Genomic DNA, 55,810 nt, shown 5'->3' on the forward strand with positions numbered 1-55,810 from the left:
TGGGCGACGCTGTCACGGTACCAGGCGCGTAACGTGTGGTGGGACACGCCAAGGAGCTCTCCGACTTCCTCGTACGCGCGTTGCCGTGAGCAGGACTCCAGACGGACCATCTCTAGGACTTGATGGATCGCCTTCTCCTTGAATTCGGCGGAATACTTTCTGGGCATAGTGCCAATCCTTCCTTAGCAGAGGTAGGAACTAAACCCAGGACGCTTCATTTGGCCTCGTCACCGCGATTGAGGACTTTCCACCAGAGTTCGGTTCTGGGCGGTAGCGATCTCGTGTCCACCTCAAAGTCAAGTTGCTTGTCGGGACGCAGGAAATTGTAGGTTCTCAGTAATCGTCTCAAAGGCATAGGCCGAAAGCCTCTCTGCGTTACCTTGCACTCCACACTAAATACGCTGACGGTAGCTGCCATCGGAAACTGATCTTCGATGAACTGCTCTGTGTCAATGTAATGGGAGGCTTCCAACTGAGCGGCCCGTGCTTCATCGCCTGTGTCAAGAGGGACACACGTTCCGAAAATGACTCGCCATTTTTGATTCATCGTTGACTTCGTATTGGCCGCGATTGCGTCCTCACAAAGCGAAAGTGCCTTTTTGGCTTTGCTCTGGAAGTTCGATTCGTTAGTGATCTTCTGCCCGCTTCCGAGCGCATACCAGGTGTCTTGCTTGGGGAGCTCAGATAGGTATCCGAAGAAATCTTTTACCAGTATCGGTAGCACAGGAAGAACTGCATCGTCAGACAGCTGCAAAGTCAAGTAACGATGCACGAGTGTGTCGATGAGGAGGCCGTTAATCGGGACTGAATGCTTCCTTTTCCAAGCCCGAGTTAACCGGCAGAGCCTTCGGGCTTTACCTGCTGTCGATCCATCAAGTTCACTGATGGCTTCAATTTCATCTCGTGGTTTTGTCACTCGCCATTGGTCTTTGCGCGTGTCAGGGTATTCGAAATATCCATCGTCGGTTTCGAAAACCGGCTGTACCTCGAATTTGAAATCTCCAAACTCGACCTTTACGACTAGTATGTTCACACGAATCGAGGTCTTAGGGTACCGATGCTTTAGAGCTGTTCGAACCTGGTTTAGAGCCTTGTAAGCCCCTCCAGTCGTGACGAATTTATCCCTCAAAGTCGCGGGCAGGCGGTAGAGCATGTCGAGGTCAGAGATGCCACGGATAGCGGTGTGACGGCCCCAGGACCCGACCATTAACCGGTTGGCTGAATTCGATTCTGAACCGGTGAATTCTTTATTCAAAGACTTGGTGATTTCATCGCGACGTTGCTCGATGGTGCCGGCATTGTCAATCTTTAGGTTGTTTAACGTTTCGATGAGAAGTTCGTTCTGGTCCAATTTGGTTATTTCCTCCGCCATGGTGTGCGTTTATCAATTTCCCCCTGAGAAGATTGAGGCTTTTCGTCTCGTTCAATAGCCTTCTTGACCTTGCAGTAATCGCGTCTCGTTGTTCGTGGGGATTCCGAAAGCAGATCTCTTTCGTCGACTTCCAGCTTGTCTCGTTTAACAAGCGCATCTCCCAGTGAAATTGCATGATGTTCAATGTCCCAGGTCAGGGACTCGTAACGGTTGTGGATCGCGCGTAGATCCACTCCGGCTGCTCTGTGGTCTTCCACAGACCTTTTCCAGTCGACGGATTCCCCCAAAACTGTAAGCATCGTTGCAAAAGTTGCTGCTCCGGAAACCAAGACCGTACTTAACTGGGGATTCGATAAAAGACCTCCCAAACTCGCTAGGAAGGTACCCGCAGTTAAAGCCGTTAAAAGGATCGAACTGGTCTTACGGCACTTCTCCCAATGCTGGTATCGGTCAGCCGCTTTCTCGTGGGTCCGGTAAGTGAAAAACATCCGGTCTCTCCTCGCGTCGAGGAGCCCGACAAAAGCAGCTACCGAATCCAAATCTTTATCTTGGTCCAAATCTTCTCGCCTTCCTGAAGCCTCTGATCAAAGGCCTTTCGCCAACCGGGGTTTTATACACCTGAGTTCGACTTCCGCTTTAAGTCCTCCCACGACTCGGAGGATCGAATGTCGGACTCGTAGGCAATGACGTAGCCCCACTTCTGGCCGACGAAGTCCTCTTCACCGAGAAGTTCCCGGACGAGCACCCGGGCCGCGGCTCGTTTCGCTTGTACTGTTTCGTCATCTCGCCCCTTGTCGGACTTGCCCTCGATTATCCACATCGTGCCGTCGGAGTCCTGGGCGACGAAGTCGGGGTAGTAGGTGTCCCGGGTGGTGTACATGATTGACGCACCGTCAGTGGAGTAGAGGCGCTTCCACCACACGATGTCTGAGGTGTAGTTCAGCAAAAGCGCGAGGAGGTACTCTCCGCCCCACGAGTCGAAACTCGCAGCGGGGAACAGTCCGCGGTTCCAACCGTCGTAGAACTCGCGGGGTTTGAACTTTGCCTGCTGGTCTTTGGAGAGTTGCTGGAGCACCTCTTTGCCGAACGGCAAGGTCACGACTTCGTCAATTGGTAGCTCGACCGGAACGATAGACGTTTCGGTTTGCAGGCTGCTGGCGTGCTCTTTTGATTTCGCGTTGACCAAGGCAAGGAGCTCGTCTACCGCGGACTGTTTCGCCTTTTCCGTCCAGTGGTCGATACCGGCGTTCGTCATGAAGGTCGGAAGGACGTATTGCGCTAGTGTGATCGTGTTCTTTGTGTCCTGAGTGACAACCCCGAGGCCTAATACACGGCGGGTCAGTTCACCAATAACAGTGTCTTCCGCTACGGGAGCCGATTCGACTTCCACGTCGGTGGTGCGTTTCGTGTCGAGCTTGGACTTGCGCACGACGATTTCTTCACGGGTGAGTGCTTCCTTCGAGTCTGCGACACGTCGCGCTGCCCGGATAATGTCCTCGTCGTCAATGTGGCTAAGCAGAAATGGCGTGGTCGATTTTGCCATTACCGTGGATGGAAACAGGAAGGTCTTTCCTGCGAAGTGTTCGTTGAGTCTGATTTCCGTTGCCGGGATGTAGTCGGCGCGCTGCATGGTCTCGTTGTCACCGACTCGTCGGAATGAGACACCTCCGGCGTTGCCACCAGTGACCTGGGTAGTTTCTCCGGCCATGGTGCCAATGTCGCTCGGGCCGTCCGCTGCTTCGCCTGAAGGCGTTGTTGGCCACGCGGTCGAGCCGGAAGTCGACCCCCTTTGGGTCTCGGGCGACGGGTCGTTCGGGTTTGGCTGCACCTGCCCTTCACCCTGGCGGAAGCTTTCCTCCACGTCCTTGCCCGAGACAGCGCCTTGGGCGGCATCGCCAAGACCGAAGGAGCGGAGCACGTCCTCGTCCTTAAGGAGGGACTTGAACGACTTGTGACTCAAGATGTCCAACTGGTCCAGCTCAGCCACACCAGTACGCGCCCCGAAAGGCAGTCGCAGACCGCGGCCCATGGTTTGCTGGGTGAGAATGTCCGATGACATGGCTCGCAGCGCACACATCACCGCGACTCGTTTGGTGTCCCAGCCTTCCTTAAGGCGATCAACGGAGACAATGGCACGAACCGTCGAGGCTGGGCTATCGAGTTCGTCTAGGCGACGTAGCGTGACGGCGTCGTTGTGTTTGTTGTCGAACTGGAGCACAGCCTCTGGGTTACCGAAATAGCCTGGTCCCTGGAGGATCTTGGTGACGTCTCCTGCATGCGCGACGTTTTCGCACACAACGAACAAGAGCGGCTTTGTCCGCTTTTTCTCTCCTGCTTCTCCGGGGAAGTTCGCTTTGCCGTACGCCTCGTAGGCTGCCTCTTTGTTTCGCAACAGTGAAACCGCGTCGAGGAGTTGCCTCTCCTCGGCTGAGTCCTTGGGGTAGCCATTCTCGCGGTAGACAAGCATCGGTGACTTCACGTATCCGTCTTCGATGGCGCTATAGAGCGGGTAGTGGAAGATGACGTGGTCGGTATCGGATGCCGAAGCGGTCAGACCAATCGTGGCAGCGGGGCGGAGATCCTTCAGCGCCTGGTTAAACGCCTTAGCCGATGTGCCAAACAGGTGCGACTCGTCTGCAATAACCACGAGATCGTCCAGGTTGACGAGGTAATCGTAGAGCGACCCGGACTCCTCCTGGTGGTCTCGAATCTTGCGGCGCATGCCCTCTTCGGTGCCAGCGGCGGCATTGGCCTTCTTTGGCTCGATAAGTTGCGACACGTTGAAGACGTAGACCATCGGACCATCTGCGGCATTGCGGAACAGCTCCGACTGGCCGGCACGCCACGCGCCGTAATTGCCAGGTGAAACTACTTGCGGTGCAGAGGAGAAGCCGTCAACGTAGCGGCGCGAGCCCTGGGTGAAGTTCTGGACGGTCTTGTTCTCCAACACTGTGGAAGGCGGGACGACCACCATGACGTTTTTCACCCCGAAGCGCGAAAGATACTCAATCAACGCTGCCATGAGGTAGGTTTTGCCCGCACCTGTGGCCATGTGCATGACCATGGGCTCTAACGGGTCAAAGTCGCCCGTGAGGTGGTAGACGAGCTCACGTAGCGCACGCTTGTTGGGGTCTCGTAGTTGGAATTCGGACGCGATGCTTTCGATGAGTCCTTGGTCAAGTGCGATTGGAAGTGCCATGACTACTTGCCCTCCTGCGTTTCCGAGTAAGTGAAGATGTCGTTCGGGATGTGGACAATCTGGCACGGCTTATCGGTTGTCCTTGCGAACTGCCTGATTCCCGGTTCGAGCTCCGTTGCGGCAAGCGTTACGCCTTGGCCGTCGTCGAGATGTGCGAGAAGCTCTTCGGTCTTGTCTTGATCGAGTCGGCCTTCGACTACTTTGAGGAACATCGAGCCTCGTTTGCCGTCGAAATGGCGGTTATCCGGGGTGAGTGAGAAGTTGAGGTTCGCAGCCACAGAGTTCACGAGTGTCGCACCGGTTGCCGATTCGGTAAGCGTGACGAGGCCTAATTCAGGGACATAATCGAAACACTGCGGTGCAAGGTGGGCGACGGTAAAGCCGCCACCGCCACGCCAGTTACGGATCGTGCTTGGACGTGTGGCAATGAGTCTAAGGGCTGTTTTAATTGCCGATTTCTCCTCTGGTGAGAGGTCCTGCTCTGAGCGAACCGCTCGCAGGAGTTTCGCTGCATCCTCCATCTTCTTCGTATCGAACTTCGCAGGAACCTCGACCCCGGGCTTGGGTTCGCGCTCGCTCGTGAAAGTCACGCCGCCTGCGTCATCGTTCTTAACCACTTTTTCAAGGCGCGGCCGCGTAAAGCGGTCAAACGTGTCTACCACGAGCTCGCACGTCACCCAGCGTCGGCCCATCTTCTGGGCTACCGCAGCGGTGGTTCCCGAACCGGCGAAAACATCGAGAACAATGTCGCCGGGGTTTGTAGCGATGTGGATGATGCGCTCTAGCAGGCGTTCAGGCTTAGGTGTGGTAAAAGGAAGCTGCCCAGGGAATAACGCCTGAATCTCCTTCTTCGCGGAGTCACTGTGCCCCACGTCACTATGGGGCCAAAAATTCTTAGGAATCGCCCCGTCGAGTTCGGAAAGGTAAATCTTGCGTTGAAATGCCCCTAGGCCACCCTCACTAGGATAATAAATGGGCCAGTTTCCCTCCGCATAACGACCGAGCGCGCGGTTGGCATCTTCTTGGTTCCAATGTGGGATTACAATTGGACGAATTTCCGGTCGCAATTTGACATTCGGACCCTCTACACTTTTCCGTCGGGCCAATTCCTCATCCGTGGATTCTCCTAGCTCATATCGGCCCCACTCTCGCATGATTCGAAGCATTTCGGGTTGTTCAAAGCGCCAATTTGAAGAGGAAGATGGATACATCATCTCACCCGTTACAGGATGCTGAATTCCATATACCCCTGGGTGTTGTCTTCTACCAAGGTTATGACGAGCACTTTTGTCGGATGGTTTCCACGGACCCTTATCAGCTCGGTCAGGATTGGTGTATCGAGCATTCATCGCTGAAGAGCGTGCGACTTTGTTTCTCTGAAACGCGGTAGTCTTTCGATAAACAAGGATTGTATCGGTGACCATTGGAATGCCTGAAGCATTATTTGAAGCTGCATAAGCCTTTTCCCATTTGACTTCGGTCACGTAGTTCCCGCTTCCGAAGACCTCGTCCATAAGCAACCTCATGCGGTGGCTTTCGACGTCGTCCAGGTGGACCCAAATCGACCCGTCATCGCTAAGAAGCTTGCGTAGGTGAACGAGGCGGTCACGCATCATGGTGAGCCATACGGAGTGTTCGAGGTTGTCCTCGTAATTGGCGAAGGTTTGTGCTGTGTTAAACGGTGGATCAATGTAGATGCACTTGACCTTACCGAGGTACTTCTCTCGCAACTCCGGCACGCGAGTAAGAGCTTCAAGCACGTCACCGGACTCACCGAGGATCAGCAAATTGTCCTCGGTCGGGTCCAAGTCTGCCCGCTCCGAGTATTGCGTGTCCTTGTCCTTCGGCGACTGCTTGCCGGTGACTACTTCGTCAATAACGAGTGCCCGAGTCTCGCAGTACCGCGGGTCTTTCGGATCAACCCACTCGTATGCGTAGCGTCCCTCTTCGCTGGGAATGAGTGCCTTGTCCTTGTTGAACCAGGTCAATTCAAGTAGTTGCTTCGTGCCGGCCACAGTCTCGCTGCCTCGTTTCCTCTGTCGGGGCTGTCAAACAATTCACACCTTATGGTAGCTGGAGCAATGACAGGACAGGAAGAAAATGCGGCCACAGGGGAACATGCTATCGAATCGCGAGCGGGGCGGGCTCGTCGGCGCTCGTAACGGTGTGCAGGACCAATTTTCCCAAAGCGATCTAACACGGCTCGTCGTCACATGACGACGTAGCGAATTACCCCACTATTTTCTGCAGGTGTTTAGGTTGTCCCGAGGCGAAATCATCGCCGAGCACTACATCGACACATCCCGCAACTACCAAAAACCATACTGGCGAAAAGGCCAACCCCCCGCTGACCCAAAATACAAAACCGGTGCCTTGGAAAAATTAAAACCGAGGCACCGGTTTGTCCACCATGTCGCGACTGAGTTGTCAACTATGTCGCGACTGAGGACACAAGCGCCCCAGAGAGCGCCCCAGAGAGGAATCGAACCTCCGACACCGGCTTTAGGAGAGCCGTGCTCTATCCACTGAGCTACTAGGGCATTGGTGCGAGCGTACCGCACCCGCGCGCGGCACAGAAAATCAGCTACGCACCGGCGAGCTCGGCCTGCTTCTCGCGCACGGCGGATGCGGGCGGGTTCGTCGCGTGGGTGCCGTCGGAGTAGAGCACGGTCGGCACGACGCGGTTGCCGTCGTTGACGGACTCCACCCATGCGGCCGCGTCCTCGTTGCCGGCGGCCTCGACGTCTACCACGTCGTAGGGCGTCTCGGTGCGGTCCAGGTTCTGGCGCAGCTTCGCGCAGAACGGGCACCAGCTGGTGGCGAAGACGGTCACGTGAGCGTTGGTTTCGGGGGTCGCAGTCATGCTACGAGTCGGTCCTTTCAAATCGTTGGTGCTTAAAGCGGGTGCCAGTTCGGGAAATATTCCACTCGCCGTCGCGCACGAGCGCAAATTCGGCGCCGAGGCGGGGTGCATAGACCGGGTGGGGGAGGGAATCGGCCACGCGGGCGTCGATAAGCGTGAGCTCGACGACGTCGACCTCGTCGAGCGTGGCTTCGTAGATCTGGCCACCACCGATGATCCACGCGTCCGTCTTCAGGTCGGGAAGATCGGGAGACACGAACGCCCCGTCCGACCACGCGCCCGCTTCGCGCGAGCTAAGCACATGGTTTGGGCGGCCTGGCAGCGGTTTCTTCGGCAACGACTCCCATGTCTTGCGCCCCATGATGACCGGGTGGCCCATGGTGACCTCTTTGAAGAACTTGAGATCCTCCGGCACACCCCACGGCATGCCAGCCCCGTCGCCGATGACGCCGTCGAGGGACTGCGCCCAGATTGCGCCCAGCACTAGACGGACACCTGCGCCTTGATCGTCGGGTGCGGGTCGTAGCCCTCCACCTCGATGTCGTCGAAGTCGTAGTCAAAGAGCGACTCCGCTTTGCGCAGCTTGAGCTGCGGGTACGGGCGCGGCTCGCGGGAGAGCTGCTCGCGCACCTGCTCGACGTGGTCGTTGTAGATGTGGCAGTCGCCGCCGGTCCAGATGAGCTCGCCAACCTTGAGGCCCGCCTGCTGCGCGAACATGTGCGTGAGCAGCGCGTAGGAGGCGATGTTGAAGGGTACGCCGAGGAACATGTCGGCCGAGCGCTGGTAGACCTGCATGCTCAGCGTCCCGTCCACCACGTAGAGCTGGAAGAGCAGGTGGCAGGGCAGTAGCGCCATCTTGTCCAGCTCGGAGACATTCCAGGCGGAGACGATGTTGCGGCGCGAATCCGGGTTCTCCTTCAGCGTCCGCAGCGCCTCCGCGATCTGGTCCACGTGTGTCCCGTCGGGGGTGGGCCAGGAGCGCCACTGCACGCCGTAGACCGGGCCGAGCTCGCCGTCCTCGTCGGCCCACTCGTTCCAGATGCGGATGCCGTTGTCCTTGAGCCAGGCGATGTTGGACTCGCCGCGCAGGAACCAGAGCAGTTCGCCGACGACCCCCTTGAAGAAGACCTTCTTCGTGGTCAGCAGCGGGAAGGAGTCGGCCAAGTCATAGCGCAGCTGGCGGCCGAACAAGCTCACCGTTCCGGTGCCGGTGCGGTCACCCTTCGCCTTGCCGTGTTCGGAGATCTCGCGCAGCAGGTCCTCGTACGGGGTGGGGACCGTCACTTCGTTGCGACCCCCTCGTAGCTGCCGTGCTCGTCGCGGTACTTCGCGCAGGCGGCGAGGATGTCGTCCGCGATCTCCGGGCGGCAGATGAGCACGTCGGGCACGTAGGTGTCCTTGTTGTTAAAGCGCAGCGGGGAGCCGTCGAGGCGGGAGCAGTGCAGGCCCGCGGCCAGGGACACGCCCACCGGCGCGGCCTGGTCCCACTCGTACTGGCCGCCGGCGTGCACGTAGGCGTCATAATCACCAAGCAGGACGTGCATCGCCTTCGCGCCGGCGGAGCCCACCTTCGCAGTTTCAAACCCGAGCGCGTCCGCCACTGCCTCCGCCACGGCCGGCGGGCGGTTGCGGGAGATCGCAATCTTCTTGGCAAAGGGGCCGGCGACGTGGCGCACGTCAGAGGACTTGAACACCACGCCCAGGTCCGGCAGGCCGACCGCGGCGTGGGTGGGCACGCCGTCTTCCACGAGCGCGATGTGCACAGCCCAGTCCTGGCGGCCGGTGGCGAACTCCTTGGTGCCGTCGAGCGGGTCCACGATCCACACGCGCTTATTGCTCAGGCGGGTCTGGTCATCCGCCGCCTCCTCGGAGAGGAATCCGTCGCCCGGGCGGTGCTGCTCCAGCACGCGGGCGATCCAGTTCTGGGCCAGGTCATCGCCCGCCTCGCCGAGTTCGCGCCCTCGCAGCAAGCCGACGCCGCGGATCCCCTTGAGGATCTCGCCGGTGCCTTGGGCAATCAGGTTGGTCAGCCGGGAGTCTGAATACTGCGCAGTCATAGTTCAAAGACTACCGCAGTTGACGGCCCGTTATCCTTGCAGCCATGAGCACGGAGATCCTCAACCGCTTCCACCCCCAGGTGGCCACCTGGTTTTCGGAGGTCTTCGCGGAACCGACCCCGGTCCAGCAGGGGGCGTGGCGCGCCATCGCGGACGGGGAGAACGCCCTGGTGGTCGCGCCCACCGGCTCGGGCAAGACGCTCGCGGCCTTCCTCTGGTCGCTGAACTCGCTGGTCGAGCGTGCTGGCCAGCAGGCATTGCCTATCGACGGCGCGCAGACCTCCACCCACGGAGGTGTGCGCGTCCTCTACATCTCCCCTTTGAAGGCGCTGGGCGTGGACGTGGAAAACAACCTGCGCGCGCCGCTTGGCGGGATCGCGCGCGTCGCGCAGCGGATGGGGCGCGATATGCCGGACATCTCCGTTGGCGTGCGCTCGGGCGATACGCCGCAGGCGGAGCGCAACCGCCAGCTGCGAAAACCGCCGGACATTCTGATCACCACCCCGGAGTCGCTCTACCTCATGCTCACCTCCAAGGCGGCGGGCATCCTGAAAACGGTCGACACCGTAATTGTGGACGAGATCCACGCGCTGGCCGGCACGAAGCGCGGCGTGCACCTCACGCTCTCGCTCGAGCGCCTTCGCCGCCTCGCGGGGAACTTCCAGCGCATCGGCCTGTCCGCCACGGTGCGCCCGCTGGAGGCGGTGGCGAACTTCCTGGGCGACAAGACCACCATCATCAATCCGCCCGCGGAGAAGCGCTGGCAGCTGGACGTTCACGTCCCGGTCGAGGACATGTCGGACCTGCCGGTGCCGGAGGATGCTTCCACGATTGGGGAGGCCGTGATTGAGGGTGACGTCGAAAAGCTTTTGCTTGACGACGCCACCGAGCCCCCACCACCGGGCGCCCCGAAATCCATCTGGCCACACATCGAGCGCGCCGTGTACGACGAGGTGATGGCGCACCGCTCGACCATCGTCTTCGTCAACTCCCGGCGCACCGCAGAAAGGCTGACCAGCCAGCTCAACGAGCTGTGGGCGAAGGAGCACGACCCGGACGCGCTCTCGCCGCAGACCCGGCGCCCGCCCGCGCAGCTGATGAAGTCGGTGGACACGGCGGGCCACGCGGAGCAGGTCATCGCGCGCGCCCACCACGGCAGCGTGTCCAAGGACGAGCGGCTGCAGACCGAGACGATGCTCAAGGAGGGTGCGCTGCGCGCGGTGATTTCCACCTCGTCGCTTGAGCTGGGCATCGACATGGGCGCGGTGGACCTGGTCATCCAGGTCGAATCGGCGCCGTCTGTCGCCTCGGGGCTGCAGCGCGTCGGCCGCGCCGGGCACACCGTGGGCGCGGTCTCGCAGGGCAGCTTCTACCCCAAGCACCGCTCCGACCTGGTGCAAACTGCGGTGACGGTGCCGCGGATGCGCGAGGGCGCGATCGAGGAGCTGCACACCCCGCGCAGCCCGCTGGACGTGCTCGCGCAGCAGACGGTCGCCGCGGTCGCGTTCGAGGACCTTGACGTAGACGAGTGGTTCGACACTGTGCGCCGCGCCTGGCCCTACCGGGACCTGGCGCGCGAAGTTTTCGACTCCGTGATCGACCTGGTCACTGGGGTCTACCCGTCGACCGACTTCGCGGAGCTTCGGCCCCGCGCCATTCTGGAGGGCACGATGCTGAAAGCCCGGCCGGGCGCGCAGCGCGTGGCGGTGACGAACGCGGGCACGATCCCGGACCGCGGCATGTTCGGCGTGTTCTTGCTCGGTGCCGACGACAAAGCACCCCGCCGCGTCGGCGAGCTGGACGAGGAGATGGTCTACGAGTCTCGCGTGGGCGACGTGTTTACCCTCGGCGCGTCGAGCTGGCGCATCGAGAACATCACCCGCGACCAGGTGCAGGTCACGCCCGCGCCCGGCCACACGGGCCGGCTCCCGTTCTGGAACGGCGACGGCCTGGGCCGCCCATACGAGCTGGGCAAGGCGCTCGGCGAGTTCCGCCGCCAGGCGCGCTCGGGCGAGGGGATCGACCCGGCGCTCGACGAGTTCGCCCGCACCAACCTCGTCGCCTACCTGCAGGAACAGGAGGAGGCCACGGGCGTGCTGCCGGACGAGCAGACGCTGGTGCTCGAGCGCTTCACCGACGAGCTGGGCGATTGGCGCGTGGTCCTGCACACCCCCTTTGGCAAGGGCGTGAACGCCGCCTGGGCGCTGGCCACCGGCTGGCGCGTCGCCCAGGAGACCGGCATGGACGCCCAAGCGGTCGCGGGCGACGACGGCATCGTCCTGCGCCTGCCGCAGGGGGAGAAGGAGCCGGACGGGTCGCTCTTCCAATTCGACGCCGACGAGATCGCCGACATCGTCACCGAGCAGGTGGGCAACTCCGCCCTGTTCGCGGCCCGCTTCCGCGAGTGCGCCGCCCGCGCCCTGCTCCTGCCGCGCCGCAACCCGGGCAAGCGCGCGCCACTGTGGCAGCAGCGCCAGCGCGCGGAGCAGCTGCTCGACGTCGCGCGCAACTACCCGTCGTTCCCCATCATCTTGGAGACGGTCCGCGAGTGCCTCCAGGACGTCTACGACCTGCCCGCGCTCCAGGAAGTCGTGCGCGAGCTGTCCACCCGCCGCATCCGCATCGCGGAGGTGACCACGGACCAGCCGAGCCCGTTCGCCTCGTCGCTGCTGTTTAACTACACCGGCGCCTTCATGTACGAGGGCGACACCCCGCTCGCCGAAAAGCGCGCCGCCGCCCTCTCGCTCGACCCGTCGTTGCTGGCCAAGCTCTTGGGCACCGTGGAGCTGCGGGAGCTTCTCGACGCCGACGTGATCGCCGAAACCGACGCGAAACTCCGCCGCCTGGGCCGCGCGAAAACCAGCGAGCAGTTCGCCGACACCCTGCGGATGGTGGGGCCAGTCGCCGTGGACGCGCTCGCTGACTACACCGACGTCCCCCTGACCACGCTGGAGGAGAGCCTGCACGGCCGGGTGATGCGGGTGCGCATCGGCGGGCGCGAGCACATCGCGCAAACGCTTGACGCCCCGCTGCTTCGCGACGGCCTGGGCATCCCCGTCCCGCCCGGGGTTGCCGCACAGGTAGCCACCATCCCGGACGCGCTGCAGCAGCTGGTCGGGCGCTGGGTGCGCACCCGTGGCCCGTTCACCCTGCGCGACCTGGCCGACGCCTTCGGGCTGGCCGTGGGCGCGGCGCACGAGCCGCTGACCCGTCTGGTGGACCAGGACAAGGTGATCCCGGGGCGCTACCGCCAGGGCGTGGACGAGGAAGAGTACGTCGCCGCCGAAGTCTTGCGCATCATCCGTTCGCGCTCGCTGGCGGTGGCCCGGGCGCAGACGCAGCCGGTCACGCAGTCCGCGTACGGGCGCTTCCTTCCCGCCTGGCACAACGTGGCCCCAGCAGGCGTGCGTCCGGCACTCCGCGGCGCGGACGGCGTGTTCACCGTGCTCGAGCAACTAGCCGGAGTACGCCTGCCTGCCAGCGCGTGGGAGTCGCACATTCTGCCCTCGCGCGTGGGCGACTACTCGCCGGTAATGCTCGACGAGCTCACCGCGGGCGGCGAAATCCTCATCGTCGGCGCGGGCAAGGCCGGCGCGCGCGACCCGTGGATCATGCTGCTGCCCGCCGACTACGCCGAGCAGCTCATGCCGCAGGTGGATGAACCACAACTCAGCCTCACGCAGACGCAGGTGATGGAGCGCATTCGCGGAGGCGGCGGCTACCTGTTCGCGGACCTGCTAGGCCCCGTCACCGAGCGCACCACGACTGCCGAGGAGCTGCGCGAGGCCATGTGGGACCTCGTCGAGGCCGGCAGCGTTTCACCCGACTCCTTCGCGCCCATCCGCGCCCGCCTCGCCGGTGGCAAAGGCAAGTCGGCGCACCGCACGCGGCGCCGCCCGCAGCGCAGCCGCATCCGATCCGGGCGCACTACCTTTGCCAACACCACGCCGCCGGACATGGTGGGGCGCTGGGCCGCGACACCCCGCGCGGACACCGACGCCACGCGCCGCTCCGTCGCGCTGGGGGAGAGCCTGCTCGACCGCTACGGCGTGGTCACCCGTGGCTCCGTCGTGGCCGAGGACATCCTCGGCGGCTTCGCGCTGGCCTACAAGACGCTGTCCGGCTTCGAATCCTCCGGCAAGGCGATGCGCGGCTACCTCATCGAAGGTCTCGGCGCATCGCAGTTTTCCACCCCGGCCACGATCGACCGCCTGCGTGGTCACGCCGATTCCGACGACGTCATCGGCTGGCCGTCCGGAACCCGCGAACCACACGTCCACGTGCTCGCCGCCACCGACCCCGCCAACCCTTACGGCGCCGCGCTGCCGTGGCCCGTGCAGGGCCCGACCAGGGCGGCAGGGGCCATCGTCGTGCTTATCGACGGCCTCCTCGCCGCCCACATCACCCGCGGCGGCAAAACCATGACCACATTCTTCGACGGCTTCCCGGAGGGGGTGGGCGACCCGCTCCCGCTGGTCATCGGTGCGTTGGATGAGGCGGTGCGCGCCGGGCGGATGCAGCCCGTGGGCGTCGAGAAGCTCAATGGTGGCCCCGCGTTTGGCCTGCGCGACTACGGGGCGCGGGTGACGCACAAGGGCGTGAAGATTGGCGCGAAAGCTGCGGCGCCGCCGAAGCGGCGTGGCCGGAGCGTGGCCGAGGCGCTGGGGGAGATGGACGAGGCGCGCGGGCCCGCCGAGGGGCTCAGCTTCGACGATTAGCGCGCCAAAAATCTGCAAAACATCAAGTACGATGTCTGCAAAACATAAAGTATAAATCCTGCAATATGTAAAACAGGGGGAGTTTTGGATACACAACAGCTGGCTGGCCGTCGATACCGCCCGAGAATCGTCGATAAGCGGCTTGAGTTTCTGCTCGAGGCGAGCGGTGCAGTGATTATTGAAGGACCTCGCGGGTGCGGGAAGACGATGACAGGGCTCCACCACTGTGCGTCGTATGCGCTTATCGAAGACCCGGCGACAAACCACATAGCGAAACTCGCGCCGGCCGCGGTGATAGACGGTCCTCGACCGCGGCTCCTCGATGAGTGGCAAGCTGCCCCCGACCTGTTTAATCTCGCCCGACGAGAAGTGGACCTAGCAGCAGCACCTGGACAATTTATTTTAGCCGGTTCAGCGGTTCCTGCGGATAGCATTCCTCGACATACCGGTGCGGCTCGATTTCTTCGGCTTCGGCAACGCACACTCACGCTGTGTGAGAAGGCAGATTACGCCCCCGTTGTATCGCTGGCCGGACTCCTACAGGGGGAGCCGGTCACCCCCGACGCTGGTCAGATTTCCTACACCCATGTCATCCAAAATCTGCTCACTCCGGGGTTTCCGGGATTCCAGACCGGAAATGAGCAGATCGTGTTGGCCCAGTTACACGGATACCTGTCGGAGGCGGCGCGTTCGGACATGCACCGCGTGGCGGACTTGCGCGTCACTCCACTTGCTACAGAGCGGCTGATTGCGGCAATCGCAAGGTCCGTTTCTGGGGAAGTTTCCGTCTCCACACTGCGAAAGGATTTGGATACGGTAAGTCCAGGAATCTCGCTACCGACGGTGACGAAACTCCTCGACAGTCTGCAGCGGATCTTTGTTGTGGAGGCGGTCTCCGCATGGGCCCCGCGGCTCCGCTCGAAAGCGAGGTTGCGTGTCTCGCCCAAGTATCACCTGGCCGATCCCGGGTTAGCCATTGCGGCACTCGGGGCAACATCCGCCTCATTGACCGCGGATCCTGAGACAGTGGGGCTTCTCTTCGAATCGGCCGTGATCCACGACCTCGCAGTCATGATCGAAGCAATGGGAGGTTCCATTTACCACTACCGCGACTCAAACGACAACGAGATCGATGTGGTGCTCACACTGCCTGACGGGCGCTGGGGTGCTGTCGAGGTGAAAACTGGGTTCAGTGGGGTTGAGCGAGGCGTAGCCTCGCTGAAAAAGGCGATCGCCTCGCTAGATCACGAATCCGGACCTCCAACGTTTAGCGCGGTGATCACGGGTACAGGCATCACAGCCCCGCTCGACGACGGGATTGTCACCTTCCCGCTGCACCAACTCCGTCCCTAACCCGCGACTAGCGCCCCCGGGGCCTAGAATCGCCCCATGCCTGAAGGGGATTCCGTCTACCAGCTGTCCAAACGTCTGCAGTGGATGACCGGCCGGGAGGTCACGCGCACGAGCCTGCGCGTGCCCCGCTACGCCACGGTCGACTTCACCGGCATGACCTGCGAGCGCGTGTGGCCCTACGGCAAGCACTTGTTCATGCAGTTCGGCGCGCCCGACCACACAGCGCAGATCCTGCACACACACCTGAAGATGGAGGGCACCTGGGCCTTCCACCGGGCGGGCCAGCGGTGGCGCAAGCCCGGCCACGCCGCCCGCGTCGTGCTCTCGCTTGCCGACGCCCCCGCCCCCGACATCGAGCTCGTCGGGTTTTGGCTCGGACTTGTCCGGGTCTTCCCCGCCCGCGAGTACCCCCAGGAAATGGGGTATTTGGGCCCGGACCTGCTTGCCGATGACTTCGCCGCCGCCGAGGCGATCCGCCGCATTGAGGCAAACCCGGACATGGAAATCGGGCGCGCACTGTTGGACCAGCGCAACCTTGCCGGAATCGGCAACGAGTACCGCGCCGAGATCAACTTTCTGGCGGGGACCCACCCGGCGTCGAAGGTGGGGGACGTGGACGTCGACAAGCATGTGGCCCTGGCGCGCCGGCTGATGTGGGCGAACAAGGACTCGCCCGTGCGCGTGACCACCGGGATCAAGCGTGCGGGCGAGACGAGCTACGTGTTTGGGCGGAACCGGAAACCGTGCAGGCGCTGCGGCACGCTCATTACCAAGGGGTTTCTCGGGGGCGAGGGTGACCTGGAGCGCGTGATCTGGTGGTGCCCGCGGTGCCAGCCCGCGCCGTGAGCCGCTACTGGGCGGGGGCGCCTTCCTTGCGCTCCTTCATGGCGCGGCGGATGAAGAAGGCGAGGAAGCCGACGATGATCAGGATGAGAATGACGTAGATGACCTTGGAATACGCATCGACGTACCCGGTGACCTCCTCCCACCGGTCGCCGAGCGCGTAGCCGAGGGAGACCAGGATGGTGTTCCAGATCGCGGAGCCGAGCGTGGTCCAGATACCAAACGTGAGCAGGCTCATGCGGTCCAGGCCGGCGGGGATGGAGATCAGGGAACGGATGCCCGGGATGAGGCGGCCGATGAACACGGAGGTCCTGCCGTACTTGTCAAAGAATTTCAGCGACGCATCCACGTCGGAGGCTTTGACCAGCCACATCCAGTCCGCGATCTTGCGCAGGCGGGCGGCACCCAGCCAGGCGCCGATGCCGTAGAGGAGGTACGCGCCGACGACGGAGCCGACGATGGACCAGATGAGCACGGAGGCGAAGGACAGGGAGCCCTGCGCCACGGTGAAGCCGCCGAGCGGGAGGACCACCTCAGATGGGATTGGCGGGAAGAGGTTTTCTAGCAGGATGGCGATGCCAACGCCCGGGCCGCCGAGGATCTCCATGAGGTGGATGATCCAGTCGATGATTCCTTGCACGGCTACTCCTTGTATTCCATTTGGGCCGAAGCTAAACGCTTATTGTGCCCTACGAGACCTCCAAGGACCAAGTGTGCACAGGCGCGCCGGACTGCTGGTTTGCTACGTATTGCCTGAGCACGCGGGCGAGCGCGTCGCCGCGCTCCTTGGTGGCCGGCCGCGACTGCGGGGCGATGGAGTTGAGCGCGTTGAGCTGCCACATCGCCCCGTTTTGGCGCGTGCGGGCTCGGCCCTCGATGATGCCGAGGTATTCGTCGGCGAGGTGGGGTGCGACGTCGAGAAGCTCCAAACCCTCGTGGGCGAGGGGCAGCAGGTGCTTTGCGACGAGCTCCGTGACGTCAATACTGCCCAGCGTCGGCCAGGTCAACTGCGCGGTGAGCCCGTGGCGCGCGCCCTCGTGGAAGTTGCGCTCGGCGTCCTCGAAGCTGAGGCGCGACCAGACGGGGCGGGTCTGCTCGCTGAGCGCCTTGACCATGCCGTAGTAGAAGGCGGCGTCCGCGATGATGTCCTTGACAGTGGGGCCTGCGGGCAGGAGGCGGTTTTCCACGCGGATGTGGGAGAGCTCCGTGTTCGGGTCGTAGATGGCGCGGTTCCAGCGCCAGATCGTGCCGTTCTGCAGGTTGAGGTAGTGCAGCCCGGGGCTGTCGCCCTTCATAAACGGGGCGCCGGCCTGCATGCGGCCCTCCGGGAGCAGCGGGGAGAAGTACCGGACGTTCTCCTCGAAGAGGTCGAAGACGCTGGTGATCCAGCGCTCGCCGAACCAGACACGCGGGCGCACGCCCTGGTTAATCAGCTCCTGGGTGCGCGTATCGATGGACTGCTGGAACACGGGGATGCGCGATTCGTGCCAGACCCGGTGCCCCATAAAGAGCGGCGAGTTCGCGGACAGCGCGGCTTGCACGCCAGCGATCGCCTGCGACGCGTTCCACGCGTTGGCAAAGCGTGCGGGGGAAACCTGCAGGTGGAGCTGGATGGAGGTGCAGGTGGACTCGGTGGCGATGTCCTCGAAGTTGTGGCGGTAGCGCTCCTCGCGCCACAGGTTGAGGTGGACGAGCTCACCGCGGGTATCCATGATGGAGTTGTTCAGCCCCGCGTAGCGGTTCTCCGGCGTCATCCACGCCGGGTTTTTGAGGAACTTCGAGGTCATGGTGGGCAGGGTGCCGATCATCGCGACGGTGGAGCCGGCGGCCTCCGCGGCGTCGGACACCTCTTTGAGGCGCCGGCTGAGCCCCTCCTCGAGCTTGGTCAGGCCGTCGCCCGCAATGGACAGCGGCGGGTGGTTGAGCTCGACGTTGTAGGCGCCGATTTCAGACTGGAACTCGTCGCCGAGGCGCTCGAGCACGGCCTGGTTGTTGGCGTGCGGGCGCATCTCCGCGTCCACCAGGTTGAGCTCCAGCTCCAGCCCGATCGTGCCGTGGCTGACAAACTCCGCCTCCTGCAGGTGGCGGTCGAAGAGCTCGAGCTCGTCCTCCAGGCGCCTCCGGTACACGGAGCGCTGGCGCGGGGTGTAGGAATCCGCGGAGATTTGCTCGCCCATGGGTGCCTACTTCTTGCTGCGGTACCAGGAAATCAGTGCATCGGTAGAGGCATCGCCGGTGTTCGGTGCCTCCTTGCCCGCGACGGCGGCTGCGAGGTCGTTGGCCTGCTGCTTGCCCAGCTCAACGCCCCACTGGTCGAAGGAGTTGATGTCCCAGATGACGCCCTCGGTGAACACGATGTGCTCGTAGAGCGCGATGAGCGCGCCCAGGGTAAACGGGCTGAGTTCCTCGGCCAGGATCGTGGTGGTGGGGCGGTTGCCCGGCATGACCTTGTGCGGGGCCAGCTCGTTGCTCACGCCCTCCGCCTCGATGGTCTGCTGGTCCTTGCCAAACGCGAGCACCTTGGTTTGGGCGAAGAAGTTGCCCATCAGCAGGTCGTGCATGGAGCCGGTGCCGTCGGCGGTGGGGAAGTCCTCCTTCGGCGTGGCAAAACCGATGAAGTCCGCGGGCACCATCGTGGTGCCCTGGTGCAGGAGCTGGAAGAAGGCGTGCTGGCCGTTGGTGCCGGGCTCGCCCCAGAAGATCTCGCCGGTGTCGTAGGTGACCGGGGAGCCGTCGTGGCGGACCGACTTGCCGTTGGACTCCATGGTCAGCTGCTGCAGGTACGCCGGGAAGCGGGAGAGGTCCTCGGAGTAGGGGAGCACGGCGTGGGTCTGGACGTCGTAGAAGTTGCGGTACCAGACGTTGAGCAGGCCCATCAGCGCCGGGACGTTCTTGGACAGCTCGGTGGTGCGGAAGTGCTCGTCCATGGCGTGGAAGCCCTCGAGCAGGCGCATGAAGTCCATCGGGCCGATCACGGCCATGAGGCTCAGGCCGATTGCGGAGTCGACCGAGTAGCGGCCGCCAACCCAGTCCCAGAAGCCGAACATGTTGGTCGTGTCGATGCCAAACTCAGCGACCTTCTCCTTGTTCGTGGATACGGCGACGAAGTGCTTGGCAATCGCGGACTCGTCTCCATCGAACTGCTCGAGCAGCCAGCGCTTCGCCGCGTGCGCGTTGGTCAGCGTCTCCTGCGTGGTGAACGTCTTGGAGGCGATGATGAACAGGGTCTCCTCCGCGTTGCAGCGGTCCAGCACCGCGGCCATGTCTGCCGGGTCGACGTTGGACACGAACTCCGCGGTGATGCCTGCGGTGGCGTAGGCGCGCAGCGCCTTGGTCGCCATCGCGGGACCCAGGTCCGAGCCGCCGATGCCAATGTTCACGACCTTCTTGATGGTGTGGCCGGTGTGGCCGAGCCACTCGCCGGAGCGCAGGGCGGAGGCGAAGTCGCGCATGCGGCCGAGGACCTCGTGGACGTCGGCGGCGACGTCCTGGCCGTCGACCTCCAGGTCCGCCTCGGCCGGCAGGCGCAGCGCGGTGTGGAGCACTGCGCGGTCCTCGGTGTTGTTGATGTGGGCGCCGTCAAACATCTGGCCGATCTTGTCCTGCAGGCCCGCTTCCTCTGCGAGGGCGGTCAGGGCGTCGAGCACGGAGGCGTCGATAAGCTGCTTCGACATGTCCACGTGCAGGCCTGTCGCCTCGAAGGTGAGGTTTGTCGCGCGGTTGCTGTCCGCGGCGAAGAGGTCGCGCAGCGTGGTCTGCGACTTCTCGGCGTGCAGCTTTTCCAGGTTTTTCCAGGCAGACGTGGACGTGATGTCGGTCATTATTCCTCCCAAGGAAGTGCGAATCGTTCTCACCCCACGGTAGCCAAAAGTGCGGTGCGAGTGCCTAGCCCAGCTTCCCGCGGCCCAGGCGCAGCAGGATGTTGGCCAGGGTTGGGCCTTCCTCGCCCAGCTCGTCGCGGAACTGGTTAATGATTGCCACCTCGCGGGTGTGCACGAGCTTCGTGCCGCCGGATCCCATCCGCGTCTTGCCGATGGCGCGGGAGACCTCGGAGCGGCGCTTCACCGCGTCCAGGATCACCCGGTCCAGCCGGTCAATCTCCTTGCGGTATTGCTGAATCTCCGCGTCCGACAGCGGGTCATCGGTGCCAGAGGGCATGCGGATGTCAAAATCGCTCATGGCAGGACATTATGCCACGGCACCTGCGGATATGGACCGTTTTATCCAGGGTGTTCGAACGGGGTCGGGGCGATGTTGGGGCGGTGGGTACGCTGAACCGCATGACTGATCTGACCCTGGGACTCAATCCGCAACAGCAGGCGGCTGTGCAGCACGAGGGCTCGCCGCTGCTCATCGTCGCCGGCGCAGGCTCCGGCAAGACCGCCGTGCTGACCCGCCGCATTGCTTACCTGTTGCAGCAGCGCGGGGTCGCGCCGTGGCAGGTGCTCGCCATCACCTTTACTAATAAGGCGGCCGCGGAAATGAAGGAGCGCGTCGCCCAGTTGGTCGGCCCGGAGTCGGAGCGCATGTGGGTGGCCACGTTCCACTCGGTCTGCGTGCGCATCCTGCGCCAGCAGGCGCAGCTCGTGCCGGGGCTGAACACCAACTTCACCATCTACGACTCGGACGATTCCCGCCGCTTGCTGTCCATGATTGCCAAGGACTTCAACCTGGACCTGAAGAAGTTCTCCGCGCGCACCCTGGCCAACGGCATCTCCAATCTCAAGAACGAGCTCGTGGACCCGGACACCGCGTTAGCGGACGCGGAGCGCACCCACAACCCGTTCGAGACCACCGTGGCCAAGGTCTTTGCGGAGTACCAGCGCCGCCTGCGCCAGTCCAACGCCCTGGACTTTGACGACCTGGTGGGGGAGGTCGTGCGCATTCTCAAGGAGCACCCGCAGGTCACGGAGTACTACCGCCGCCGCTTCCGCCACGTGCTGGTGGACGAGTACCAGGACACGAACCACGCGCAGTACGAGCTCATCCACACGCTCGTCGGCACGGGTGCGGACGCCCCGGAGCTCGCGGTGGTGGGCGACTCGGACCAGTCGATCTACGCGTTCCGCGGTGCCACGATCCGCAACATCGAGGAGTTCGAGCGCGACTACCCCAACGCGCGCACCATCCTGTTGGAGCAGAACTACCGCTCCACCCAGAACATTTTGAACGCGGCCAACTCGGTGATCGCGCAGAACGAGGGGCGCCGGCCGAAGAAGCTGTGGACCGACCAGGGCGCGGGCGAGAAGATCGTCGGCTACGTCGCGGACAACGAGCACGACGAGGCCCGCTTCATCGCCTCGGAGATCGACCAGCTGTCAGACTCCGGCGTCCCGTACTCCGACATGGCGGTCATGTACCGCACCAACAATGCCTCGCGCGCGCTCGAGGACATCTTCATCCGCTCCGGCATCCCCTACAAGGTGGTCGGCGGCACGCGCTTCTACGAGCGCCGCGAGATCCGCGACATCGTCGCCTACATGAAGGTGCTGGACAACCCCGATGACACGGTCAGCCTGCGCCGCATCGTTAACGTGCCCAAGCGCGCGATCGGCGACAAGGCCCAGGCCATGGTGGCGCTGCACGCGGAGAACCAGGGGGTGAGCTTTGGGCAGGCGCTTATCGACGCCGCGTCGGGGAACGTCGACATGATCAAAGCTCGCGCCAAGAACGCGATCAGCGGGTTCGTAGAGCTTATGGACGGACTGCGCAAGGAAATGCCGGAGCTGCGCAACGAGGTCACGGGCATGCCGGACCTAGGCCAGCTCGTCTCCCGCATCCTGGACGCGACCGGGTACCAGGCGGAACTGGAGGCGTCGAACGACCCCCAGGACGCGACTCGCCTGGACAACCTCAACGAGCTCGTCTCCGTCGCGCGCGAATTCTCCTCCGAGGCGGCCAACCAGGTCGCCTACATGTCGGACGAGGAGCTCGACGCCGTGATGGTGGAGGGCGAGCCCGCGCCGGGATCGCTGCAGGCGTTCCTGGAAAAGGTTTCTCTAGTGGCGGACGCGGACCAGCTGCCGGACAACGAGCAGGGCGTGGTCACCATGATGACACTGCACACCGCGAAGGGCCTGGAGTTTCCCACCGTCTTTGTCACCGGCTGGGAGGACGGGCAGTTCCCGCACCTGCGCGCGCTGGGGGACCCGGACGAACTGGCCGAGGAGCGCCGCCTGGCGTACGTGGGCATCACCCGCGCCAAGCAGCGGCTGTACCTCACGCGCGCGATGCTGCGCTCCTCGTGGGGGAACCCGGTGACCAATCCCGCCAGCCGCTTCCTCGCGGAAGTCCCGGAGGACCTCATCGACTGGCGCAGGACTGAGCCGAGCGGAACCGGCACGTCCGGCGCCTGGGGCTCGCCCGCGCCCCTCGGCGGCAGTCGGCGCTCGGGTTCGGGCCGGCGCTCGGGTCGCGGGGCCGGTTCCGGCGGGGTGAAGGTGCACAAGAACCTCAACCTCGCGCCGGGCGACCGGGTCAACCACGCCAAGTACGGGCTCGGCACCGTCCAGTCCGTGGACGGCGCGGGAGTGCGTGAGACCGTGACGGTGGACTTCGGCTCCTCCGGCACCGTCCGGCTCATGCTCATCGGCGGGCTGCCGATGGAGAAGATTTAGGAGATCCGGATGCCCTGCTGGGCGAACCAGGGGACGGGATCGACCTGGTTCACGCCGTCGGGCTTGATCTCAAAGTGGAGGTGGGGGCCGGTGGACTGGCCCTCAGAGCCGATCTGAGCGATCTGCTCGCCAGCCTTGACGCGCTGGCCGACGGACACGTTGTACTGCGACATGTGGCCGTACACGGATACCTCGCCGCCGTCGTGCTGGATGACGACCCAGTTGCCAAATCCCTGCGCCGGTCCAGCGTTGATCACGGTGCCGTCCATCACGGCGTAGATCGGGCTGCCCAGGCTGTTGGCGATGTCGATGCCGCGGTGCATGGTGCCCCAGCGCATGCCGAAGCCGGAGGTGAACGTACCGGTGGCCGGCGTGACCACGGTGCGGCCGTCCGCGGTGCGGCCGCGCTGCATGGTGACGCCGCCTTCGCCGTTGTTGGGGGTGAACTGGCTGCTGATCTCTTGGCCGAGCGCGCGGGGGTCGTAAACAATGCTGTAGTCGCCGACGGTGAGGGTGGCGCCGGACTCCAAAATGGTGTCCGCGGCCTTGGCAAGGTGCTTGACCGCATCCTGTTGGTTTTCTACCGGGGCGCCGTTGATCTGGACGGCCGGGCCGGCGAATGCCGGGGCGGGCAGCAGGGTGAGCGAAAGCGCCGTGGCAGCGACTGCGGCAAGCAGGCGACGTTGCATGTGCGACAAACCTTTACATTGAGGGGAGCGTATACCGCGTTAAAACTTAGCGTGCCGGCACCCCGTGAGCAACGCTCTGACGTGCAATTTTGTCGAAAAGTTGTGTCATTTTCCGCCGTCCACGCAGGTCAACGCGGGTGTTGCTGGAGTGAAAATTGTTGCAAAAGTGACGCGAGTTGAGGGGGAGTCCGGGGATGGGGGGTCGGTTTGGTTGGAAGCTGGGCGGATGCTCCACGCCCGACCTGGCCTGGGGTGGAAAAGGCGCGCACCAAACGGCCCGTCCTGCATGACGAAGACTGGATGACGAGGGTGCGACGAAAATTCCGCGTCTTCGTCATCGCGTTCTCGTCAAACAGGCCAAAGCGCACCCCAACGGCACACCGAGCCGGGCCCTTGATCCCTGCGATTGCCGCAGCAACGCAAAACGCCCCGGGAAAACCGGGGCGTCAAGAGGGGAAGGAAGGTCTTAGAGCGAGATGCCGCGCTCTGCCAGCCAAGCGGCCGGGTCGACGGGCGTGGTGCCGTCTGGGTGGATCTCAAAGTGTAGGTGCGAGCCGGTGGAGAAGCCCATGCTGCCCATGCCGGCGATGTTCTGGCCGGCGTGGACGCGCTCGCCGACTGCCACGTTGAGCGTCTGCATGTGGCCGTAGACGGAGACGGAGCCGTCGTCGTGGCGCAGGCGGATCCAGTTGCCGTAGCCCTGGGCCGGGCCGGAGTCGATCACGGTGCCGTCCATGACGGCGAGGATCGGGGTGCCCGGGGAGTTCGCGATGTCCACGCCGTAGTGGAAGGAGCCCCAGCGCGGGCTGAACGGGGAGGTGAACGCACCCTCTGCCGGCTTGACGGTCTGCGGTGCGCGGGCGGCCTCGTCGGCCTTTGCTACCTCGTCGGAGTGCGCAACGGCCTTGTCCAGCTGGTCGGTCAAGTTGGTGACCGGCTTGTACTCGGAGATGGCCAGCACCTGCGGGGAAGAGGCGAGGGCGTCGGCGGTGGCGACGGCGTCATCAACAAGGTGGTTGGTATCCGCAGCCAGCTCGATGTCAACGTTGGAGGTCTGCGGACCGTCTGCAGCCAGGGTTGCGGCGGCGGCGCCGGAGAGGCCGGCGGTGGAGACGGCGCCGGTGGTGACGGCGACCATGGCGACGCGACCCTTGTTCGGGGTCTGCTTACGGTGCTTGCCACCCTGCTTCGATGCGTTGTACATGTGCCCTCTTTGAAGCGTTCCGTTGGTCTGCGTTCCGCAACCTTCCCGGTAGCGGATCGTAACCTTCCTGTTATCTACGAGAGGTCACTGTAACGAATTGGTCTCGGCATGGCAAGCTGGATTCTAAAATTTTCTTAATCGTTTTCAGGTTGTTGATTCGTTACATAAATGCGCTCGCACGCGAGCGTGTAGCGCCTCATGCCCGGGCGGGCCCAGGACGTTGCATTTTGTTGGGAGTCGTCCGGGTATTTTACCGCCGCTGCGCGGGTACGCGGGGGAGTGTTGGACATCGGGCAGCGGCAATTCAGTGGCAAAGTTAACGACGATGAGCACCAATTCAAGCCCCCAAACAGGGCCCTCCTCGAGGCCGCAGCGGAGCCGCCCGCGCGTTACCTTGCGTGAACAGCGAGAATACAGTGAAGCAAGTGCGGCCAGTGAGCCGAGTGAGCGCAGTGATGCTGGCGGGCGCGGGAAAGCTCGCCGGCCGCGTGGAGGCGTCGAGAAGCGCAAACGGCTGCGACAAGGCAACCGGACTCGTCGCACGCAGCAGCTGCGAGGCCACCCCGACAAGGCGGATGCGGTCCCGCAGACGTGGAGCGAGCGCATCCGCCACTACCTTGGCTTCGTGCTGGTCCCCAACGCGGTACTCGGGCTCGGCGCGATCGCGCTGTGCTTCGCGGTGCTGCTGATCGGTGGTTGGCCACTTTCGTACCTCCCGATGGCTATCGGCGAGACGTGGCTGGTCGGCCACGGCGTCCCGTTCGAGTTCGATGGAGTGACCCTCGGCGCGGTCCCGCTGCTGCCTGCGCTCGGCGCGATCGCCATCGTGGCTGCTCGCGTCCGCGCGGCGACCGCCCACCGTGTGAGCATCCTCGACCTGGGGGTGCTGCTCGCACTCACGCTCCTCATCCCGCTCACGCTGTCCGGCATCGCCCTGTTTATGGTGTCGGACGCCTCGGCGGTCTACCCGGTCAGCGCCCCGCCCGCCGCGTTAGCGCTGCTCCTGCCGCCAGCGCTGCACTTCATTGGCTTCTGCTTCGGCCTTCGGGCCGTCCTGTGGCGCGCGCTGGCCAAGCGAGGCGGGGTGCCGGAAGTGCTTATCGACGCCGCGCTCACCGCCCTCAACGCCATCCGGAACCTCGCACTCGCCGGCGGCGTCGTTGCCTTGGTCGTGCTGGCGCTGCACTACCAGCGGGTCGGCGACCTGGTCGCCGCCTACCCCAACCTCGGGGCCGCGGGTGGGTTGTGGCTGACGCTGCTGTGCCTGCTCTACCTGCCCAACGCTGCGGTGACGTCGATGGCGGTCCTGCTCGGCGGGTCCTTCGACTACGCCGGGGTGTCCACCTCGCTGTTCGCCTCCGGCAACGTCGCCCTGCCGCCGCTGCCGCTGCTGGCCGCGGTGCCGGAGAGCGTGCCGGCGTGGGCGCCGGTGTGCATGCTGATCCCGGCCGGCGTGATCCTGGCGTCGCTCTGGAAAGTCCGGCCGACGCTGGCACAGGCTGGCGCAACGGGCGTCTGGGGCGGCGTGATCGGTCTGGTCCTCGGCGTGCTCACCTCCGGCGAGGCCGGCGCCTACGGGACCGTCGGCCCCACCGCGTGGAAGCTGGGAGTCCTCCTGCTCGGGTGGCTCGCGGTGCTGAGCCTGCTGGTGTGGGCGGTTGCCGTATTCCGCAGTGCGAAGCAGGATGACTAAGCTATGGCCCGTGAGTAGCCAATCATTGTCCGTTGCTGTGCTGGTTTCCGGCACAGGCAGCCTGCTCAAGGCGATTTTGGACGACATCCAGAGCCCGTACCGCGTCGATCTTGTCGTCGCGGACCAAGTATGTCCCGGCATCGAGCGTGCGAAGAACGCCGGTGTGCGCACCGCGGTCGTGCCAGTCGGCGATGATCGCGCTGCCTGGGATAGAGAGCTCGCGGCGACCGTGGACAAGGCACAGCCTGACGTGGTCGTTTCCGCGGGCTTTATGCGTATCTTGGGCAGCGCGTTCCTGGATGAGTTTGAAGGGCGCACAATTAACACTCACCCCTCCTTGCTCCCCGCGTTTCCGGGCGCGCACGCCGTCGAGGACGCGCTGGAGTACGGCGTGAAGGTGACCGGCTGCACCGTCCACTACGTGGATGCTGGGATGGATACCGGCGAGATCATCGCTCAGCGCGCGGTGCGCATCCAGGAGGGCGACACGAAGTCCACTCTGCACGAACGAATCAAGCAGGCGGAGCGCGAGCAGATTGTGGGTCTGCTGCGCGGCGCCACCATCTCCGACGGGAAGGTACTGTTCAATGGGAATTCAGATTAAGCGCGCGCTGATCAGCGTGTACGACAAGACTGGCGTGGAGGATCTCGCCCGCGCGCTCGGCGAGGCCGGCGTAGAGATCGTCTCCACCGGCTCGACCGCCAAGCGCATTGCCGACGCCGGCGTGCACGTCACCGAGGTCGCCGAGCTCACCGGGTTCCCCGAGGTGCTCGAGGGGCGCGTCAAGACCCTGCACCCGCGCGTGCACTCCGGCATCCTGGCGGACCTGCGCAAGGACGCCCACGCCGAGCAGCTCAAGGAGCTGGGCATCGAGCCGTTCCAGCTCGTCGTGGTGAACCTGTACCCGTTCGAGGAGACCGTCGCCTCCGGGGCGGATTTCGACGCTTGCGTGGAGCAGATCGACATCGGCGGCCCCTCCATGGTGCGCGCCGCCGCGAAGAACCACCCGTCCGTCGCCGTCGTGACCAACCCGTCCCGCTACGCGGACGTCATTGATGCTGTGAAGGGCGACGGCTTCGAGTTGGAGGACCGCAAGCGCCTCGCGCTCGAGGCGTTCACGCACACCGCGCAGTACGACGCCGCCGTCTCCTCCTGGTTCGCCGAACAGCTCGGCGCCGAGGAGGCTGCCGAGGGCGACGCGCTGCGCTACGGCGAGAACCCGCACCAGGCAGCCCGCCTGGTCAACGAGGGCTGGGGCATTGCCAACGCCACCCAGTTCGGTGGCAAGGAGATGAGCTACAACAACTACCAGGACGCCGACGCCGCGTGGCGCGCGGCTTGGGACCACGAGCGTCCCTGCGTGGCCATCATTAAGCACGCGAACCCGTGCGGTGTCGCGGTGTCGGACGATTCTATTGCCGACGCGCACGCGAAGGCGCACGCCTGCGACCCGGTCTCCGCGTATGGCGGTGTGGTCGCCGCGAACCGCGAGGTCACCGTCGAGATGGCGGAGCAGGTCAAGCCGATCTTCACCGAGGTCATCCTGGCTCCGTCCTACGAGGACGGCGCGATCGAGGTGCTTCAGGAGAAGAAGAACCTGCGCATCCTGCAGGTCGAGCCGAAGCAGCCCGGCGAGGAGCGGAAGCAGATCTCCGGCGGCTGGCTGGTGCAGGACCGCGACGCCTACCAGGCTGAGGGGGACACCGCCTCGAACTGGAAGCTGGTCGCCGGCGAGGCCGCCGACGAGCAGACCCTGGCCGACCTGGAGTTTGCCTGGCGCAGTGTGCGTTGCGTGAAGTCCAATGCGATCTTGATTGCGGCCCAGGGGGCGTCGGTAGGCATTGGCATGGGCCAGGTCAACCGCGTCGACTCGGCGAAGCTCGCCGTCGACCGCGCCAACACCCTGGACGAGGGCAAGAACCGCACCAACGGGGCTGTGGCAGCCTCCGACGCGTTCTTCCCCTTCGCCGACGGTTTCCAGCTGCTCGCCGACTCGGGCGTGAAGGCCGTGGTGCAGCCGGGTGGCTCCATCCGCGATGAGGAAGTCATCGCCGCCGCCAAGGAGGCCGGTGTGACGATGTACCTGACGGGGACTCGCCACTTCGCTCACTAATTTGCGGGGCACAGAATGGTATCCTACGTATACTTTTAAGGTCAGCCGTAAATAAACGGCAGTAACGTGATGTAGGGAGCGCAGATTCGTGTCCTCGCAACTTTCTTCGCAGCCGTGGGCGAAGCAAATTACCGCGGCGCTGATGGCCATGGGGATCTCCCTGCCGGTGATGCCGGCGGTGGAGGATCTCCCCGTCATCGGCGATGCGTACGTGCAGGCCTACAACGGCCTGCCCGACAACATCAAGCAACAGGTCCCGCCGCAGCTGCGGCCGAAGCAGCCCGGCCAGGCGGGGCAGCCGTCCCACGCGCCGGGCGCCGCCGCGCAGCCCGCCGTTGACCACCAGGCGGCCCTTGACGGGCTGGTACGCGCGGTGGAGGGGCACCACAACGGCCGCGTCGCCGTCTCGGTCGCGGGCAACGGCGCGCAGATCACCGCCGGAGACAACGCCGCTTACCCGGCGTTTTCCACCATGAAGGTGCCGCTGGCCATCGCCGCCCTGCGCCAGAGCCCGGGCTTTGCCAACGACGCCCGCCTGGCCATCACGGTCTCCGACAACGACGCCGCCTACCGCATGTACAACCAGGTCCCTGGCGCCGAGTCCGTCAAGGTGATCCAGCAGGCGGGTTCCGCCACGACGACCTCCGCGGCGTACGGGATGGATACCCTCTGGAACACCTCCGGCCAGGCGCAGTTTGCCTCCGGGCTGCGCTGCGTCGCGGGCCACGAGCCGGTGCTGGACCTCATGGGGCAGATCACCCCGGACCAGCGCTGGGGCCTTGGCCAGATCGGCGGTGCCCGCTTCAAGGGCGGCTGGAACACGCACGAGGACGGCTACGTGGCCCGACAGTTCGGCCTGGTCCCGGGCCCGAACGGTGATGTCGCCGTGGCGATCACTGCGTTCAGCCACGGCGGCTACGCGGAGAGCACCCAAATGCTCAGCGAACTCGCACGAGGCCTTGACGGGATGCGCGGGACCCTGCCCACCGCGCGCTGCTAACCTCTGGTGAAACCTGCACACCCTGCAGGCCGAAACGAGAAAGGCGGTAGTGCGTGGTCGACCGACAAGGCGAGTACGAGCGTGGCCAGGAGGTCGACCCGCCTACCCAGGTCCTTCCCGCGCAGCAGGTCGATGAAGATCAGGACGAAACTCAGGACGACGACCGTCGCGGGAGGATCGGTACCTGGCTCGTCGGCGGCTTGGTCGGGGCGGCCGCGCTCATTATGGGGGCTCTCTTTTACACCTCGGTGAGTGGCCTCGCGCAGGGCGCGAAGCAACCTGAGAGCGTCACCAGCACCATGGTCGTGACGTCAACGCAGGTCACGGAGGTGACGACGACGAGGGTGGCGCCGGCTCCCGCGCCGACGAGCACGGCGGCGCCAAAGACGTCGAAGACACCGAAAGCCTCAAAGACGTCGAAGAAGTCCTCGGCTGTGGCGTCGTCGAAGGCGGGCACGGGGGCGTCGACAAGCACTGCAACGGCGAGCAAGACGAAGAAGCCACAAGCCTCGAAGACGACCAAGACCAGCCCGACGACGAGCCGGTAGCGCACCCAGCTGGCGGTGAGGGAAATGCACGGTGAATTTCAACATTTTGGCAGATGTTGATTTATCATTTCCCAGAACCCCCAATTTGCATACATGACCCTCGGCGCGCCCCCGCGCCTCGGGAAAGGCGCGACAATGAGCAGTAAGTACGGCCAAGGCGACGTGAACCCCAGCACGGAGCAGTGGGCCGCCGCGGACACCGAGACGGTACAGTTCTCGGGCCAGTACCCGCAGCAGCCCCAGCAGCAATACGCACCGCAGCAATATCCACCACAGCAATACGGTCCGGCGTACGGCCAGGGGCAGTACCCGTACCACGAGGAGAATCGCCGAAACTGGACCCCGTGGCTCATCGCCATCATTGGGGTCCTGCTCGCGGCGATAGTGGGCGTGCTTGCGTACCTGTTTGGTTCCGGGGCGTTCAGCGGCTCGAGCGAGCCGGTGACCATTACGGATGTGGAGACCCAGACGCTCCAGCAGGAGGCGCCCGCCCAGCAGCAGGCCGAGGAGCCCGCCCCGGCAGCACCGGCGCCCTCGCGTCACACGTACTCGCATTACGCGGCCGATACCGGGGTGACCACCGGGCCGTTTGCCGCGAACGTGTACAGCGAGTTCGTCGACGCGTACAACAGTTCGGGCAGCACGAACGTCACGATCTCTGCGTACAGCCCGCGGACGGGATACACCTACACCATGTCGTGCAGCGGCGGCAGCACCGTGTACTGCTCCGGCGGCAATAACGCCAGGGTCCGGATTTGGTAGCCCCTCTCCGGCTCGGCGTTGCGCTCGCCGCGTCCGCCTGCGTCTTGTCGTCCTGTACCGTGCCGACTGGGCCGCAGCAGGAACCACCGACAGTCGTGGTGAAGTCCACCGAGTTCGTCACGCCTCCGCCCGCGCCCGCACCTGCCCCGTCCACGACTGAGCACAGCGCAGCGACCCCAGACGCGCAGTCGCTTCTCGACGCCACCGTGCAGGCCGCCTCCGCCGGGGGAACCGCCGGCGCCGCCGTCTCCGGGCCGAACGGAGTAGTGGCCTCAGGGGAGCAGGGGGCGACCGCGGCGTGGTCGACGATCAAGGTGCCCATCGCGATCGCCGCGCTCCGCGCCGATCCCGCTGCCTCCGGCGACGTCGCCGCCGCCATCACCGCCTCGGACAACGCCGCTGCGGAACGGCTCTACGCCACCGCAGGTGCCGACGCGGTGGATGCGGTGCTCAGCGAGTCCGGACTTACCGTGCCCGTAAATACGGCGAAGACTCGCCCGGAGTTCTCCACGTTCGGCCAGACCGCCCTCACGGTCAACGATGAAGCGCAGCTCGCTGACTCGCTCGCGTGCATTGCTGGCGCCGAGCAGGTGCTCCAGCTCATGGGGCAGGTCGACCCGGGCCAGTCCTACGGCCTGGGGACGCTTGGGGCCCTGTTCAAGGGTGGGTGGGGCCCGGACACAGCCGGCATGTATCAGGTGCGGCAGTTCGGGCTTGTGCCGCGCGGGGACGGGAGCTACGCGCCCGTGGCATTCACCGCGTTTCCCGCAGACGGCGCGTACGACACAGGGCAGCAGATGCTCAACGCGATGGCGCAGCGGTTGGGGGAGGGGACCGAGTTTCTGCCGGCGGCGCGCTGCCAGCCGTAAGCCCCGCTGCTACTCCGGGTTCCCCGACACCTTCGCCACCAGCTCCAGGGTGCGCTCGCCGCGGCAGGAGGGGAGCTCGGTGTGGAGCACGTCGAGCACGGCATCGGCGATCATGACTGAGGGGGCGGGTAGGGCATCGTCGACAAGCGGGTAGGGCGCCACACCGGTGTTGTCGCGCATCTCAATCGCGGCGAGCGTCATGTGGAACGGAAGCTCGATGCGTGGGTCGTCATCGCCGACGATTTGCGCCGCGAGGTCGCGGTAGATGCCCTCGAGCTTCGCGCGCGCCTCGTGGTACTCCTCGAACTCCTCCGATTCCAGCGTCGGCAGCTGGTAGAGGCGACCGATGTTCCAATTGGAAGACAGCAGGATGCGCGTCTCGGCGGCGCACAGCGCCCACAGCTTCAGCGCCGGCGACGCGTCCGACTCCGCCAGGTCCGAGGCGAGGTCCAACGCCGGCTGGATCGTGCCCTTGAGCAGGGTGAGGAAGATGTCGTTCTTGGAGGGGAAGTGGTAGTACAGCGACGCCTGGCGGATGCCCACGGCCTCCGCGATCTGGTGCGTGGACGTGGTGGAGAAGCCGCGGCGGGTGAACAGTTCCGAGGAAGCGTCGAGGATTTCGTCGCGGGCTGTCTTGCCGCGACGACGGGGGCTGTTCTTGCGGGGGCGACCCACGTTTCCGCTCATCCACTACTCCTCTCAAAACGGCGCCGGTCTGCAGGGAAGGCAGCGACGCGTGTGCGTTCCTAGTCTACTGCACGCCGCGGCCTTTCAATCGTTAGAAAGGTAGCGGCAGCGCATGAAAAAGCCTGCCCCGCACCGGAATCACATCCGGGCGGGGCAGGCTTTGGGTCGAAAACTCTACGCTGTTGACGTCAACCGCTGGTTAGCGGGTGGTGAACGGCAGAAGAGCCATCTCGCGCGCGTTCTTGACGGCGGTAGCAACCTGACGCTGCTGCTGCGGGGTCAAGCCGGTGACGCGGCGGGAACGGATCTTGTGACGGTCAGAGATAAACAGACGCAGGGTCTCAATATCCTTGTAGTCGACCTTCTCAATGCCCTTGGCCTTGAGAGGGTTCTTCTTCGGGCGGCGGGACTGCTCCATGCGCGCCTTGCGTTGGTTATTGCGCTTCATTGGTCAATTCCTCCTTACCACGAAGACTTACGGACGCCAGGCAGCTCACCGCGGTGAGCCATCTCGCGCATACGGACACGGGACACACCGAACTTACGCAGGTAGCCGCGGGGGCGGCCATCGCGAGAGTCGCGGTTGCGCACGCGCGACGGGGAAGCGTCGCGGGGCTGGCGGTTCAGCTCAAACTGCGCGTCCAGGCGGTCCTCGTCCGAGGTCTCCGGGTTGCGGATGATTGCCTTGAGCTCGTTGCGTCGCTCTGCGTAACGAGCAACGATCTCCTTGCGCTTCTCGTTCTTGGCGATCTTCGACTTCTTAGCCATTGATTATCGCTCCTCGCGGAATTCGACGTGCTTGCGCACAACCGGGTCGTACTTCTTCAGCGTGATGCGATCCGGGTTGTTGCGCTTGTTCTTGCGGGTGACGTAGGTAAAACCAGTGCCCGCGGTGCTCTTCAGCTTGATGATCGGGCGAATATCGTTACGTGCCATTAGATCTTCTCACCTCGTGCGCGGATCTTTGCCACGACGGACTCGATGCCGTCACGGTCGATGATCTTCAGACCCTTGGTAGAAACGTTCAGAGTAATGGTACGGCCCTCGGAGGGCAGGTAGAACCGGCGCTTCTGCACGTTGGGGTTCCAACGGCGCGAGTGGCGGCGGTGCGAGTGCGAGACGGTCTTGCCAAACTTTGGCTCGCGTCCCGTGACCTGGCAATGTGCCGACATGGGTTGACTTCTTTCTCTTCTGCCGCCCACGCACTGATCACAAGTGAGGATGACGCCACTGCAAAGCGGAGTGAGGGTCCGCGAGAGCGTCTGGTGCAATCGGTTGACGTAGGCGTATACGTGTACTTCGACAACAGCGAGAGTCAACGATACATGTTTAGCGCCAAATTTCCTAATCTCAGGCGATTGCGCTTCCCCGCCAGACAGGGAGCGGAGTCTAGAGCCCCAATGCTTTGGCTAAACGCAAGGCGAGAACCGTTCGGTCGCGCGCTTTGAGTTTCCGGAGTAAAGCGGACACGTGGTTTTTCACGGTGCCTTCAGCCAGGAAAAGCGCACTGGCAATTTCCTGGTTGCTCATTCCACGTGCGACGTTTTCGGCGACGGAGCGTTCCGCGGGGGTTAGGATTGCCAGCTGCGGGTTTCCCGCGGTGTAGCGGGCGATCCGCGGGTCGAGAACAAGACCACCTTGGGCGGTCGCGACGATAGCGTTTGCCAATTCTTCCGGGGAAACATCTTTCAGGAGGTATCCGGAGGCGCCTGCGTCGAGCAAGTCCTTGACCAGGTTTGCGTCATCAAACGTGGTGAGTACGAGGGTAGGGACGTGTGGTTTGCAGGTGCGCACGACCCCGAGCCCGTCGGTGCCCGGCATTGCAGCATCGGTGACCACCACGTCGACGTTATAGCGGCGGGCAAGGTTGAGCGCTTCTGCTCCGTCGGTAGTTGTTGCGGCGACTTCGACCCGGTCGTTGGTGTCCAAGATGAGCCTGAGGCCGCGCAGGAGCATCTCGTGGTCGTCGATAAGCAGCGCGCGTGTGGTCATGACTTCTCCTTCAGGTGCAATTCGATGCGGAACCCGCGGTCAATGCCGCCGTGGGCGAGCGTAGTGATCTCACCCCCGAGGCCTGCGGCGCGTTCGCGAAGCGAGGTGATGCCGAACGCTTCCGGCCCGGTCGTGCCTATGCCGTTATCGGTCACGGTCAGAGTCTGGCGATCAAGTACGATTCGGGCTTGCGTGGCGCGCGAATGGCGTAGCACATTGGTCAAGGCCTCCTGGCAGAAGTGCAACATGAGCATCCGTTCTTCGGTGGAGCACTTCGCCTTCGTTGCATCCGGCGTGTGAGAGAACTGGACGTCCAGAGAGGTCGTAGCGAAAGACTCCGCCAGATGGGACAGCGCGGACTCGATGTCCTCATCGGGATGGGCGGCAGGCTTCATCGCGCGGACTGTCGCACGCATCTCGTGCAAGACCTCCGAGACGCTTGCGCGTGCAAGCGCGATCTCACTGTCGCGCTTTTCCGCGTCGGGGATGCGGAGTGCGTAGTCGAGGCTGAGTCCGATAGTGGTGAGGCGGTGCCCGAGGGCGTCGTGAAGCGTTGCGGCGATCCTCTCGCGCTCTTTCGCCATCGCCATGTTCTGCTGGCGCGCCTCGTGCCAGCGCTGCCGAGCGACCGTCGAAGCCAGGTTGAGTCCCGCTGCGGCTGCGGCAGCGCTGGCGAGTGTCTCGATCGCGACCTTGCTCACCGGGGCCTGAACCTTGAGCTGTGCGAGAAAAGCAGCCACGACGATCGCACCAGCATAGACGTACGCTGCACGTTTGCCCAGGCTCATGTGTAACGCAACGACGGCGCACCACAGGACGAGGATGCTGATCGGGTTATTCGCCGTAGCGAAGACAGCGAACGCGCACAGGGAGAAGACCACTGCGGCAGCCTTATGCTCCGTCCTGCGCCACGCCACCCACGCCACGACAGTGAGTATGGCGACCGCCAACAGTACTCCCTCTCGCGCGAGCGCCACTGGCGTGAAGTTGAGGTACAGCATGGTGGCGAACACCAGAATGCTGTCCAAAAGGTGGAGGTGGACACGGTTCATGGTGTCCAAACGTACCGGCTGACACCCATGACTCGGGTCATGGATTTTGGTGACCACATCCACTATTTAAGCCCACGTGTGCTCAATAAAGTCGTGCACCATGAACCCAGGAATTCCTGTTAACGCACTCGGTCTCCTGCTCCGTGCCACCATCGCTATGGGCGTGCTCATGGGCGCAAACTTCGCTCGTGTTCCGCTCGCTCCATACGTAGATGAAACGCTCCTGTTCTGCCTTACACCCACCCTGGTGGTCGCGTTCGTCGTTGTGTGGGTGCGCTACGTTGAGCGCTCCAGCATCAATTGGCGCGGGGCATGGGGGCTTGTCGGCGGCACACTCGTGGTCGCCGTGCCGATGCTGGTGGGATGGGCAGTGCTGGCGGCGATCCTCGGGCCCGGACCAGCGGTGCCGGAGGGAGCCGGGGCCGGTGACTACCCGCTGGCCGCAATCGTGGGGTGGATCCTGGTGCGTTCCTACCTGCTGCAGGGCATCCCCGAAGAGCTGCTCTTCCGCGGCTGGCTTTTCGACGTCACGCGCCACCGAGAAATGCTGACCATTGTGTGGACAACAGCTGCTTTTACATTGCTCCACCTTACGTCTTCCGGCGGCCAGCAAAGCGTGCTGGACCACGTCGTCTACCTGGTGATGCCCTTCGGAATGTCCATCCTGGGGGCGGCGCTGGTCTACCGCTTTGGCAGTTTCTGGTGGGCAGCAGGCTCACATGGCGGGATGCACCTTATGCTCGCGGTGCTGAGCTTGGCCTATCCGATTCAGTTGGGCAACGTTGCGTGGGTCGTGCTCGGCCTGGCGCAAGCGTTGGCTGGGGCGCTGGTGCTGTGGCGTCGGAAAGCGAACATGCGCGATTAGGAAAATGCACCCTGAGGCAGTATAATTCTGCAGGTTGTTCAGCAATCGCTGTGCACTTGACCATTTTCGCACCCAACTCAGGCACGATCCTCACGGAGGAGACGACCTGAAGTTCAATCCTGAGGGAGACGAAGTATATGAAGAAGGATATTCACCCGGATTACCACCCGGTGATTTTCCAGGACGCGAACACGGGCCACAAGTTCCTGACTCGCTCCACCAAGACCTCCGACCGTACCGACCAGTGGGAGGACGGCAACGAGTACCCGCTCATCGTTGTCGACGTGACCGCTGAGTCCCACCCGTTCTGGACCGGCGCACAGCGCCTCATGGACACCGCTGGCCGCGTTGAGAAGTTCAACCAGCGCTTCGGTGGCATGGCTCGCCGTAAGAAGAAGTCCGCTAACTAGGCGTAAAGGAGGAATTGAGAAATGGCTACCCCGAAATTTAAGAAGTCCCGCGCAAACACCCGCATGCGTCGCTCGCAGTGGAAGGCTGACAACGCTGCACTGCAGACCGTCAAGATCGACGGCCAGGAAGTTCGCATCCCGCGTCGCCTGGTCAAGGCCGCGCAGGCTGGCCTGATTGACGTGGAGCAGTTCTAGACGCAGCTCCCCGGAAGCCGGTTCCCTGACCTGGGGAATCGGCTTTTTTGCGGTCTTATGCACCAAAAATCATCGAGTAAGCCATAATAGAAACATGAAAATTCTTGTGGCCGATGATGAGCAGGCCGTGCGTGAATCCTTACGGCGCTCTCTTCGCTTCAACGGGTACGAAGTGTGCCTGGCGGAAGATGGCGAAGAGGCGCTGGATCTGATCCGCGCGGAAGAGCCGGACCTGACCATCCTTGACGTGATGATGCCTAAGCTTGACGGGCTCGGCGTGTGCCGTACGCTGCGTTCGTCCGGCTACGATCGGCCCGTGCTGATGCTCACGGCGCGCGACGGTGTCTCTGACAGAGTGGCTGGACTGGATGCCGGCGCCGACGACTACCTTCCCAAGCCGTTCGCGCTCGAAGAGCTCCTTGCCCGCGTCCGCTCCCTGCTGCGCCGTGCCCGCGCGGATTCTATAGAGGGCGGCGGCCACGAGTCCTCTGCGCTGAAGTTCGAGGACCTCACGCTCAACCCGGAGACTCGAGACGTCACGCGCGGCTCCCGTACCATCTCGCTGACGCGCACCGAGTTCGCGCTGCTGCACCTGCTGATGCAGAACCCGCGTCGCGTGCTCACCCGCCAGACCATCCTGGAAGAGGTGTGGGGCTACGACTTCCCAACCTCCGGCAACGCGCTCGAGGTGTACATCGGCTACCTCCGGCGCAAGACGGAGGCAGCGGGCGAGCCGCGCCTGATCCACACCGTCCGCGGCGTTGGTTACGTGCTGCGGGAGACTGCACCGTGATCCTTCGGCAATCAGCCGAGACTTACCAGCGCGATAAGGACGCGTGGATCGACGAGCAGGGGGGCGCGGAGGCGTCAGGTTTCCGCGGCACCCGGTTCCTTGGGCTCGGACTTTCTCTGCGCCAGCAGCTCGTGGTGCTGACTGGCGTGATGGTCGCCTTCACCATCTTGGTCACCGCCCTGGTCAGCTTCTGGGCTGCCGCCACGACGATCACGAATTCAATGGATAGCGACCTCCGGGTGAAGGCGGATGCGCTGATGGACGAGGTGGAAAGGCACCCCGTCGATGAGCTTGAGGGGAAGATCGCGGCGTTTAAGTACTTCAACCCGCAAATCCACGCAGCGGTGTCGCCGCCGCAGTCCAATCGCTATTACGGCGATGCGATCGCGATCGGTGGGGCGTTCCACAGGGAAGCGGACGGCGAAGAAATCTCGGTCCGTACTGCGGGCGGGGAGCGCATCCTGGTCCTCCGCAAGGACGACGGCTCTGCGGTGGCGCTTGCCCAGCAGGTGGATCCCTCGCGCCGGCTGCAGGGCAGCTCCGGTGCGGCGCTGCTGGTCATCCTGTGCCTCGGCATTGCGATGGCATGGGCCGTCGCGTCCGTTGTCGCCGCGACCGGTTTGTATCCACTGCGCAGGCTGCAAAAAGCGGTGGACGAGGTGACCCGCACCGAGGAGCTCAAGCCGCTCCCGGTTGAGGGCGACGACGAGCTCGCGAACATCAGCCGCTCGTTCAACCGGATGATCCAGACGCTCCAGGACTCGCGTACCCGACAGACGCAGCTCGTCGCAGACGCGGGCCATGAGCTGAAGACGCCGCTGACGTCCATGCGCACCAACATTGAGCTGTTCATGATGATGTACAAGTCCGGCCACCAGGACATGATCTCGCCCGAGGAGCGCGAGAACCTGGAGCGGGACGTGCTGGCGCAGATGGAGGAGATGTCCACGCTGATTGGAGACCTCGTCGACCTTGCGCGCGAGGACTCTCCCAACACGGAGTTCACTGAGCTCCGTCTCGACATGATCCTGGAGGAGGCGCTGGACCGCGTGCGTCGCCGCCGCCCGGACGTCACGTTCCAGTTCCACGCCGACCCGTGGGTCATCATGGGCGACCACTTCGCCATGGGGCGCGCGCCGATTAACCTGATCGACAACGCCGCCAAGTGGTCCCCGGACGGCGGCACCGTCCGCATCTCGCTCAAGGCGGCCACGACGAAGGCGGTGCTGATTGTTGACGATTCCGGCCCCGGCATTGCGCCGAAGGAGCGCGCCCGCGTCTTCGAACGGTTCTACCGCGCCCCGGAGTCGCGCGCGATGCCGGGCTCGGGCCTGGGCCTGGCGATTGTGAAACAGGTGCTCGACCGCCACAACGCCCAGATCTTCGTCGAGGAATCCGACGACGGGGGCACCCGCATGCGTGTCGTGTTCCCGGGGTGGCGCCCGCCCGCGGAGGACTAGCAAGCGCGTGTGCGCACGGTCGCGTTGCCCCGCTTGGTGGGAGGGATCTCACCGGGCGGGGTTTCGTCGATAAGCGGCATTGCACCAGCGCACAGCGCACAGGGAACGTTCAGTTAACTTTAGGTGGAGTCTGTTCAGGCATCAAGACTGGCTCCAGCAGAAAGGTTGATAATTACCTCCATGACTTTTCCAGAGGATCCACGCAACCCCCGTCGCGCAGCGAGCGGCGGCTCGGATCGTGTTACCAGCAACACAGATACATCTCCCGCACTGACCGAGACGCGCCAGGACCAGCCGACCGTGTACCACGTCGACCAGGTGCCGAGCGCGCCGGAGGGGGCTCGCGAGAAGCGTCGATTCGGTGCGGGGACCGTCATCGCCACCGCACTCGTCGCCGCGCTTGTCGGGGGCGCTAGCTCCGGGTACGTGGTGAGCAAAGCCAACGACGGTGAGGAGAGCTCGTACAGCGCCCTGGAAGCGCCGGCAGCCCCGGCTCCGCAGAACGACCAGCAGAACGACCAGGGGGAGGCGCAGGCGGCGCCAAAGGGCTCGGTTGAGGACGTCGCGTCGCAGGTCCTGCCCGCCGTGGTCTCGATCGTGGTGCAGACGCCGCGCGGCTCGGCGGAAGGCTCCGGCTCCATCATCTCCTCGGACGGCTACGTGCTGACGAACCACCACGTGGTCGCCGATGCGGCGAGCTCGCAGTCCCAGATCCAGGTCACGCTGAATGACGGCTCGCGCCACGACGCCACCTTCGTGGCCAGCGACGTGAACACCGACGTCGGCGTGATCAAGATTGAGGGCGTGAAGGACCTGCCGACGATGCAGTTCGGCGACTCCGACCAGCTCGCCGTCGGCCAGGAGGTGGTGGCCGTCGGCTCTCCGCTGGGCCTGTCCGCGACGGTGACCAGCGGTATCGTCTCGGCGCTGAACCGACCGGTGCGGGCGTCGCAAGGCGGTGGCGAGAGCTCGCTGATGGACGGCATCCAGACGGACGCCGCGATTAACCCCGGTAACTCGGGCGGACCGCTGGTGGACATGCATGGCAACCTCATCGGCATGAACTCCGTGATCGCGTCGCTGTCCGCGGGCGGCTACGGGCAGGAATCGCAGGGCGGCTCCATCGGTCTGGGCTTTGCAATCCCGTCCAACTTTGCCAAGCGCGTGGCGCAGCAGCTGATTGACACAGGCAGCGCCTCTCAGCCGATGCTGGGCGTGCGAGTCAGCGCCATGGACATGGGAGACGATGGCGCCGTCGTGGCCGGCGTGGAGCCGAATAGCCCGGCGGAGCAGGCTGGCGTGCGTAGGGGCGACGTGATCACCAAGGTGGGCGACCGGCTGATCGATTCCGCCGACGCGCTCATCGCGGCGACGCGTTCCCACGACTTCGGCGAGACGGTCACCCTGCAGATCCGGCGGGAGGGGGAGGAGACTCCTGTTTCCGTAGATGTGACGCTGAGTTCCGAGTAAGTTAAAGGACACTCCTCCGGTCGCGGGGCCGGAGCAACGTCGAAGCGAGAGAGGGAAAGAAGGCACATGTCCACAACACTTGATGCGCTGGAAAACGCGGAGCCGGACGACGCGTTTTTGCGGGCCACCGAGCTCGCGGAGGACACTCCCGCCCCGTCCCGGGCCATCATCGTGCTCATCGGTGATCACCGCTACGAGGCCCCCGGCGACAACACGCACGAGATGGTTGCGGAGTTGCTGGGCGAGTACGGCTACCACGTCGATGGCGTGGTGCGCACCAAGTCGAAGAAGTCCGAAATCCGCAAGGTGATTGAGACCGGTGTGGTCGGCGGCGTCGACCTCGTGCTCACCGTCGGCGCGACCGGGGTCGGCCCGCGCGACAAGGCGCCGGAGGCCACGCGCGCGGTGATTGACAAGCTGGTGCCGGGCGTCTCGCAGGCGGTTCGCTCCTCCGGCCAGGCCTGCGGCGCCGTCGACGCGTGCACCTCCCGCGGCATCTGCGGTGTGTCCGGCTCCACAGTGGTGGTCAACCTGGCTCCGAGCCGGCAGGCGATTCGTGACGGCGTGGCCACCATCGCGCCGCTGGTGGACCACCTGATCTCGGAGCTCAACAGCTACACTGTGCAGAAATGACGCGGCAGCGGCGAAGGGCGCGGCGCGTCGCGGACGTGGACTACGACCGCACGGCGGACGCGCCGGTCACGGGGGCCGGGGGCGATGGCGAACGCGCGGTGTCCTTTGAGGAAGACGGCGACCCGGCCGCGGAGCTGACGGGGCAGGAGTTCTACGATTACGAGCGCCCGCCCCACCACGGTGGGGACTAGTCGCTGGTCGCGGGCGGGGTGGTGCTACCTGCCTGCTCCGGGGACTGGCCGGCAAGCAGGTCGCGGATCTCCGTGAGCAGCTCCGTTTCGGTCGGGGCAGCGACGTCCTCGGAGATGCCGCGCTTGCGCTTCTGCATCTCATTGAGTTTGTTCATGGGCGCGACGATGAGGAAGTAGACCACCGCGGCGATGAGCAGGAAGTTGATCGCCGCGGAGACCAGCATGCCCAGATCGAGGGCGGTCTCGGGGCGGTCCGGGATGACCGGGATCTTCCAGCCTTCGCCCACCTCGGCGTCGCCGAAGATGTTGAGCAGCGGGTTGATGATGGCGTCAGAGAACGCCGTGACCAGCCCGGTGAAGGCGGCGCCGATGACAACACCGACGGCCAGATCGATGACGTTGCCGCGCAGAATAAAATCGCGGAAACCTTTCAGCATGAAACATGCACTCCTTTGCAAGAGCATTGCGTAGTGGGGGAAGAAACGGCACCGTCATGCGTGCGCATGGCAGGTGTCAAGGATACGCAGTTTATGCCGGCGTGCCAGCAGAGGCCAAAACAACGGCGAGGGGCATGCTTAACGACGCCGCCGCCACCGCCGACGCCTGCGACCGCCGCATCAGCACGAGCACCGTGCCCTCTTCGCCAACGGTGACAATGCGCCCGCCGGAGGCGACCGTCGTCGGCCCCTCCGCGATCACGTCCACGACGGCGCCGTGGTGCAGCATGGGCAGGATGTCCGGCTCCGCGAGCGCCACCGGCACCATGGTGAACGGCTCACCTTCCGGCTGGCCCGCAACGAGCTCGCTCACCAGGTCGGGGCCGACGAGCCGGGTGGAGGTGACCACCTCCCCGGGCGCGGCACCCGCGGCGAGGATGTGCCCGCTGGCCAGGGACTGCTCCCGCAGCGCGCCCTCCGGGACGACGCGTTCGGGCACCCGCTGCAGCTGCAGGTCCTCATCGGTGACGCGGGCGCCCGCGGCGACGGGGCGGGCGAAGGTGACAACCAGGGGGTCGGCGCGGGACGCGTTGAGCAGCGCGCTGAGGCCTGCGGCGCAGACGAGTGCGGCGGCGAGCGCGCGTCGGAGGAGCACGGAGCGTCGATAGCCCGGGGTGCGCAGGCGGTGGGCGAGTCCAGTGAGTCGTTGCGAGAGGTCCATGCATATTAGACGCAGCCGGACGCGCGGCGGTTCCCTCTACACCGAAATTGCCCGCCACCCGCGCGGCGTGATGATCGCGCGCACGGGGACGTCGTGCGCGTCGTGGGGGACAGCGTCGACGACCTCCTCGTCGTAGAGCACCGCCGCCGTGGGCACGTCCAGCCCAGCGAGCGCCCGGTCGTAATAGCCGGCGCCCTTGCCCAGCCGCATCCCCCGGGCATCGACGGCCAGCGCGGGAACCAGGAGCAGCGCGCAGGAGGAGAGGACGCGGGAGTTGAACCGGGCACCGGTCGGTTCCGCGACGCCGAGCGCGCCGGGCTGCGTCGCCCCGTCCGCCAGCGACCACGCCAGCACACAGTCCGGCAGCGAGATTGGGACGAAGACGCTCCGCGCGTGGCGGCGCAGCTGCGCGGCGAAGTCTGCCGGGCCTGGCTCGGTGGGGAGCGGATTGTAGGCGGAGATGTTGGCGCCACGTGCGCCGAACGCGTCGATGCAGGCAACAGCGTTGGTCAGGATCGCCGCGTCGAGCGCTGTCTTGCGGGCGGGGTCGTGGCGGAGCCGGCGGCGGAATTCGGTGTGGCGGGCGCGCAGGGCTCGCTTGTCCTCGGTTGGCGTTGGCATGGTGGCCCCCTTCGGGTTGGGCGGAGAACGTGGGTCGGAGCAAAATAGCAGCAACTGGCCATGTAGGCTCGACATTTATGCGGAATTCTAACGAAGTATCATCCGTGCCTTCCCATGGTGCGGTGAAGACGGTTGTCGTGCCGGCGGCGGGTATGGGTACTCGTTTTCTGCCGGCGACGAAGACGGTGCCGAAGGAGCTTTTGCCGGTGGTGGATACTCCCGGTATTGAGCTGATCGCGGAGGAGGCGGCCCAGCTGGGTGCGCAGCGCTTGGCGGTGGTGGTGGCTCCTCAGAAAGAGGAGATCATGGCTCACTTCGGCGAGTTTTCCACGCTGCGCGAAACGCTTGCTGCGCGCGGTAAGGACGAGCAGGTGGCAAAGGTCGCCCGCGCTGGTGAGCTGATTGATGCGATTTCGGTGACGCAGGATAAGCCGCTGGGGTTGGGGCACGCCGTGGGGTGTGCGGAGGACGCGCTGGATGATGACGAGGACGTTGTCGCTGTCATGCTGCCGGATGATTTGGTGTTGCCGGCGGGTGTGATGGAGAAGATGGTCAAGGTGCGCCAGGAGCTTGGTGGCTCGGTGTTGTGCGCGTTTAACGTCAGCCGTGAGGAGGTGTTCAACTACGGCGTGTTTAACGTTGAGGAGGTGGACACCGAGGTTGATGGTGTTGAGGTCAAGCGTGTGCGTGGCATGGTGGAAAAGCCTGCGGTGGAGGATGCGCCGTCGACGTTGGTGGCCACGGGTCGCTACCTGCTGGATCGGGCGATTTTTGACGCGTTGCGTCGGATCGAGCCGGGCAAGGGTGGTGAGTTGCAGCTGACTGATGCGATCGAGCTGATGATCACGGAGGGCCACCCGGTGCACGTGGTGGTGCATGACGGGAAGCGCCACGATTTGGGCAATCCGGGTGGTTACATCCCGGCGAATGTGGACTTTGGGCTGCACAACGAGAAGTATGGTCCGGCCCTGTACACGGCGCTGAAGCAGATTATCAGCGACTTCGAAGCGGAGAATCCCGATATTGTCCGCTAGTTCCCACTAGGATTGGTCCAATGCGCAGCGTTGAAGACCAGCAAGCAATGGTGGTAGACGCGGCGGTGACGCCTGAGCCGATCCGCGTCGGAATCCTTGATGCCCTCGGCCTCATGTGCGCCGAGGAAATCGCCGCAACCGCCCCGTTGCCCAGCTTTTCACAGGCAGCGGTTGACGGCTACGCCGTGCGCTCCGTGGACGTGGGCGGCACCGCGGGCCTGCGCCTCGCCGCGGAGCCCCCGGAGGAGCAGGACGGCGGGGAGACTACGGAACGCCGCACACCGCACCGCGACCGCACGCTGCCCGTGGTGGGGGAGGTCGCGGCGGGCTCGCAGAAGCCGCTTCGCCTCCAGCCGCGCCAGGCCGTGCGCGTTGCCACCGGCGCGCCGCTGCCAACGCTCGCGGACGCTGTCCTCCCGCTGGAATGGAGTGACCGGGGGCGCAAGCGCGTCACCCCGTCGCGCGCAGTGCGCACCGGCGACTTTGTCCGCAAACCCGGCTCGGACATCCAGCCGGGGGACATCGCCGTGCGCCAGGGCTCGGTGCTCGGGCCGGCGCAGATCGGGCTCGTGGCCGCCGCGGGGCGCGAGAAGGTGCTGGTCTACCCGCGCCCGCGCGTGACCGTGATGAGCTACGGCCTCGAGCTGGTGGACGTAGACCGCGACCCGGGCCTTGGGCAGGTGTACGACGTCGCGTCGTACGCCGTTGCAGCCGCCGCCGAAGAGGCCGGCGCGGACGTGGTGCGCGCGGGCATCGTCAACGCGGAGCCGCGCCGCCTGCGCGAGACCATCGCCGGGCACATCGCGCGGTCCGAAGTAGTCATCGTGATCGGCGCCGTTGGCGGTTCGGGCGCGGACGTCATCCAGGACGTGCTGCGCGAGATGGGGGAGCTCGACACGCAGCGCGTGGCCATGCACCCCGGGTCTGTGCAAGGCTTCGGCCTGCTCGGCGAGGAGCGTACGCCCGTCTTCCTGCTGCCGTCCAACCCGGTCAGCGCGTTGGTGATTGCGGAGACGCTGGTGCGCCCGGCGATCCGGCAGTCGCTTGGGAAGGCGAGCGTCGCGCGCCGCACGGTACAGGCCCGCTCGGTGCGCCACATTGATTCCATCAAGGGCCGCCGCGGCTACATTCGTGCGCGCCTCATGCGCGACATGGAGACGGGGGAGTACCTGGTGGAGTCGCTGGGCACACTCGACGGTAGCGCGGCGCACCTGCTTGCCGGGTTCGCCGAGGCCAACGCCATGATTCGCATCCCCGAGGACGTGCTCCAGGTGCGCCCGGGCGAGTTCGTGGATGTTGAATTCCTGCAGCAGCGCAGCTAGGAACCTGCCCCGGTGGACCTGTTTGCACTCTTCCGCGAGCCCACGCCGGGCTGGCCGGAAACGACGCCCGCGCTGCGGCTGGCGGACGGAACACACGTCCACCTGCGCCCGCTCAAATCCGGCGACGGTCGCGCATGGAGCGAAACCCGCGTGCTGGACGAGCACTGGCTCAAGCCGGTCGAGCCGACCGTACAAGGGACGTGGGCTGACGCGCACTCGCCGCAAGCCTGGCGTGCCAACTGGCTCAACCTGAAAAAGCTGGCGGCTGACGGGGTCGTCGTGCCGCTGGTCATCGTCGCGGACGGCGAGTTCGCCGGGCAGGTGACGCTGGGCAATATCCAGCACGGTGCGGTGAGCGAGTGCTGGATCGGCTACTGGGTCCACTCGCCGTTCATGGGGCGCGGCATCGCGACAGCGGCGTGCGCGCTCGGCACGGACCACGCCTTTGCGAGGGTGGGCATGCACCGGGTGACGGCGACGTTCCTGCCGGACAACCCGGCGTCGAAAAGCGTGCTCCTGGCAAATGGCTACCGCGAGGAGGGCTACCTCCGCAAGAACCTGCACATCGACGGGCAGTGGCGCGACCACCACTTCGTGGCGCTGAACGCGGACGATTTCCCGCACACCGCCGTGGAGCGGCTGCGCGCGGCGGGGCGCGTTCGGCCGGTTCAGTAATTTTTCAGGCGCAGGGTTCGGCGCGCCTGGCGGTGGGGCCGAGTGCGCGCGGATAGCGTTGGGGCCAGTTCTGTGTACACACCCAATTGGTTGCGTTGAAAGGTGGCATTGCCCATGGGCAGCCCGAGCCTCATTCTGGTCCTCATTCTCGTCGTGTGGGTCATCGTGCTTGCGCCGATGATGCTGGGGAACACGAAGAAGATTCGCCGCTCTGGCGAGGGGTACGAGGAAACGCGCGTCCTGCACGAGGGAGGCACCGAACCCGTCGTGGCCCGCCGCCGCCCCAAGCTCACGTCCGCCGATGTGCACCACCACACCGCCGCCGAAGATGACGTCGAGATCGTCGAGGCCGAGGAGGAGCAGGTGCTTATCGACGACACACCCACCCTCCGCAACTTCTTCCGCAAAGAGGTCGCGACCCAGGAGGACCGCCCCGTGGTCATCGACGCCGAGCCGGAGGACGAGGAGGCGGGTTCCACCGTCGTCGACCTTGACGAGGAGAGTGACGAGAAGGACGACGAGGCGATTGACGGGGAGCCTCAGGGCGGCTCCACCGTCGTGGACACTGACGCGGAAGCCGACCGCTACGAGATGAGCGAGTCCTACGGCGCGCCCTCAGATTTCGGCTACGCCCCCGAGGACCCTGAGGACTCTGGGGACGCTGAGGACTCTGAGGACGCCGGCGAGGCCGCACCTGAAACGGAACCCGAGCCCGATTTTGAACCGGACGACAGCGACCTGGAGTTTGCCAAGACCCGCCGTGGGCGCGGCGGCTACGACCCGGAGCGCGAGCGCACCGCAAAGGCGGACCGGTTCCAGCGCCGCCAGCGCACCCTGCTGGTGCTCATCGCCTCCTTCGTGGTCACCTTTGTCGTCGCGTTCGTCGTGGGCGGGTGGACCTGGGTCCTGCCCGCCATCACCGCCGGCCTGACCGCCTGGTTCCTCATCGTCCTTCGTGGCGTGGTGAAGAAGGAGCGCGCGCTGCACGAGCGCCGCGTGCGCCAGTTGCGCCGCGCCCGCCTCGGCGTTGACGTGGACCGCCCGCAGCCCGCCCCCCGCGAGCGCCGCCGCGTCGGCTCCGTGATCCTGGACCTGGACGAGGAACACCCGGACTTCGACGCGCTGCCTGGCTACGTGCGCCCGCAGCCGCGGGAGGACGGCTACGGCGAGTACACGCCCCGCGCAAGCTAGTGACCTGCGGATTTCATGCTCTGGGGTGAAAGGAGTAACCTTTCAAACCAGCGAGGGGCTATAGCTCAGTTGGTAGAGCGTCGCGTTCGCAATGCGAAGGTCAGGGGTTCGATTCCCCTTAGCTCCACAAGGGAAACTACCCCCGCTGCCAGCACTTACGGTGTCGGCAACGGGGGTTTCGTGTAGGAGGGACTCGTGACCACGCAAACCATCCGCCGCGCCGTCCTCATCGTCGCGCGGCCGGCAGCGTGCTCGCCGCGCTGATCCTCATTCCGGCCATCGCGGCGATCGTCATGGTGGTGACCAAGCTCATCAACCCGGTCGCGCCCTCGCCCGAGGGGCTGACCGGCGTCGCGGTCGGCGCGCTCGTCGTGAACGTGATTTGCGCCGTCATTCTGCTGCGGTTGCGGGACCAGGGGTCCTCGCTGGCCAAGGGCGCGTGGCTCGCGGCGCGAAACGACGCCCTGGCCAACCTCCTCATCATCGTGGCAGGCCTCCTCACGTTCGTGTGGTCCACCGCCTGGTTCGACATCGTCGTCGGCGCGATCATCGCGGTCATCAACCTGTCCGCAGCCAAGGAGGTGTGGGAGGAATCCCGCGAGGAGCACGCCTCCGTGGAGGAGGCCTTCGCGGATATGGAGGACTGCTAGCTCACCCCCCCCTCGTCAGACCTCACCGAGCTCCTCGGCGCTCCACACACCGGAGGCGCCACGCCGCCACGTCCCAACGAGGTTGGTGTCCACGATGCCCACGGACTCCATGAGCGCGTACATGGTGACGGGGCCGACGAAGATGAAGCCTCGCTTTTTCAAATCCCGCGCGAGCGCCTTCGATTCGGGCGAAGAGGTGGGCACTTCTTCAGCAGTACGGGGACGCGGCGTGGTTGCCGGTTTGTAGGACCAGATGAATTCGCCGAGGTGCGTGCCCTCCTCGCGCAGCGCGAGGGTCGCCCTCGCGTTGGTGACCGCGGCCTTGAGCTTGTTGGGGTTGCGGATCAGGCCGGGGTTGTCCATCAGGTGGTCGACGGAGTCCATGGCGGCGACTTCGTCCGGGTCGAAGCCGTGGAACGCCTTGCGGAACGCGTCGCGCTTGGACAGGATCAGGCGCCAGGACAGGCCGACTTGGAACCCTTCGAGGCAGACGCGCTCGAAGAGCGACGCTTCGTCGGTAAGCGGCATGCCCCACTCGGTGTCGTAGTACTCGCGCAGGAGGGGATCGGTGGCGGCCCACGGCGGGCGGACCAGACCGTCGTCGCAGGTGATGGGCAGGGACTTGGGTGTTTCGTTGAAATTGCTCATATATATTTGACTCGATTTATGGCCGTTCGGTTCCATCGGTAGGGTAAATGGCATGAACAGGCCTGCCGTTCGAGACTTCGCACTCCTACTCTTACGCCTGGTCGTTGGGGCCGTGTTTGTTGCCCGCGGCTACCAGCACTGGTTCGCTGTCGGCATGAATAGAACTGCCGAACAGCTTGCGTACGCGGGGGTACCGCAGCCGCAGCTGAGCGCGTATGTGACGGGCGCCGTCGAGCTGATCGGCGGGACCTTCCTGGTGATAGGGCTGCTCACCACGATCGCGGCGTCGTTGCTGCTCATCCTCTCACTCGCCGCCGCCTACTTCGTGCACCTGGGCAACGGCTTCTTCGTAGAGCACGGAGGCGTGGAGTACACGCTGGTGCTCGCCGCCGCGCTCTTCGCTCTCGTGGTCTTTGGCACGGGCCGCGCGAGCCTGGACGGGGTGCTCACCCGTGGTTAGCCACGAGGAGGTCCAGGCCGCACTCTCCGCGCGTATCGACGGCGAGTCGCCCGGGCTTGACGACGCCATCGTGGACGCCCACCTGGCGCAGTGCGAGGAGTGCACCGCCTACTGGGAGCGCGCGCTTTCCCTCTCCCGGCGCATGAGCTTCGCCGAAGTGGACGGCGGGATGGCGCCGCCCCACGACCTCTCCGAGGTCATCATGGCGGGCGTGGACGATACGTGGCGCAAGCTCGAGCAGCGCCGCCTTATCACCCTGGCGATTGGTCGCGTGGCGCTTATCGCCGCTGCGGTGGTGTGGGCAGTGTGGGCGGTGCTGCTGCTGGTTCACGGCGGCGGTACGGACTCGCTGGAGACGTCTACGGCGGCCGTCCGCTTCGGTGTCGCGCTGGCGCTCGGCGTCACCGCCTGGCGTCCGCGCCAGATCCCGGGCGTCCTGCTCATCGTGGGCACGATGTTCACCTTTACCGCGGGCTTCGCGGTGCGCGACTGGGTGCTCTCCACCGGCGAGTTCGTGCCCAGCATTGTGCTCATCCCGCTGGTTACCCTCTTCGGGCTCGTATGGACGTGGGTGGCGGACCGCGGGATTGAAATCCGCCGCGCCTGGCATCTGCTGGACGCGAACCCCAGCTAGCGCGCTATTTCCAGCTGGGCAGCCACATGAGCGAGTGGTAGTAGTCCTCCGGCACCATGAAGCCGTAGAGGATGGGGGACCAGTACACGAAGCTGGCTACGACAAGGGCCAGGTACACGATCACGGCGAGCTGCCCGGTGCGCAGGTCCGCGCCGGCGATCCGCCGCACGAGCCGGTTGCCGCTCGGCGCGCCTTTCTGCGCCAGGTTGCCCAGCGCGAGCGCGAGCAGGACCGCGGTGAACGGGACGAGCGGGGCGGCGTAGAAGAAGTACATCTGGCGGTCGAAGGCGGCCAGCCACGGGAGGAAGCCGGCCATGAACGCCACCATCGGGACGATGACGCGGAAGTCGCGGCGGGTGATCCACACCCATGCGCCCCACAGCAGGATCGGGATGGTCAGCCACCAGATCACCGGGGTGCCGAAGAGGAAGATCATTTCCCGGCAGGTGCCGCCGTCGCCGCAGGCCAGGTCGGTGTTGGAGTAGTAGAGGATGGGGCGCGAGGCCACGAGCCAGGACCAGGGCTTGGAGTCCCACGGGTGGGAGTGCCCGGAGGACGATGTCAGCGAGCTGTGGAACTCGAGGACGGAAAAGTGGTAGTACAGCCAGTCCGCGGCGGGGGAGGGGAGGTTGGTCAGCCAGGGCCAGTCGGAGTCGGCCACGGTGCCGTCGGCAACCGCGTGGCGGTATACGGACGTCTCGGAGGCGAACCAGGCGCGCCAGGACCAGATGTAGAGCAGCGCGGGGACGAGGACGATGGAGGCGAGGGCGGAGGGGACGTCGCGAAGCAGCGCGCCCGCCAGCGGCTTTTTCACCCCGTAGCGCTTGCGCAGCCAGAGGTCCCAGAACGCGGAGAGCAGGCCGTAGAACGCGATGTAGTACATGCCCGACCACTTCACAGCCATGGCCAGGCCGAGCAGGACACCGGTGGCGAAGCGCCACCAGCGGAAGCCCAGGCGGGGGCCGAGCGCGTCCGTGTCGTCCAGCTTCCCGGTCAGGTAGGCGTCGTGCCAGCGGCGGTGCACCTGCTGCATGTCGCCGGCGAGCGTCCACGCCGCCGCGACGACGAAGAAGACCACGAACACGTCGAGCATGCCGAATTTGGCGGTGACCAGCAGCACTCCGTCGAAAAGCGCGATGATGCCCGCGAACAAACCGATACTGGTGGACTGGCTTACGCGGCGCGCGATGAGGAAGACGAAGACGACGATGGCGGTGCCGACCAGCGCTGTCATGAGGCGCCAGCCGAGCGGGGTGTAGCCGAAGAGCTGCTCGCCCCACGCCAGCAGCTGCTTGCCCAGCGGCGGGTGCACGACGAGGCCGTACCCAGGGTTGGACTCGATGCCGCCGAGGACCGGGTTGATGTAGTCGCGCACCATGTCGAACGCTTGCGGGACGTAGTGCTTCTCATCAAACACCGGCGTGCCGCCCGACGTCGGCTGGGTCAACCCGATGAAGCGGGTCAGCAGTGCGAGCACGCCGATCACGGTCGCGGAGACGGTATCGCGCTTGGTCCACGGGACCGTGACGGGCGCGGACGGCTCGGGGCGCTTCGCGCGCCAGCGCTTCGGCGCAGGCGGCAGCGTAGGCGACGCGGGTGGGGCGGAAGCTGGCACTTGGGTACTCACGGACAAGGATCTTACTGGTTCGTGCGTATGCTTGGCGTTTATGGTTGCCTCCACAGATCTGCCCCAGGATTCGCTGCCACAGACCGGCATCGTGCTCGCGGCCACGCCGCTGGGCAACGTCGCGGACGCGAGCGAGCGGCTGCGCACACTGCTCGAGCGCGCGGACGTGATCGCGGCGGAGGATACCCGGCGGACTCGCGCGCTGGCCGCGGCGCTGGGGGTCGAGCCGCGCGGCAAGATCGTCTCCAACTTTGACCACAACGAGGACGCGCGCACCGAGGAACTGCTCCGGGACGCGCGGGCCGGGGTCGTCCTGGTGGTCACCGACGCAGGCATGCCGCTGGTCTCCGATCCTGGGCACTCCATCGTCGCCGCCGCGCACGACGCGGGCGTTCCCGTGACCTGCCTGCCAGGGCCGAGCGCGGTGACCACGGCGCTCGCCCTGTCCGGCCTGAGCGTGGGGCATTTTCTTTTCGACGGCTTCGCGCCCCGCAAGCCCGGCGCCCAGGAGACCTGGCTGCGCTCGCTGGTGGGGCAGGAGCGCGCCGTGTGCTTCTTCGAGTCCCCACACCGCATCGCCGCGACCCTGTCGCGCGCGGCCGAGATCTTGGGCGCCGACCGCCGCGCCGCGGTGTGCCGCGAGCTGACCAAGACATACGAGGAGGTCAAGCGCGGCACGCTGGAGGAGCTCGCCGCGTGGGCCGAGGAAGGCGTGCGCGGGGAGATCACCGTCGTCATTGAGGGCGGCACCAGGGCGGAGGAGAACCCCGAGGACCTGGTGGAACTCGTCCTCGAGCGGGTCGATGCGGGTGAGCGGATGAAGGACGCGTGCAAGGCGGTGGCCAAGGCGCACGGCGTGAAGACGGGCGACCTCTATAATGCGGCCCTTGCCGCGCGCGCGGACTAGACTGCGGACTAGACACAGAAGTACGCAGCGACAATGTCCCTTTACCAGATCCGAGTAAACATTGCGCTCGGTTCGTGCTGAGACTATTTATCAGATACCCTGCAAAGGTCATACGAGTTTTTCGATACTTGAGGAGTGATTGATGTCTCGGCGTGAGACTGGCTTGGATCCGCACGATCCGGGCGCAGAACCGCGGACTGCAGATCCGCAAATTGAGAACAACTCCACCGACCCCGCGCCGTCCGCGGCTGGTGAGCTCGTCTCGCTGCTGCAGGCCGATAGCGCCGGCGAACGTGGCAACTACCAGGACCCCGAAGAGCAGATCGAGCGCCAGGCCGATGCGGAAAACGCACCCGTGGACTGGGGCATTATCGCTCCGCTCGCCGTCATTATCGTCGCGATCGTGGGGTGGGGCCTGCTCGCCCCCGAGAGCTTCTCCAACTTCGCAGACGCGGCCTTCGGCTGGGTCATCAACAATCTGGGCTGGGCCTTTGTGCTCGGCGGCACTGCCTTCGTGGTCTTCGTGCTGGTCATCGCCTGCTCGAACTTCGGCACCATCCGCCTGGGCTCCGCCGACGAGCGGCCCGAGTTTAAGACGACATCCTGGATCGCCATGATGTTCGCCGCGGGCATGGGCATCGGCCTGATGTTCTACGGCGCCTCCGAGCCGCTGGCCATGTACCGCGACGGCGTGCCGGGCCACGAGCCGCACGAGGTGGGCACCGCGATGTCGCAGACCATGTTCCACTGGACCCTGCACCCGTGGGCGGTCTACGCCATCATGGGTCTCGCAATTGCGTACTCCACCTTCCGTCTCGGCCGCAAGCAGCTGCTGTCCAGCGCGTTCATCCCGCTGATCGGCCAGAAGGCCGCGGACGGCCCGCTGGGCAAGCTCATTGACGGCTTTGCCATCTTTGCCACCATCTTCGGTACCGCCTGCTCCCTGGGCCTGGGCGCGATGCAGATCAGCTCCGGCCTCGAGGCATCCGGCTTTGTCCACGACCCGTCGAACGGCCTCATCATCGGCATTGTCGCCGTGCTGACGCTCGCGTTCCTGCTCTCCGCCATGTCCGGCGTGTCCAAGGGCATCCAGTGGCTGTCTAACGCCAACATGGTGATCGCCGCGCTGCTGGCAATCTTCGTGTTCGTCTTCGGCCCGACCGTCGTACAGCTCAACCTGCTGCCGACGTCTGTCGGCACCTACCTGCAGAACTTCTTCGAGATGGCAGGCCGCACCGCCGAGAGTGCTGACGGCGAGGCTGGCGACTTCCTGTCCAGCTGGACCATCTTCTACTGGGCATGGTGGATCTCCTGGTCCCCGTTCGTGGGCACCTTCCTGGCTCGCATCTCCCGCGGCCGCACCATCCGCGAGTTCTGCCTGGGCGTCCTGCTCGTCCCGTCCGGCCTGTCCACCGTGTGGTTCGCCATCTTCGGCGGCACCGCCATCCACATGGAGCAGACCGGCGAGTCCATCTACGCAGACGGCTCCTCAGAGCAGCAGCTGTTCAACCTGCTGCACTCCCTGCCGGGTGGCGTGGTGATGGGCGTGTTCGCGCTGCTGCTGCTCGCCACCTTCTTCATCACCTCGGCGGACTCCGCCTCCACCGTCATGGCATCCATGACCCAGAACGGCAAGTCCGACGCGAAGCCGTGGATCGCCGCGATGTGGGGTCTGGCCACCGCAGCCGTCGGCCTCACCCTGCTGATCTCCGGTGGCTCGGACGCGCTGAACTCGCTGCAGTCCGTGACCATCGTCGCGGCAACCCCGTTCCTGCTTATCCTCATCGCGCTGATGTTCGCGATTGTGAAGGATCTGTCCAACGACACGATCTACCTGGATAAGAAGGAGCAGGAGCGCTTCTCCCGCCAGCTGGCCATCGAGCGCCGCATGCACCGCGATCAGCGCGAGCTGAACGCGCGCAAGGCACAGGTCAAGCGCGCCTTCACGGGCAAGCGCAAGTAGCGCTCGCTCGCTTCTCGACGCCACTGCGTCACCGTCCCCAGCACCCCACCAGCCGGGTGCTGGGGATTTTTCATGCCCTGATTCGACCGGGCACGCGCGTTGATTATGCTAAACACCATGACTTCACCTGAGACCCCTACGGCCCCTGAGAACGTTCTTGTGTGCGTGGCCTGGCCCTACGCCAATGGCCCGCGCCACATCGGCCACGTCGCCGGCTTCGGCGTGCCCTCCGACGTGTTTGCCCGCTACCAGCGAATGCGCGGCAAGAATGTGCTCATGGTCTCCGGTACTGATGAGCACGGCACCCCGCTCCTGGTCCAGGCGGACAAAGAGGGCGTGACTGTGAAGGAGCTGGCGGACCGCTACAACGAGCAAATCGTCCACGACCTTGCTGGTCTGGGCCTGTCCTACGACCTGTTCACCCGCACCACCACGCGCAACCACTACGCGGTGGTCCAGGAGCTGTTCAAGGGCCTCTACGCCAACGGCTACATGGTCAAGGAGACCACCAAGGGCGCGATCTCCCCGTCGACGGGTCGCACCTTGCCAGACCGTTACATCGAGGGAACCTGCCCGATCTGCGGCGCCGACGACGCCCGCGGCGACCAGTGCGACACCTGCGGCAACCAGCTCGACCCGGCGGACCTGATCAACCCGGTCTCCAAGATCAACGGGGAGACTCCGGAGTTTATCGAGACCGAGCATTTCATGCTGGACCTGCCTGCCATGCACGACGCGCTCGCGTCGTGGCTGGAGACCCGCCAGGACTGGCGCCCGAACGTGCTCAAGTTCTCGCTCAACCTGCTCGAGGACATGCGCCCGCGCGCGATGACGCGCGACATCGACTGGGGGATCCCGATCCCGGTGGAGGACTGGCAGGACAACCCGTCGAAGAAGCTCTACGTCTGGTTCGACGCGGTCATCGGCTACCTGTCTGCCTCCATCGAGTGGGCCGCGCGCACCGGCGACCCGGAGGCGTGGAAAACCTTCTGGCAGGACCCGGCCACCGAGGGCTACTACTTCATGGGCAAGGACAACATCACCTTCCACTCCCAGATTTGGCCCGCCGAGCTGCTCGGCTACGCCGGTAAGGGGGCGAAGGGCGGCGAGTCCCACGCGCTCGGCGAGCTCAACCTGCCCACTGAGGTCGTCTCCTCCGAGTTCCTCACCATGTCCGGCTCCAAGTTCTCGTCCTCCAAGGGCGTGGTCATCTACGTCAAGGACTTCCTCAAGGAGTTCGGCCCGGACCCGCTGCGCTACTTCATCGCGGT

General features: G+C 64.9%; 56 protein-coding genes and 2 tRNA genes (1 of these 58 cut by a window edge). 29 read left to right on the forward strand and 29 right to left on the reverse strand.

Going from position 1 to position 55,810, the window contains the following annotated elements:
- The 10 genes from FPP74_RS04000 to FPP74_RS04045 all read right to left on the reverse strand — a co-directional run.
- Positions 1-167, reverse strand: a 167-nt coding sequence (locus tag FPP74_RS04000) for a transposase (RefSeq protein WP_144717136.1), incomplete at its 3' end; no start/stop codon positions are given.
- 47 nt (positions 168-214) lie between these two features.
- Positions 215-1,351: a nucleotidyltransferase gene (locus FPP74_RS04005; RefSeq protein WP_255456057.1), complete on the reverse strand. Its 1,137-nt coding sequence runs from the start codon at positions 1,349-1,351 to the stop codon at positions 215-217.
- A 5-nt stretch (positions 1,352-1,356) separates the two neighbouring features.
- A complete protein-coding gene (locus FPP74_RS04010; protein WP_255456058.1) occupies positions 1,357-1,929 on the reverse strand; it encodes an SLATT domain-containing protein in 573 nt (190 codons plus the stop codon).
- A gap of 53 nt (positions 1,930-1,982) precedes the next feature.
- Positions 1,983-4,571, reverse strand: coding sequence for a DEAD/DEAH box helicase (locus tag FPP74_RS04015; protein ID WP_144717209.1), 2,589 nt, complete (start codon positions 4,569-4,571; stop codon positions 1,983-1,985).
- Positions 4,572-4,573: 2 nt separating this feature from the next.
- Positions 4,574-6,586 carry a site-specific DNA-methyltransferase gene (locus tag FPP74_RS04020; protein ID WP_144717210.1) on the reverse strand — a complete coding sequence of 671 codons (2,013 nt, stop codon included), beginning with the start codon at positions 6,584-6,586 and terminating at the stop codon, positions 4,574-4,576.
- Between the two features lie 452 nt (positions 6,587-7,038).
- Positions 7,039-7,111, reverse strand: a tRNA-Arg gene (locus FPP74_RS04025).
- A 44-nt stretch (positions 7,112-7,155) separates the two neighbouring features.
- Positions 7,156-7,434 carry a mycoredoxin gene (locus tag FPP74_RS04030; RefSeq protein WP_095277107.1) on the reverse strand — a complete coding sequence of 93 codons (279 nt, stop codon included), beginning with the start codon at positions 7,432-7,434 and terminating at the stop codon, positions 7,156-7,158.
- A 1-nt stretch (position 7,435) separates the two neighbouring features.
- Positions 7,436-7,918: a dihydrofolate reductase gene (locus tag FPP74_RS04035; RefSeq protein WP_144717211.1), complete on the reverse strand. Its 483-nt coding sequence runs from the start codon at positions 7,916-7,918 to the stop codon at positions 7,436-7,438.
- Positions 7,918-8,718, reverse strand: coding sequence for a thymidylate synthase (locus tag FPP74_RS04040; RefSeq protein ID WP_144717212.1), 801 nt, complete (start codon positions 8,716-8,718; stop codon positions 7,918-7,920). The genes FPP74_RS04035 and FPP74_RS04040 overlap by 1 nt, the downstream gene beginning before the upstream one ends.
- A complete protein-coding gene (locus tag FPP74_RS04045; RefSeq protein ID WP_095537747.1) occupies positions 8,715-9,491 on the reverse strand; it encodes a 3'(2'),5'-bisphosphate nucleotidase CysQ in 777 nt (258 codons plus the stop codon). The genes FPP74_RS04040 and FPP74_RS04045 overlap by 4 nt, the downstream gene beginning before the upstream one ends.
- Positions 9,492-9,535: 44 nt before the next feature.
- Here FPP74_RS04045 and FPP74_RS04050 point away from each other — a divergent pair, with 44 nt between their 5' ends.
- The 3 genes from FPP74_RS04050 (at position 9,536) to FPP74_RS04060 (ending at position 16,408) form a co-directional block, all read left to right on the forward strand.
- Positions 9,536-14,209: an ATP-dependent helicase gene (locus FPP74_RS04050; protein WP_144717213.1), complete on the forward strand. Its 4,674-nt coding sequence runs from the start codon at positions 9,536-9,538 to the stop codon at positions 14,207-14,209.
- Positions 14,210-14,293: 84 nt separating this feature from the next.
- Positions 14,294-15,562 (forward strand): ATP-binding protein, encoded by a 1,269-nt coding sequence (locus FPP74_RS04055; RefSeq protein ID WP_255456059.1) that lies wholly within the window; start codon positions 14,294-14,296, stop codon positions 15,560-15,562.
- A 36-nt stretch (positions 15,563-15,598) separates the two neighbouring features.
- Positions 15,599-16,408 carry a DNA-formamidopyrimidine glycosylase family protein gene (locus FPP74_RS04060; RefSeq protein ID WP_144717214.1) on the forward strand — a complete coding sequence of 270 codons (810 nt, stop codon included), beginning with the start codon at positions 15,599-15,601 and terminating at the stop codon, positions 16,406-16,408.
- Between the two features lie 4 nt (positions 16,409-16,412).
- Here the strand turns inward: FPP74_RS04060 and FPP74_RS04065 are convergent, their stop codons facing one another.
- The 4 genes from FPP74_RS04065 to FPP74_RS04080 all read right to left on the reverse strand — a co-directional run bounded on the left by FPP74_RS04065 (position 16,413) and on the right by FPP74_RS04080 (position 20,584).
- Positions 16,413-17,045: a DedA family protein gene (locus FPP74_RS04065; protein ID WP_095277091.1), complete on the reverse strand. Its 633-nt coding sequence runs from the start codon at positions 17,043-17,045 to the stop codon at positions 16,413-16,415.
- A 49-nt stretch (positions 17,046-17,094) separates the two neighbouring features.
- Positions 17,095-18,582, reverse strand: coding sequence for a glutamate-cysteine ligase family protein (locus FPP74_RS04070; RefSeq protein ID WP_144717215.1), 1,488 nt, complete (start codon positions 18,580-18,582; stop codon positions 17,095-17,097).
- A gap of 6 nt (positions 18,583-18,588) precedes the next feature.
- Positions 18,589-20,226, reverse strand: a complete 1,638-nt coding sequence (gene pgi, locus FPP74_RS04075; RefSeq protein ID WP_144717216.1) for a glucose-6-phosphate isomerase — start codon at positions 20,224-20,226, stop codon at positions 18,589-18,591.
- Positions 20,227-20,290: 64 nt separating this feature from the next.
- Complete coding sequence (locus FPP74_RS04080; protein WP_095277083.1) at positions 20,291-20,584, reverse strand: chorismate mutase; 294 nt, start codon at positions 20,582-20,584, stop codon at positions 20,291-20,293.
- 101 nt (positions 20,585-20,685) lie between these two features.
- Between FPP74_RS04080 and pcrA the strand changes: the two genes are divergently transcribed.
- On the forward strand, positions 20,686-23,022 hold the full coding sequence (pcrA, locus tag FPP74_RS04085) for a DNA helicase PcrA (protein WP_144717217.1): 2,337 nt from the start codon (positions 20,686-20,688) through the stop codon (positions 23,020-23,022).
- Here the strand turns inward: pcrA and FPP74_RS04090 are convergent.
- Together FPP74_RS04090 and FPP74_RS04095 are read right to left on the reverse strand one after the other, a co-directional pair.
- The gene (locus tag FPP74_RS04090; RefSeq protein ID WP_144717218.1) at positions 23,019-23,711 is read right to left on the reverse strand and encodes a M23 family metallopeptidase; all 693 of its coding nucleotides are present in this window, start codon (positions 23,709-23,711) and stop codon (positions 23,019-23,021) included. The genes pcrA and FPP74_RS04090 overlap by 4 nt on opposite strands.
- Before the next feature lie 466 nt (positions 23,712-24,177).
- Positions 24,178-24,915, reverse strand: a complete 738-nt coding sequence (locus FPP74_RS04095; RefSeq protein ID WP_144717219.1) for a M23 family metallopeptidase — start codon at positions 24,913-24,915, stop codon at positions 24,178-24,180.
- A gap of 625 nt (positions 24,916-25,540) precedes the next feature.
- On the opposite strand from FPP74_RS04095, the gene FPP74_RS04100 reads away from it, so the two are divergent.
- The 4 genes from FPP74_RS04100 (at position 25,541) to FPP74_RS04115 (ending at position 29,722) form a co-directional block, all read left to right on the forward strand.
- Positions 25,541-26,608 (forward strand): DUF6350 family protein, encoded by a 1,068-nt coding sequence (locus FPP74_RS04100; protein ID WP_144717220.1) that lies wholly within the window; start codon positions 25,541-25,543, stop codon positions 26,606-26,608.
- Entirely contained in the window at positions 26,601-27,212 is a 612-nt protein-coding gene (gene purN / locus FPP74_RS04105) for a phosphoribosylglycinamide formyltransferase (protein ID WP_144717221.1), read from the forward strand. Before FPP74_RS04100 ends, purN begins: the two co-directional genes overlap by 8 nt.
- Positions 27,196-28,722, forward strand: coding sequence for a bifunctional phosphoribosylaminoimidazolecarboxamide formyltransferase/IMP cyclohydrolase (purH, locus tag FPP74_RS04110; protein ID WP_144717222.1), 1,527 nt, complete (start codon positions 27,196-27,198; stop codon positions 28,720-28,722). The genes purN and purH overlap by 17 nt, the downstream gene beginning before the upstream one ends.
- An 88-nt stretch (positions 28,723-28,810) precedes the next feature.
- Entirely contained in the window at positions 28,811-29,722 is a 912-nt protein-coding gene (locus FPP74_RS04115; protein ID WP_095545987.1) for a hypothetical protein, read from the forward strand.
- A gap of 238 nt (positions 29,723-29,960) precedes the next feature.
- Here the strand turns inward: FPP74_RS04115 and FPP74_RS04120 are convergent, their stop codons facing one another.
- Complete coding sequence (locus FPP74_RS04120) at positions 29,961-30,275, reverse strand: hypothetical protein (protein ID WP_095548511.1); 315 nt, start codon at positions 30,273-30,275, stop codon at positions 29,961-29,963.
- A 130-nt stretch (positions 30,276-30,405) separates the two neighbouring features.
- Here FPP74_RS04120 and FPP74_RS04125 point away from each other — a divergent pair, with 130 nt between their 5' ends.
- Positions 30,406-31,032 (forward strand): hypothetical protein, encoded by a 627-nt coding sequence (locus tag FPP74_RS04125; RefSeq protein WP_095537736.1) that lies wholly within the window; start codon positions 30,406-30,408, stop codon positions 31,030-31,032.
- Positions 31,026-31,901 carry a hypothetical protein gene (locus FPP74_RS04130; protein ID WP_255456060.1) on the forward strand — a complete coding sequence of 292 codons (876 nt, stop codon included), beginning with the start codon at positions 31,026-31,028 and terminating at the stop codon, positions 31,899-31,901. Before FPP74_RS04125 ends, FPP74_RS04130 begins: the two co-directional genes overlap by 7 nt.
- A 9-nt stretch (positions 31,902-31,910) precedes the next feature.
- Here FPP74_RS04130 and FPP74_RS04135 read toward each other — a convergent pair whose 3' ends face one another.
- The 7 genes from FPP74_RS04135 to FPP74_RS04165 form a co-directional block, all read right to left on the reverse strand.
- Positions 31,911-32,588, reverse strand: a complete 678-nt coding sequence (locus tag FPP74_RS04135) for a TetR/AcrR family transcriptional regulator (protein WP_144717223.1) — start codon at positions 32,586-32,588, stop codon at positions 31,911-31,913.
- A 199-nt stretch (positions 32,589-32,787) separates the two neighbouring features.
- Positions 32,788-33,036 carry a 30S ribosomal protein S18 gene (gene rpsR / locus FPP74_RS04140; RefSeq protein WP_095277051.1) on the reverse strand — a complete coding sequence of 83 codons (249 nt, stop codon included), beginning with the start codon at positions 33,034-33,036 and terminating at the stop codon, positions 32,788-32,790.
- Positions 33,037-33,050: 14 nt separating this feature from the next.
- On the reverse strand, positions 33,051-33,356 hold the full coding sequence (gene rpsN, locus FPP74_RS04145) for a 30S ribosomal protein S14 (RefSeq protein WP_095277048.1): 306 nt from the start codon (positions 33,354-33,356) through the stop codon (positions 33,051-33,053).
- A gap of 3 nt (positions 33,357-33,359) precedes the next feature.
- A complete protein-coding gene (gene rpmG / locus FPP74_RS04150; protein WP_006841072.1) occupies positions 33,360-33,524 on the reverse strand; it encodes a 50S ribosomal protein L33 in 165 nt (54 codons plus the stop codon).
- On the reverse strand, positions 33,524-33,760 hold the full coding sequence (rpmB, locus tag FPP74_RS04155; RefSeq protein WP_095277046.1) for a 50S ribosomal protein L28: 237 nt from the start codon (positions 33,758-33,760) through the stop codon (positions 33,524-33,526). Before rpmB ends, rpmG begins: the two co-directional genes overlap by 1 nt.
- Before the next feature lie 217 nt (positions 33,761-33,977).
- A complete protein-coding gene (locus tag FPP74_RS04160; protein ID WP_095554945.1) occupies positions 33,978-34,580 on the reverse strand; it encodes a response regulator transcription factor in 603 nt (200 codons plus the stop codon).
- Positions 34,577-35,632, reverse strand: coding sequence for a sensor histidine kinase (locus FPP74_RS04165; protein ID WP_144717224.1), 1,056 nt, complete (start codon positions 35,630-35,632; stop codon positions 34,577-34,579). The genes FPP74_RS04160 and FPP74_RS04165 overlap by 4 nt, the downstream gene beginning before the upstream one ends.
- Before the next feature lie 100 nt (positions 35,633-35,732).
- Here FPP74_RS04165 and FPP74_RS04170 point away from each other — a divergent pair, with 100 nt between their 5' ends.
- From FPP74_RS04170 to FPP74_RS04205, 8 genes are all read left to right on the forward strand, one after another.
- On the forward strand, positions 35,733-36,497 hold the full coding sequence (locus FPP74_RS04170; RefSeq protein ID WP_144717225.1) for a CPBP family intramembrane glutamic endopeptidase: 765 nt from the start codon (positions 35,733-35,735) through the stop codon (positions 36,495-36,497).
- Between the two features lie 137 nt (positions 36,498-36,634).
- Positions 36,635-36,907, forward strand: coding sequence for a type B 50S ribosomal protein L31 (locus FPP74_RS04175; protein ID WP_095277043.1), 273 nt, complete (start codon positions 36,635-36,637; stop codon positions 36,905-36,907).
- Between the two features lie 21 nt (positions 36,908-36,928).
- The gene (gene rpmF / locus FPP74_RS04180; RefSeq protein ID WP_095277040.1) at positions 36,929-37,102 is read left to right on the forward strand and encodes a 50S ribosomal protein L32; all 174 of its coding nucleotides are present in this window, start codon (positions 36,929-36,931) and stop codon (positions 37,100-37,102) included.
- A 94-nt stretch (positions 37,103-37,196) separates the two neighbouring features.
- Positions 37,197-37,895: a response regulator transcription factor gene (locus tag FPP74_RS04185; protein WP_144717226.1), complete on the forward strand. Its 699-nt coding sequence runs from the start codon at positions 37,197-37,199 to the stop codon at positions 37,893-37,895.
- On the forward strand, positions 37,892-39,355 hold the full coding sequence (locus FPP74_RS04190; RefSeq protein ID WP_255456061.1) for a HAMP domain-containing sensor histidine kinase: 1,464 nt from the start codon (positions 37,892-37,894) through the stop codon (positions 39,353-39,355). Before FPP74_RS04185 ends, FPP74_RS04190 begins: the two co-directional genes overlap by 4 nt.
- 180 nt (positions 39,356-39,535) lie before the next feature.
- Entirely contained in the window at positions 39,536-40,825 is a 1,290-nt protein-coding gene (locus FPP74_RS04195; RefSeq protein WP_144717227.1) for a S1C family serine protease, read from the forward strand.
- A gap of 66 nt (positions 40,826-40,891) precedes the next feature.
- A complete protein-coding gene (locus FPP74_RS04200; RefSeq protein ID WP_095277032.1) occupies positions 40,892-41,458 on the forward strand; it encodes a molybdenum cofactor biosynthesis protein B in 567 nt (188 codons plus the stop codon).
- On the forward strand, positions 41,455-41,649 hold the full coding sequence (locus FPP74_RS04205; RefSeq protein ID WP_144717228.1) for a hypothetical protein: 195 nt from the start codon (positions 41,455-41,457) through the stop codon (positions 41,647-41,649). The genes FPP74_RS04200 and FPP74_RS04205 overlap by 4 nt, the downstream gene beginning before the upstream one ends.
- On the opposite strand, the gene mscL is transcribed toward FPP74_RS04205, so the two are convergent.
- The 3 genes from mscL to FPP74_RS04220 form a co-directional block, all read right to left on the reverse strand.
- The gene (gene mscL / locus FPP74_RS04210) at positions 41,646-42,086 is read right to left on the reverse strand and encodes a large-conductance mechanosensitive channel protein MscL (RefSeq protein ID WP_144717229.1); all 441 of its coding nucleotides are present in this window, start codon (positions 42,084-42,086) and stop codon (positions 41,646-41,648) included. The genes FPP74_RS04205 and mscL overlap by 4 nt on opposite strands.
- A gap of 91 nt (positions 42,087-42,177) precedes the next feature.
- Positions 42,178-42,807, reverse strand: a complete 630-nt coding sequence (locus tag FPP74_RS04215; protein WP_095535744.1) for an SAF domain-containing protein — start codon at positions 42,805-42,807, stop codon at positions 42,178-42,180.
- 36 nt (positions 42,808-42,843) lie between these two features.
- Positions 42,844-43,428: a 5-formyltetrahydrofolate cyclo-ligase gene (locus FPP74_RS04220; RefSeq protein ID WP_095545980.1), complete on the reverse strand. Its 585-nt coding sequence runs from the start codon at positions 43,426-43,428 to the stop codon at positions 42,844-42,846.
- Between the two features lie 77 nt (positions 43,429-43,505).
- Here FPP74_RS04220 and FPP74_RS04225 point away from each other — a divergent pair, with 77 nt between their 5' ends.
- The 6 genes from FPP74_RS04225 to FPP74_RS04250 all read left to right on the forward strand — a co-directional run bounded on the left by FPP74_RS04225 (position 43,506) and on the right by FPP74_RS04250 (position 48,300).
- Entirely contained in the window at positions 43,506-44,462 is a 957-nt protein-coding gene (locus FPP74_RS04225) for a UTP--glucose-1-phosphate uridylyltransferase (protein ID WP_095545979.1), read from the forward strand.
- A gap of 20 nt (positions 44,463-44,482) precedes the next feature.
- Positions 44,483-45,784, forward strand: coding sequence for a gephyrin-like molybdotransferase Glp (gene glp / locus FPP74_RS04230; RefSeq protein ID WP_095535741.1), 1,302 nt, complete (start codon positions 44,483-44,485; stop codon positions 45,782-45,784).
- 12 nt (positions 45,785-45,796) lie between these two features.
- Positions 45,797-46,459: a GNAT family N-acetyltransferase gene (locus FPP74_RS04235; protein WP_095537727.1), complete on the forward strand. Its 663-nt coding sequence runs from the start codon at positions 45,797-45,799 to the stop codon at positions 46,457-46,459.
- A 114-nt stretch (positions 46,460-46,573) separates the two neighbouring features.
- Complete coding sequence (gene glpR, locus FPP74_RS04240; RefSeq protein WP_144717230.1) at positions 46,574-47,650, forward strand: gephyrin-like molybdotransferase receptor GlpR; 1,077 nt, start codon at positions 46,574-46,576, stop codon at positions 47,648-47,650.
- A gap of 54 nt (positions 47,651-47,704) precedes the next feature.
- Positions 47,705-47,777: transfer RNA gene (locus tag FPP74_RS04245), tRNA-Ala, on the forward strand.
- A gap of 121 nt (positions 47,778-47,898) precedes the next feature.
- Positions 47,899-48,300 (forward strand): cation transporter, encoded by a 402-nt coding sequence (locus FPP74_RS04250; RefSeq protein WP_240510611.1) that lies wholly within the window; start codon positions 47,899-47,901, stop codon positions 48,298-48,300.
- Positions 48,301-48,315: 15 nt separating this feature from the next.
- Here FPP74_RS04250 and FPP74_RS04255 read toward each other — a convergent pair whose 3' ends face one another.
- Positions 48,316-48,948, reverse strand: coding sequence for a DNA-3-methyladenine glycosylase I (locus FPP74_RS04255; protein WP_144717231.1), 633 nt, complete (start codon positions 48,946-48,948; stop codon positions 48,316-48,318).
- Between the two features lie 52 nt (positions 48,949-49,000).
- On the opposite strand from FPP74_RS04255, the gene FPP74_RS04260 reads away from it, so the two are divergent.
- Together FPP74_RS04260 and FPP74_RS04265 are read left to right on the forward strand one after the other, a co-directional pair.
- Positions 49,001-49,408 carry a DoxX family protein gene (locus FPP74_RS04260; protein ID WP_144717232.1) on the forward strand — a complete coding sequence of 136 codons (408 nt, stop codon included), beginning with the start codon at positions 49,001-49,003 and terminating at the stop codon, positions 49,406-49,408.
- Positions 49,401-50,042, forward strand: a complete 642-nt coding sequence (locus FPP74_RS04265; protein WP_095535737.1) for a zf-HC2 domain-containing protein — start codon at positions 49,401-49,403, stop codon at positions 50,040-50,042. The genes FPP74_RS04260 and FPP74_RS04265 overlap by 8 nt, the downstream gene beginning before the upstream one ends.
- Before the next feature lie 4 nt (positions 50,043-50,046).
- Here the strand turns inward: FPP74_RS04265 and FPP74_RS04270 are convergent, their stop codons facing one another.
- Complete coding sequence (locus tag FPP74_RS04270) at positions 50,047-51,675, reverse strand: dolichyl-phosphate-mannose--protein mannosyltransferase (RefSeq protein ID WP_370511788.1); 1,629 nt, start codon at positions 51,673-51,675, stop codon at positions 50,047-50,049.
- Positions 51,676-51,709: 34 nt separating this feature from the next.
- Here FPP74_RS04270 and rsmI point away from each other — a divergent pair, with 34 nt between their 5' ends.
- The 3 genes from rsmI to metG all read left to right on the forward strand — a co-directional run.
- Positions 51,710-52,576, forward strand: a complete 867-nt coding sequence (gene rsmI, locus FPP74_RS04275) for a 16S rRNA (cytidine(1402)-2'-O)-methyltransferase (protein WP_144717233.1) — start codon at positions 51,710-51,712, stop codon at positions 52,574-52,576.
- Positions 52,577-52,718: 142 nt separating this feature from the next.
- Positions 52,719-54,539: a BCCT family transporter gene (locus FPP74_RS04280; RefSeq protein ID WP_144717234.1), complete on the forward strand. Its 1,821-nt coding sequence runs from the start codon at positions 52,719-52,721 to the stop codon at positions 54,537-54,539.
- Between the two features lie 117 nt (positions 54,540-54,656).
- A protein-coding gene (metG, locus tag FPP74_RS04285; RefSeq protein WP_244213324.1) for a methionine--tRNA ligase crosses the window boundary here: on the forward strand, positions 54,657-55,810 show its 5' portion. It continues 700 nt past the right edge of the window; 1,154 of the gene's 1,854 nt are visible here — the first part of the coding sequence; it begins with the start codon at positions 54,657-54,659; the stop codon falls past the right edge of the window.

This window comes from Corynebacterium sp. NML180780, from assembly GCF_007786415.1.
Taxonomy (GTDB): Bacteria; Actinomycetota; Actinomycetes; order Mycobacteriales; family Mycobacteriaceae; genus Corynebacterium; species Corynebacterium gottingense.

What these genes read in the sequence shown, in the direction of transcription:
- rsmI (WP_144717233.1), top strand. Translation starts at nt 51,710, where the DNA reads ATGGTTGCCTCCACAGATCTGCCCCAGGATTCGCTGCCACAGACCGGC.
- FPP74_RS04215 (WP_095535744.1), bottom strand. Translation starts at nt 42,807, where the DNA reads ATGGACCTCTCGCAACGACTCACTGGACTCGCCCACCGCCTGCGCACC.
- rpmF (WP_095277040.1), top strand. Translation starts at nt 36,929, where the DNA reads ATGGCTACCCCGAAATTTAAGAAGTCCCGCGCAAACACCCGCATGCGT.
- FPP74_RS04170 (WP_144717225.1), top strand. Translation starts at nt 35,733, where the DNA reads ATGAACCCAGGAATTCCTGTTAACGCACTCGGTCTCCTGCTCCGTGCC.
- rpsN (WP_095277048.1), bottom strand. Translation starts at nt 33,356, where the DNA reads ATGGCTAAGAAGTCGAAGATCGCCAAGAACGAGAAGCGCAAGGAGATC.
- FPP74_RS04260 (WP_144717232.1), top strand. Translation starts at nt 49,001, where the DNA reads ATGAACAGGCCTGCCGTTCGAGACTTCGCACTCCTACTCTTACGCCTG.
- rpmB (WP_095277046.1), bottom strand. Translation starts at nt 33,760, where the DNA reads ATGTCGGCACATTGCCAGGTCACGGGACGCGAGCCAAAGTTTGGCAAG.
- glpR (WP_144717230.1), top strand. Translation starts at nt 46,574, where the DNA reads ATGGGCAGCCCGAGCCTCATTCTGGTCCTCATTCTCGTCGTGTGGGTC.
- FPP74_RS04255 (WP_144717231.1), bottom strand. Translation starts at nt 48,948, where the DNA reads ATGAGCAATTTCAACGAAACACCCAAGTCCCTGCCCATCACCTGCGAC.
- FPP74_RS04200 (WP_095277032.1), top strand. Translation starts at nt 40,892, where the DNA reads ATGTCCACAACACTTGATGCGCTGGAAAACGCGGAGCCGGACGACGCG.
- pgi (WP_144717216.1), bottom strand. Translation starts at nt 20,226, where the DNA reads ATGACCGACATCACGTCCACGTCTGCCTGGAAAAACCTGGAAAAGCTG.
- FPP74_RS04125 (WP_095537736.1), top strand. Translation starts at nt 30,406, where the DNA reads ATGAGCAGTAAGTACGGCCAAGGCGACGTGAACCCCAGCACGGAGCAG.
- FPP74_RS04090 (WP_144717218.1), bottom strand. Translation starts at nt 23,711, where the DNA reads ATGCAACGTCGCCTGCTTGCCGCAGTCGCTGCCACGGCGCTTTCGCTC.
- FPP74_RS04060 (WP_144717214.1), top strand. Translation starts at nt 15,599, where the DNA reads ATGCCTGAAGGGGATTCCGTCTACCAGCTGTCCAAACGTCTGCAGTGG.
- FPP74_RS04280 (WP_144717234.1), top strand. Translation starts at nt 52,719, where the DNA reads ATGTCTCGGCGTGAGACTGGCTTGGATCCGCACGATCCGGGCGCAGAA.
- rpmG (WP_006841072.1), bottom strand. Translation starts at nt 33,524, where the DNA reads ATGGCACGTAACGATATTCGCCCGATCATCAAGCTGAAGAGCACCGCG.
- purH (WP_144717222.1), top strand. Translation starts at nt 27,196, where the DNA reads ATGGGAATTCAGATTAAGCGCGCGCTGATCAGCGTGTACGACAAGACT.
- FPP74_RS04030 (WP_095277107.1), bottom strand. Translation starts at nt 7,434, where the DNA reads ATGACTGCGACCCCCGAAACCAACGCTCACGTGACCGTCTTCGCCACC.
- FPP74_RS04205 (WP_144717228.1), top strand. Translation starts at nt 41,455, where the DNA reads ATGACGCGGCAGCGGCGAAGGGCGCGGCGCGTCGCGGACGTGGACTAC.
- mscL (WP_144717229.1), bottom strand. Translation starts at nt 42,086, where the DNA reads ATGCTGAAAGGTTTCCGCGATTTTATTCTGCGCGGCAACGTCATCGAT.
- FPP74_RS04015 (WP_144717209.1), bottom strand. Translation starts at nt 4,571, where the DNA reads ATGGCACTTCCAATCGCACTTGACCAAGGACTCATCGAAAGCATCGCG.
- FPP74_RS04220 (WP_095545980.1), bottom strand. Translation starts at nt 43,428, where the DNA reads ATGCCAACGCCAACCGAGGACAAGCGAGCCCTGCGCGCCCGCCACACC.
- FPP74_RS04160 (WP_095554945.1), bottom strand. Translation starts at nt 34,580, where the DNA reads ATGACCACACGCGCGCTGCTTATCGACGACCACGAGATGCTCCTGCGC.
- purN (WP_144717221.1), top strand. Translation starts at nt 26,601, where the DNA reads ATGACTAAGCTATGGCCCGTGAGTAGCCAATCATTGTCCGTTGCTGTG.
- FPP74_RS04175 (WP_095277043.1), top strand. Translation starts at nt 36,635, where the DNA reads ATGAAGAAGGATATTCACCCGGATTACCACCCGGTGATTTTCCAGGAC.
- FPP74_RS04050 (WP_144717213.1), top strand. Translation starts at nt 9,536, where the DNA reads ATGAGCACGGAGATCCTCAACCGCTTCCACCCCCAGGTGGCCACCTGG.
- pcrA (WP_144717217.1), top strand. Translation starts at nt 20,686, where the DNA reads ATGACTGATCTGACCCTGGGACTCAATCCGCAACAGCAGGCGGCTGTG.
- glp (WP_095535741.1), top strand. Translation starts at nt 44,483, where the DNA reads ATGCGCAGCGTTGAAGACCAGCAAGCAATGGTGGTAGACGCGGCGGTG.
- FPP74_RS04080 (WP_095277083.1), bottom strand. Translation starts at nt 20,584, where the DNA reads ATGAGCGATTTTGACATCCGCATGCCCTCTGGCACCGATGACCCGCTG.
- FPP74_RS04045 (WP_095537747.1), bottom strand. Translation starts at nt 9,491, where the DNA reads ATGACTGCGCAGTATTCAGACTCCCGGCTGACCAACCTGATTGCCCAA.
- FPP74_RS04095 (WP_144717219.1), bottom strand. Translation starts at nt 24,915, where the DNA reads ATGTACAACGCATCGAAGCAGGGTGGCAAGCACCGTAAGCAGACCCCG.
- FPP74_RS04135 (WP_144717223.1), bottom strand. Translation starts at nt 32,588, where the DNA reads ATGAGCGGAAACGTGGGTCGCCCCCGCAAGAACAGCCCCCGTCGTCGC.
- rpsR (WP_095277051.1), bottom strand. Translation starts at nt 33,036, where the DNA reads ATGAAGCGCAATAACCAACGCAAGGCGCGCATGGAGCAGTCCCGCCGC.
- FPP74_RS04185 (WP_144717226.1), top strand. Translation starts at nt 37,197, where the DNA reads ATGAAAATTCTTGTGGCCGATGATGAGCAGGCCGTGCGTGAATCCTTA.
- FPP74_RS04225 (WP_095545979.1), top strand. Translation starts at nt 43,506, where the DNA reads ATGCGGAATTCTAACGAAGTATCATCCGTGCCTTCCCATGGTGCGGTG.
- FPP74_RS04165 (WP_144717224.1), bottom strand. Translation starts at nt 35,632, where the DNA reads ATGAACCGTGTCCACCTCCACCTTTTGGACAGCATTCTGGTGTTCGCC.
- FPP74_RS04070 (WP_144717215.1), bottom strand. Translation starts at nt 18,582, where the DNA reads ATGGGCGAGCAAATCTCCGCGGATTCCTACACCCCGCGCCAGCGCTCC.
- FPP74_RS04195 (WP_144717227.1), top strand. Translation starts at nt 39,536, where the DNA reads ATGACTTTTCCAGAGGATCCACGCAACCCCCGTCGCGCAGCGAGCGGC.